The sequence below is a fragment of the Caballeronia sp. INML1 genome, assembly GCF_023631085.1.
Lineage (GTDB): Bacteria > Pseudomonadota > Gammaproteobacteria > Burkholderiales > Burkholderiaceae > Caballeronia > Caballeronia turbans.
On the sequence record NZ_JALQDT010000010.1, the window covers coordinates 1 to 56979 of the forward strand.

52 protein-coding genes and 2 pseudogenes (1 of these 54 only partly in view) are annotated in these 56979 nt (G+C 64.5%); 28 read left to right on the top strand and 26 right to left on the bottom strand.

Going from position 1 to position 56979, the window contains the following annotated elements:
* A pseudogene (locus NCR38_RS04055) lies at positions 1-581 on the top strand (hypothetical protein); the annotation flags it as partial.
* Complete coding sequence (locus NCR38_RS04060; protein ID WP_250476461.1) at positions 581-1318, top strand: bifunctional 2-polyprenyl-6-hydroxyphenol methylase/3-demethylubiquinol 3-O-methyltransferase UbiG; 738 nt, start codon at positions 581-583, stop codon at positions 1316-1318. The pseudogene NCR38_RS04055 and the gene NCR38_RS04060, both read left to right, overlap by 1 nt.
* A 41-nt stretch (positions 1319-1359) precedes the next feature.
* Here the strand turns inward: NCR38_RS04060 and NCR38_RS04065 are convergent, their stop codons facing one another.
* Positions 1360-1542 carry a rubredoxin gene (locus tag NCR38_RS04065; RefSeq protein ID WP_061120587.1) on the bottom strand — a complete coding sequence of 61 codons (183 nt, stop codon included), beginning with the start codon at positions 1540-1542 and terminating at the stop codon, positions 1360-1362.
* 249 nt (positions 1543-1791) lie between these two features.
* On the opposite strand from NCR38_RS04065, the gene NCR38_RS04070 reads away from it, so the two are divergent.
* The 5 genes from NCR38_RS04070 (at position 1792) to NCR38_RS04090 (ending at position 9813) form a co-directional block, all read left to right on the top strand.
* A complete protein-coding gene (locus tag NCR38_RS04070; protein ID WP_061120640.1) occupies positions 1792-2199 on the top strand; it encodes a DUF4399 domain-containing protein in 408 nt (135 codons plus the stop codon).
* Positions 2200-2400: 201 nt separating this feature from the next.
* Positions 2401-4335, top strand: coding sequence for an ATP-binding cassette domain-containing protein (locus NCR38_RS04075; protein ID WP_250476462.1), 1935 nt, complete (start codon positions 2401-2403; stop codon positions 4333-4335).
* Positions 4336-4615: 280 nt separating this feature from the next.
* Positions 4616-6595 carry a DNA topoisomerase IV subunit B gene (locus NCR38_RS04080; RefSeq protein WP_061120639.1) on the top strand — a complete coding sequence of 660 codons (1980 nt, stop codon included), beginning with the start codon at positions 4616-4618 and terminating at the stop codon, positions 6593-6595.
* Positions 6596-6633: 38 nt separating this feature from the next.
* Positions 6634-8952 carry a DNA topoisomerase IV subunit A gene (gene parC / locus NCR38_RS04085; protein WP_250476463.1) on the top strand — a complete coding sequence of 773 codons (2319 nt, stop codon included), beginning with the start codon at positions 6634-6636 and terminating at the stop codon, positions 8950-8952.
* A 402-nt stretch (positions 8953-9354) separates the two neighbouring features.
* Positions 9355-9813, top strand: a complete 459-nt coding sequence (locus NCR38_RS04090; RefSeq protein ID WP_061120584.1) for a CopD family protein — start codon at positions 9355-9357, stop codon at positions 9811-9813.
* Position 9814: 1 nt separating this feature from the next.
* On the opposite strand, the gene NCR38_RS04095 is transcribed toward NCR38_RS04090, so the two are convergent.
* From NCR38_RS04095 to NCR38_RS04120, 6 genes are all read right to left on the bottom strand, one after another.
* Positions 9815-12244 (bottom strand): bifunctional diguanylate cyclase/phosphodiesterase, encoded by a 2430-nt coding sequence (locus NCR38_RS04095; protein ID WP_250476464.1) that lies wholly within the window; start codon positions 12242-12244, stop codon positions 9815-9817.
* A gap of 455 nt (positions 12245-12699) precedes the next feature.
* Positions 12700-13590, bottom strand: a complete 891-nt coding sequence (locus NCR38_RS04100; protein ID WP_250476465.1) for a PhzF family phenazine biosynthesis protein — start codon at positions 13588-13590, stop codon at positions 12700-12702.
* A gap of 84 nt (positions 13591-13674) precedes the next feature.
* Entirely contained in the window at positions 13675-14136 is a 462-nt protein-coding gene (locus tag NCR38_RS04105) for a RidA family protein (protein WP_250476466.1), read from the bottom strand.
* A 56-nt stretch (positions 14137-14192) separates the two neighbouring features.
* On the bottom strand, positions 14193-15389 hold the full coding sequence (locus tag NCR38_RS04110) for a PLP-dependent aminotransferase family protein (RefSeq protein ID WP_250476467.1): 1197 nt from the start codon (positions 15387-15389) through the stop codon (positions 14193-14195).
* 103 nt (positions 15390-15492) lie between these two features.
* Positions 15493-16434 carry a DMT family transporter gene (locus NCR38_RS04115; RefSeq protein WP_250476468.1) on the bottom strand — a complete coding sequence of 314 codons (942 nt, stop codon included), beginning with the start codon at positions 16432-16434 and terminating at the stop codon, positions 15493-15495.
* A gap of 33 nt (positions 16435-16467) precedes the next feature.
* Positions 16468-17268: a VOC family protein gene (locus NCR38_RS04120; RefSeq protein ID WP_250476469.1), complete on the bottom strand. Its 801-nt coding sequence runs from the start codon at positions 17266-17268 to the stop codon at positions 16468-16470.
* 178 nt (positions 17269-17446) lie between these two features.
* On the opposite strand from NCR38_RS04120, the gene NCR38_RS04125 reads away from it, so the two are divergent.
* Positions 17447-18910, top strand: coding sequence for a PLP-dependent aminotransferase family protein (locus NCR38_RS04125; RefSeq protein ID WP_250476470.1), 1464 nt, complete (start codon positions 17447-17449; stop codon positions 18908-18910).
* Here the strand turns inward: NCR38_RS04125 and NCR38_RS04130 are convergent.
* Positions 18907-19401: a Rhs element Vgr protein gene (locus tag NCR38_RS04130; protein WP_250476471.1), complete on the bottom strand. Its 495-nt coding sequence runs from the start codon at positions 19399-19401 to the stop codon at positions 18907-18909. The two genes, NCR38_RS04125 and NCR38_RS04130, sit on opposite strands and share 4 nt — an antisense overlap.
* A gap of 220 nt (positions 19402-19621) precedes the next feature.
* Here NCR38_RS04130 and htpG point away from each other — a divergent pair, with 220 nt between their 5' ends.
* Positions 19622-21526, top strand: coding sequence for a molecular chaperone HtpG (htpG, locus tag NCR38_RS04135; protein WP_250476472.1), 1905 nt, complete (start codon positions 19622-19624; stop codon positions 21524-21526).
* A 54-nt stretch (positions 21527-21580) separates the two neighbouring features.
* On the opposite strand, the gene NCR38_RS04140 is transcribed toward htpG, so the two are convergent.
* Positions 21581-21994, bottom strand: a complete 414-nt coding sequence (locus NCR38_RS04140; RefSeq protein WP_250476473.1) for a hypothetical protein — start codon at positions 21992-21994, stop codon at positions 21581-21583.
* On the opposite strand from NCR38_RS04140, the gene NCR38_RS04145 reads away from it, so the two are divergent.
* The 6 genes from NCR38_RS04145 (at position 21987) to NCR38_RS04170 (ending at position 27281) form a co-directional block, all read left to right on the top strand.
* Positions 21987-22628, top strand: coding sequence for a chorismate lyase (locus NCR38_RS04145; RefSeq protein ID WP_061120573.1), 642 nt, complete (start codon positions 21987-21989; stop codon positions 22626-22628). The genes NCR38_RS04140 and NCR38_RS04145 overlap by 8 nt on opposite strands.
* A complete protein-coding gene (locus NCR38_RS04150; RefSeq protein WP_250476474.1) occupies positions 22625-23107 on the top strand; it encodes a DNA-deoxyinosine glycosylase in 483 nt (160 codons plus the stop codon). Before NCR38_RS04145 ends, NCR38_RS04150 begins: the two co-directional genes overlap by 4 nt.
* On the top strand, positions 23104-24006 hold the full coding sequence (locus tag NCR38_RS04155; protein ID WP_061120571.1) for a hypothetical protein: 903 nt from the start codon (positions 23104-23106) through the stop codon (positions 24004-24006). Before NCR38_RS04150 ends, NCR38_RS04155 begins: the two co-directional genes overlap by 4 nt.
* Positions 24007-24230: 224 nt before the next feature.
* Positions 24231-24479 (top strand): DUF3311 domain-containing protein, encoded by a 249-nt coding sequence (locus NCR38_RS04160; RefSeq protein ID WP_008350708.1) that lies wholly within the window; start codon positions 24231-24233, stop codon positions 24477-24479.
* Entirely contained in the window at positions 24479-26029 is a 1551-nt protein-coding gene (gene mctP / locus NCR38_RS04165) for a monocarboxylate uptake permease MctP (protein WP_061120638.1), read from the top strand. The genes NCR38_RS04160 and mctP overlap by 1 nt, the downstream gene beginning before the upstream one ends.
* A gap of 148 nt (positions 26030-26177) precedes the next feature.
* Complete coding sequence (locus tag NCR38_RS04170; protein WP_086961432.1) at positions 26178-27281, top strand: FUSC family protein; 1104 nt, start codon at positions 26178-26180, stop codon at positions 27279-27281.
* Between the two features lie 28 nt (positions 27282-27309).
* Here NCR38_RS04170 and NCR38_RS04175 read toward each other — a convergent pair whose 3' ends face one another.
* The 7 genes from NCR38_RS04175 to NCR38_RS04205 all read right to left on the bottom strand — a co-directional run bounded on the left by NCR38_RS04175 (position 27310) and on the right by NCR38_RS04205 (position 33239).
* Positions 27310-27738 carry a VOC family protein gene (locus NCR38_RS04175; protein WP_061120570.1) on the bottom strand — a complete coding sequence of 143 codons (429 nt, stop codon included), beginning with the start codon at positions 27736-27738 and terminating at the stop codon, positions 27310-27312.
* A 174-nt stretch (positions 27739-27912) separates the two neighbouring features.
* Positions 27913-28866 carry a transaldolase gene (gene tal, locus NCR38_RS04180; RefSeq protein ID WP_061120569.1) on the bottom strand — a complete coding sequence of 318 codons (954 nt, stop codon included), beginning with the start codon at positions 28864-28866 and terminating at the stop codon, positions 27913-27915.
* A 203-nt stretch (positions 28867-29069) separates the two neighbouring features.
* The gene (locus tag NCR38_RS04185) at positions 29070-29318 is read right to left on the bottom strand and encodes a hypothetical protein (protein ID WP_061120568.1); all 249 of its coding nucleotides are present in this window, start codon (positions 29316-29318) and stop codon (positions 29070-29072) included.
* A gap of 69 nt (positions 29319-29387) precedes the next feature.
* Positions 29388-30584 carry a benzoate/H(+) symporter BenE family transporter gene (locus tag NCR38_RS04190; RefSeq protein WP_061120567.1) on the bottom strand — a complete coding sequence of 399 codons (1197 nt, stop codon included), beginning with the start codon at positions 30582-30584 and terminating at the stop codon, positions 29388-29390.
* A gap of 16 nt (positions 30585-30600) precedes the next feature.
* The gene (locus NCR38_RS04195; protein WP_250476475.1) at positions 30601-31776 is read right to left on the bottom strand and encodes a VWA domain-containing protein; all 1176 of its coding nucleotides are present in this window, start codon (positions 31774-31776) and stop codon (positions 30601-30603) included.
* A 25-nt stretch (positions 31777-31801) separates the two neighbouring features.
* On the bottom strand, positions 31802-32392 hold the full coding sequence (locus tag NCR38_RS04200; protein ID WP_250476476.1) for a GNAT family N-acetyltransferase: 591 nt from the start codon (positions 32390-32392) through the stop codon (positions 31802-31804).
* A gap of 4 nt (positions 32393-32396) precedes the next feature.
* The gene (locus NCR38_RS04205) at positions 32397-33239 is read right to left on the bottom strand and encodes a MoxR family ATPase (RefSeq protein WP_061121775.1); all 843 of its coding nucleotides are present in this window, start codon (positions 33237-33239) and stop codon (positions 32397-32399) included.
* A gap of 396 nt (positions 33240-33635) precedes the next feature.
* Between NCR38_RS04205 and NCR38_RS04210 the strand changes: the two genes are divergently transcribed.
* Together NCR38_RS04210 and NCR38_RS04215 are read left to right on the top strand one after the other, a co-directional pair.
* Positions 33636-34001: a c-type cytochrome gene (locus NCR38_RS04210; RefSeq protein WP_061121774.1), complete on the top strand. Its 366-nt coding sequence runs from the start codon at positions 33636-33638 to the stop codon at positions 33999-34001.
* 42 nt (positions 34002-34043) lie between these two features.
* Complete coding sequence (locus tag NCR38_RS04215; RefSeq protein WP_061121773.1) at positions 34044-34421, top strand: c-type cytochrome; 378 nt, start codon at positions 34044-34046, stop codon at positions 34419-34421.
* A gap of 85 nt (positions 34422-34506) precedes the next feature.
* On the opposite strand, the gene NCR38_RS04220 is transcribed toward NCR38_RS04215, so the two are convergent.
* From NCR38_RS04220 to rsxB, 3 genes are all read right to left on the bottom strand, one after another.
* The gene (locus NCR38_RS04220) at positions 34507-34938 is read right to left on the bottom strand and encodes a DUF1841 family protein (RefSeq protein ID WP_250476477.1); all 432 of its coding nucleotides are present in this window, start codon (positions 34936-34938) and stop codon (positions 34507-34509) included.
* Between the two features lie 74 nt (positions 34939-35012).
* Entirely contained in the window at positions 35013-35657 is a 645-nt protein-coding gene (nth, locus tag NCR38_RS04225) for an endonuclease III (RefSeq protein ID WP_250476478.1), read from the bottom strand.
* Positions 35658-35673: 16 nt separating this feature from the next.
* On the bottom strand, positions 35674-36543 hold the full coding sequence (gene rsxB, locus NCR38_RS04230) for an electron transport complex subunit RsxB (RefSeq protein ID WP_250476479.1): 870 nt from the start codon (positions 36541-36543) through the stop codon (positions 35674-35676).
* A gap of 384 nt (positions 36544-36927) precedes the next feature.
* Between rsxB and NCR38_RS04235 the strand changes: the two genes are divergently transcribed.
* Positions 36928-37560, top strand: a complete 633-nt coding sequence (locus NCR38_RS04235; protein ID WP_061121769.1) for a TetR/AcrR family transcriptional regulator — start codon at positions 36928-36930, stop codon at positions 37558-37560.
* An 89-nt stretch (positions 37561-37649) separates the two neighbouring features.
* On the opposite strand, the gene NCR38_RS04240 is transcribed toward NCR38_RS04235, so the two are convergent.
* Positions 37650-38921, bottom strand: coding sequence for a polyhydroxyalkanoate depolymerase (locus NCR38_RS04240; RefSeq protein ID WP_061121768.1), 1272 nt, complete (start codon positions 38919-38921; stop codon positions 37650-37652).
* A gap of 369 nt (positions 38922-39290) precedes the next feature.
* Complete coding sequence (locus NCR38_RS04245) at positions 39291-41165, bottom strand: glycoside hydrolase family 15 protein (protein WP_250476480.1); 1875 nt, start codon at positions 41163-41165, stop codon at positions 39291-39293.
* Positions 41166-41643: 478 nt separating this feature from the next.
* On the opposite strand from NCR38_RS04245, the gene NCR38_RS04250 reads away from it, so the two are divergent.
* Positions 41644-41892: a hypothetical protein gene (locus NCR38_RS04250; protein WP_250476481.1), complete on the top strand. Its 249-nt coding sequence runs from the start codon at positions 41644-41646 to the stop codon at positions 41890-41892.
* Positions 41893-42033: 141 nt separating this feature from the next.
* Here NCR38_RS04250 and NCR38_RS04255 read toward each other — a convergent pair whose 3' ends face one another.
* Positions 42034-42186 (bottom strand): DUF3096 domain-containing protein, encoded by a 153-nt coding sequence (locus NCR38_RS04255; RefSeq protein WP_074168899.1) that lies wholly within the window; start codon positions 42184-42186, stop codon positions 42034-42036.
* Positions 42187-42453: 267 nt separating this feature from the next.
* Here NCR38_RS04255 and NCR38_RS04260 point away from each other — a divergent pair, with 267 nt between their 5' ends.
* From NCR38_RS04260 to NCR38_RS04275, 4 genes and pseudogenes are all read left to right on the top strand, one after another.
* A complete protein-coding gene (locus NCR38_RS04260; protein ID WP_250476482.1) occupies positions 42454-43707 on the top strand; it encodes a lactonase family protein in 1254 nt (417 codons plus the stop codon).
* A 253-nt stretch (positions 43708-43960) separates the two neighbouring features.
* Positions 43961-44116 (top strand): annotated as a pseudogene (locus NCR38_RS04265) (hypothetical protein); the annotation flags it as partial.
* A gap of 2 nt (positions 44117-44118) precedes the next feature.
* On the top strand, positions 44119-44340 hold the full coding sequence (locus tag NCR38_RS04270; RefSeq protein WP_250476483.1) for a hypothetical protein: 222 nt from the start codon (positions 44119-44121) through the stop codon (positions 44338-44340).
* Between the two features lie 92 nt (positions 44341-44432).
* Entirely contained in the window at positions 44433-45479 is a 1047-nt protein-coding gene (locus NCR38_RS04275; RefSeq protein ID WP_250476484.1) for a transporter, read from the top strand.
* A 3-nt stretch (positions 45480-45482) separates the two neighbouring features.
* Here NCR38_RS04275 and NCR38_RS04280 read toward each other — a convergent pair whose 3' ends face one another.
* A complete protein-coding gene (locus NCR38_RS04280; RefSeq protein ID WP_250476485.1) occupies positions 45483-49136 on the bottom strand; it encodes a DNA translocase FtsK in 3654 nt (1217 codons plus the stop codon).
* A 159-nt stretch (positions 49137-49295) separates the two neighbouring features.
* Positions 49296-49886, bottom strand: a complete 591-nt coding sequence (locus NCR38_RS04285) for an META domain-containing protein (RefSeq protein WP_061121763.1) — start codon at positions 49884-49886, stop codon at positions 49296-49298.
* Between the two features lie 283 nt (positions 49887-50169).
* Between NCR38_RS04285 and purT the strand changes: the two genes are divergently transcribed.
* The 4 genes from purT to NCR38_RS04305 all read left to right on the top strand — a co-directional run bounded on the left by purT (position 50170) and on the right by NCR38_RS04305 (position 53937).
* On the top strand, positions 50170-51402 hold the full coding sequence (gene purT / locus NCR38_RS04290; RefSeq protein WP_061121762.1) for a formate-dependent phosphoribosylglycinamide formyltransferase: 1233 nt from the start codon (positions 50170-50172) through the stop codon (positions 51400-51402).
* Between the two features lie 31 nt (positions 51403-51433).
* Complete coding sequence (locus NCR38_RS04295; RefSeq protein WP_250476486.1) at positions 51434-51604, top strand: DUF6726 family protein; 171 nt, start codon at positions 51434-51436, stop codon at positions 51602-51604.
* 40 nt (positions 51605-51644) lie between these two features.
* Positions 51645-52004: an MliC family protein gene (locus tag NCR38_RS04300; protein ID WP_250476487.1), complete on the top strand. Its 360-nt coding sequence runs from the start codon at positions 51645-51647 to the stop codon at positions 52002-52004.
* 448 nt (positions 52005-52452) lie between these two features.
* A complete protein-coding gene (locus tag NCR38_RS04305; protein ID WP_061121760.1) occupies positions 52453-53937 on the top strand; it encodes a DEAD/DEAH box helicase in 1485 nt (494 codons plus the stop codon).
* A gap of 64 nt (positions 53938-54001) precedes the next feature.
* Here the strand turns inward: NCR38_RS04305 and gluQRS are convergent, their stop codons facing one another.
* Together gluQRS and NCR38_RS04315 are read right to left on the bottom strand one after the other, a co-directional pair.
* Positions 54002-54871, bottom strand: coding sequence for a tRNA glutamyl-Q(34) synthetase GluQRS (gene gluQRS, locus NCR38_RS04310; protein ID WP_250476488.1), 870 nt, complete (start codon positions 54869-54871; stop codon positions 54002-54004).
* Between the two features lie 17 nt (positions 54872-54888).
* Positions 54889-55752, bottom strand: coding sequence for a sulfurtransferase (locus NCR38_RS04315; protein ID WP_250476489.1), 864 nt, complete (start codon positions 55750-55752; stop codon positions 54889-54891).
* Between the two features lie 211 nt (positions 55753-55963).
* Between NCR38_RS04315 and dnaE the strand changes: the two genes are divergently transcribed.
* A protein-coding gene (dnaE, locus tag NCR38_RS04320) for a DNA polymerase III subunit alpha (protein ID WP_061119951.1) crosses the window boundary here: on the top strand, positions 55964-56979 show its 5' end (the start). Its footprint extends 2518 nt past the window's final position; the window shows 1016 of its 3534 coding nt (coding positions 1-1016); it begins with the start codon at positions 55964-55966; its stop codon lies off the right edge, out of view.

Below are 56979 nucleotides of genomic sequence, written 5' to 3' on the forward strand. Positions count from 1 at the left end.
CCGCACAGACGCGCCGACCCGCCCCGCCCCCCCCCGCGGCGGGCGCGGGGGGGGGGGGGGGGGGGGGGGGGGGGGGGGGGGGCGCGCGCCCCCCCCCCCCCCCCCCCCCCCCCCGGGCCCCGCGCCCCCCCCCCCCCCCCCCCCCCGGCGATTATCCGAACGTCGAGCCGTCGACCAAGACCGACAGCCTCGCGAGCAAAACATTCGGCGCGATATTGGGGAATGCCCAGCGCGAGGTGCGCATGCTTCATCCGCACGATGAGTATCATCGCGAGCTTGCCGCCGAAGCCGCCGCGCGCTTCGAGCAACTCATCGCGCTGCGCTGGAAGCTGGTGGAGGAAGCGCAAGGATCGATTTCCTATCCGTTCGACCGGATACTCGTCGGCTGGCTGCTCATCATCTTCCTGTGCTTCGGGCTGATCGCGCCGCGCAACGCGCTCTCGCTCGTGACGATCATGCTCGGCGCGCTGTCGATCGCATCGGCGGTGCTCGTGATCCTCGATCTCGATACGCCATTCACCGGCCCGATCATGATCGGGAGCCAGCCGATGCGCGACGCGATCGGGTACCAGAGCCGCTGATGCGCTACGACGATCCGCGCTTCGTCGCGCTCTACGACGCCCTCAATCCATGCGCGCCCGACACGGCGTTCTATCTCGCGCTGGCGCAGCCGGCTGGACATATCGTCGATCTCGGCTGCGGCACGGGCTTGCTCGCCTGCGAACTGGCGAAGCGCGGGCATCGCGTGACGGGCATCGATCCGTCGGCGCACATGCTGCGTGTCGCGCGAGCGCGTCCGCAAGGCGACGAGGTGACGTGGATCGAAGGCGATGCGACGGCGCTGCCGTTCGTCGGCGCGGCGGATCTGCTCGTGATGACGGGCCACGTCGCACAAGTGTTTCTCGACGATGCCGCGTTCCTCGCCACGCTCAGGGCCGCGCGCCGCGCAATCCGGCCAGGCGGCGCGATCGCGTTCGAAAGCCGCAATCCGGCGGCGCGCGCGTGGGAAGACTGGACGCGCGAGCGCTCATCGCGGTGCGTCGAAGCGCCGGACGGAACGACCGTGGAAGTGTGGCAGGAGCGGCATGCGCAACCCGATCCGTCGACGACAGGCCGCGCCGCGTTCACGACGTACTGCCGCTACGCGTCGACGCCCGAAGACACGCTGAGCGCCGCGAGCGAACTGCGCTTTCGCACGCTCGACGAACTCGCGCGCCTTTTGCGCGATGCGGGTTTTGCGCGCATCGACTGGTATGGGGACTGGAATCGCGCGCCGGTGGACGAAACGAGCCGCGAATTGATTGCGGTGGCGCGGTGAAAAACGAAACGAAACTGCCGCCTGAAAAGCGGCAATCCGGATCAGAACTCGACGACGACGAAGTCGGCCTTGCCCACGTCGCACAACGGGCAGCGCCAGTCGGCGGGAATGTCGTCGAAACGGGTGCCGGCGGGAATGCCTTCGTCCGGCAAACCTTCTTCCTCGTTATAGATCCAGCCGCAAATCAGGCAGACCCAGCTCTTGAATTCGATGACTTCGCTCACGACAGACTCTTGATTCGAAAGAAATAAACGGACGCGTGCGCTCGAAGACGATGCGCGGCGCGGCGACCCGGCATCTTACAGGAATCGGCGCGATCGTCCCCGGCCCGGGCCGTGAAACCCGACGCCCCGCCGCATCGCACCGTCCACAGGATGGTCCCGATTACGGCGATCCGAAAGCCCGGTGTATGCTTTTTGAGTCTGCGGCGCCGCTTTCGCGCCAGCGACCGGTTCCACAACATGGAGAAAACGATGAACAAAAAGGTCTTGGGTGCGATGCTGACGGGCGCGATCGTGCTCGCGCAATACGCCGGCGCGGCGCATGCGCAGGCGCGCGTCTATTTCATCGAGCCGAAGGATGGCGCGACCGTCACGAGCCCCGTGCACGTGAGGTTTGGCGTCGATGGCATGTCGATCGCGCCGGCGGGCACGATGACCGACGGCACCGGCCATCACCATCTGCTGATCGATAGCAAGCCGCTGCCGAAGGGCACCGTGATTCCGGCGAACGATACGTCGCTGCATTTCGGCAAGGGCCAGACCGAAGCCGATGTGAAGCTGCCGCCCGGCGATCACACGCTGACGATGCAGTTCGGCGACGGCGCGCACCGTTCCTATGGGCCGGAAATGAGCCAGTCGATCAAGGTGCATGTGAAGTAACGCGTTTTTCGGCTCGAGACGAGGGAAGGCCGCCGCGGATCGGGAATCCGGGCGGCCTTCCTGTTTTTGGGCCGCGAACCCTCATCCGTTCGGCCTAAGCCGCGTGCGTCGCGCGTTGTCGGGCGCGGCGCCCGGTACAATGGCCGCTTCCATCGGTTGTCGGCTTCGTCACCGATTCTTCGCCATTCATCCGGTTTTCCCATGTCGCTTTATTCCATTTCGGACGCGCAGCTCGCGTTCGGCCACGTCGCATTGCTCGACCACGCCGACTTCTCGCTCGAAGCGGGCGAGCGTGTCGGGCTGATCGGCCGCAACGGCGCGGGCAAGTCGTCGCTCCTCAAGATCGTCGCGGGGCTCGCCGCGCCCGACGACGGCCTCGTCACGCGTCAGAGCGAGCTCACGACCGTCTACGTGCCGCAGGAGCCCGAGTTCGATCTCGACGCCTCCGTGTTCGATGTCGTCGCCTCCGGCCTGACCGATGCGCGCGCACTGCTCGACGAGTACGACGCCGTCGCGCACGCGCTCGCCGACACGCCCGAAGGCGCCGAGCACGACGCGTTGCTCGCGCGCATGAACGCGCTGCAATCGGCGCTCGATATGCGCGATGCGTGGAACTGGCGCACGCGTGTCGCAACCACGCTCGCGCAAATCGGCCTCGACGGCGACGCGCGCGCGGGCGACCTGTCCGGCGGCATGAAAAAGCGTGTGGCGCTGGCGCGTGCGCTCGTCGTGCAGCCTGACGTGCTGCTGCTCGACGAGCCGACCAACCATCTCGACTTCGACGGCATTCGCTGGCTGGAAGAGTTGCTCGTCACGTTGCGCACCGGGTTGCTTTTCATCACGCACGATCGCGCGTTTCTCGATCGCGTGGCGACGCGCATCGTCGAGCTGGATCGCGGGCGTCTGCTGTCTTATCCGGGCAATTTCAGCGCGTATCAGACGAGGAAGGCGCAGCAACTCGAGGTCGAAAAAGTCGAGCAGGAAAAATTCGACAAGTTGCTCGCGCAAGAAGAAGTGTGGATTCGCAAGGGCGTCGAGGCGCGGCGCACGCGCAGCGTCGGGCGCATCGCGCGGCTCGTGGAAATGCGCAATGAGCGCGCCGAGCGCCGCAATGTGCAGGGCAACGTGAAGCTCGATGTCGGCCAGGGCGAGAAGTCCGGCAAGATCGTCGCGGAACTGACTGACGTGACGAAACGCTACGGCGAGCGCACGATCGTCGACCGCTTCACGGCCACCGTGATGCGCGGCGACAAGATCGGTCTCGTCGGCCCGAACGGCGCCGGCAAGACGACACTGCTGAAGCTCATGCTCGGCGAGCTGCAGCCCGACGAAGGCCGCGTGCGCATCGGCACCAACATTCAGGTCGCGTACTTCGATCAGATGCGCGCGCAACTCGACCTCGACAAATCGCTCGCCGACACCATCAGCCCCGGCAGCGAATGGGTGGAAGTGAACGGCGTGAAGAAGCACGTGATGAGTTATCTCGGCGACTTCCTGTTCGCGCCGGAGCGCGCGCGTTCGCCGGTGCGCTCGCTTTCGGGCGGCGAGCGCAATCGCCTGTTGCTCGCGCGACTGTTCGCGCGGCCCGCGAACGTGCTCGTGCTCGACGAACCGACCAACGACCTCGACATTCCCACGCTCGAACTGCTCGAAGAACTGCTCGCGGATTACGACGGCACCGTGTTGCTCGTGAGCCACGACCGCGCGTTTCTCGACAACGTCGTGACCTCGGTGTTCGCCGCGGAGGGCGGCGGCCTGTGGCGCGAGTATGTCGGCGGCTTCTCCGACTGGCAGATTCAGCGCGAACGTTCGGCGCGTATCGCGGAAGAAGCGGCGCGTCAGACGGCCAAGGAAGCGCCGAAGGACGACACGCCGAAGGAAAGCGCGGCAGGCCGCAACGCGCAGCGCACGGTCAAGCTGTCGTTCAAGGAACAGCGCGAGCTCGAAGCACTGCCGGCGCGCGTCGCCGAGCTGGAGGAAGAGCAGAAGGCGATCGGTGCGCAGCTCGAAGACGGCTCGATCTTCGCCAGGGATGCGAAGGAAGGCGCGCGGCTGTCGGAGCGCCACGCGGCGATCGAAGAGGAATTGCTCGTCGCGCTCGAGCGCTGGGAAGAGCTGGAAGCAAAGCGCAAGTAGGCGCTTCGGCGGCCGCGCACGACACGCGTTTTATCGGTCCGAGGTGGGCGCGGCGGGCGAAAACCGCTATTCTCCTAGCGCGGCTCGGATCGGCGGGCGGTTTTCCGCCTCCCGCACCGGCATCCGGCCAGGCATTTTCATCTAGCATTCGCCGGCACATCGGGCGTCACGTTGTGGCATTTCCCGCGAGAACGCTCGAGAGCCGGATCAACGTTCAACTATGTCCACGAAAAAATCCAGCGCAATGGCGACAGGTACTGAACGCGGCAAGCGCCTCGTCATGAACGCCAAGGCAGCCGGCTACAGCGAAGCATCGATCAAGGTGCTCAAGGGGCTGGAGCCGGTCAAGCAGCGGCCCGGCATGTACACGCGCACCGAGAATCCGCTGCACATCATTCAGGAAGTGATCGACAACGCCTCCGACGAAGCGCTCGGCGGTTACGGCAAGCAGATCATCGTCACGCTGCACAACGATAATTCCGTCTCCGTCGAGGACGATGGCCGCGGCATTCCCTTCGGCCTGCATCCGGAAGAAGGCGTGCCGGTCGTCGAGATCGTGTTCACGCGGCTGCATGCGGGCGGCAAATTCGACAAGGCCGCGGGCGGCGCCTACACCTTCTCGGGCGGTCTGCACGGCGTCGGCGTTTCGGTGACGAACGCGCTCGCGACGCGCCTCGAAGTGACGGTCTGGCGCGACAACAAGGTCGCGCAACTCGCGTTTTCCAACGGCGACGTCATCGAAGAACTCACGACGCGCCCAGCGGAGCGCGGCGCCAAGAAAAGCGGCACACGCGTGCGTGCCTGGCCGAACCCGAAGTACTTCGATTCCGCCAATCTGCCGCTCGGCGAATTGCAGCGTCTCTTGCGCTCGAAGGCCGTGCTGCTGCCGGGCGTCGAAGTGGTGCTGGTCGTCGAGAAGACGGGCGAGCGTCAGACGTGGAAATATGAAGACGGTCTGCGCGGCTATCTGCTCGAAGGCATGGGCGGCAGCGAACTGCTGATTCCGTTGTTCGAAGGCGAGCGCTATGCGGAAAGCTCGCGCAACACCGAGGAAACCTTCGCGGAAGGCGAGGGCGCGTCGTGGGTCGTCGCGTGGAGCGAGGAAGGGCCGCTCTTGCGCGAATCGTATGTGAACCTGATTCCGACGCCGGCGGGCGGCACGCATGAATCCGGCCTGCGCGATGGCCTTTTTCAGGCGGTGAAGAATTTCGTCGAGATTCATAACCTGCAGCCCAAAGGCGTGAAGCTGCTCGCGGAAGACGTGTTCGCGCGCGTGTCGTTCGTGCTGTCGGCGAAGGTGCTCGATCCGCAATTCCAAGGGCAGATCAAGGAGCGTCTCAATAGCCGCGATGCGGTGAAGCTCGTGTCGTCGTTCTCGCGGCCTGCGCTCGAGCTATGGCTGAACCAGCACGTCGAGTACGGCAAGAAGCTGGCGGAGCTCGTGATCCGTCAGGCGCAGGCCCGCACGCGCGCCGGCCAGAAGATCGAGAAGAAGAAGAGCTCGGGCGTCGCCGTGTTGCCGGGCAAGCTCACGGATTGCGAATCGACGGATATCGCGCGCAACGAGCTTTTTCTCGTCGAGGGCGATTCGGCGGGCGGGTCCGCGAAAATGGGCCGCGACAAGGAGTTTCAGGCGATTCTCCCGCTGCGCGGCAAGGTGCTGAACACGTGGGAAACGGAACGCGACCGTCTTTTCGCGAACAACGAAGTGCATGACATCGCCGTCGCGATCGGTGTCGATCCGCATGGCCCCGACGACCAGATCGATCTGTCGAATCTGCGCTACGGCAAGATCTGCATCCTCTCGGACGCGGACGTCGACGGCGCGCACATTCAGGTGCTGCTGCTCACGCTCTTCTTCAAGCACTTCCCGCAACTCATCGAACGCGGCCATGTGTGTGTCGCGCGTCCGCCGCTCTTTCGCGTCGATGCGCCCGCGCGCGGCAAGAAGCCTGCGCAGAAACTCTATGCGCTCGACGAGGGCGAGCTCGAAGCCATCCTCGACAAACTGCGCAAGGACGGCGTGCGGGACACGGCGTGGACCATCAGCCGCTTCAAGGGCCTCGGCGAAATGAGCGCAGAGCAGCTCTGGGACACGACGATGAACCCGGACACGCGCCGCCTGCTGCCAGTCGGCCTCGGCGATCTCGGCTTCGACCTCACCGTCTCGCGCATGACGATGCTGATGGGCAAGGGCGAAGCGGCCTCGCGCCGAAGCTGGCTCGAAGAGAAGGGCAACGAAGTCGAAGCGGACATTTGAGCGCGACTTGAGCAACGCATAACGGATATCGATATTCGATGGGAATCACAGACGATCTCTTCGCCGAACAGACCGCACCGGACGGCGAACAACTGACGCTCGGCGATTACGCCGAGCGCGCCTATCTCGACTACGCGGTGAGCGTGGTGAAGGGCCGCGCGCTGCCCGATGTCTGCGACGGACAAAAGCCCGTGCAGCGCCGCATTCTTTACGCGATGAGCGAGATGGGCCTCGCGTCCAACGCGAAGCCGGTGAAGTCGGCGCGCGTGGTGGGCGACGTGCTGGGCAAGTATCACCCGCACGGCGACCAATCCGCGTACGACGCGCTCGTGCGCCTCGCGCAGGACTTCTCGATGCGCTATCCGCTCATCGACGGGCAGGGCAACTTCGGCTCGCGCGACGGCGACGGCGCGGCGGCCATGCGCTACACGGAAGCGCGCCTGACGCCGATCGCGCGCCTGCTCCTCGATGAAATCGATCAGGGCACGGTCGATTTCATGCCGAACTACGACGGCTCGTTCGAAGAGCCGAAGCTCTTGCCTGCGCGCTTGCCGTTCCTGTTGCTGAACGGCGCATCGGGCATCGCGGTGGGGCTCGCGACGGAAATCCCGTCGCACAATCTGCGCGAAGTGGCGCAGGCCGCCGTCGCGATGATCCGTGACCCGAAGATCGGCCACGCGGGTCTGATGGAGAAATTGCCCGGACCCGATTTCCCCGGCGGCGGGCAGATCATCTCGTCGCCCGCGGAAATCTCGACGGCGTACGAGACCGGTCGCGGCAGCCTGAAGGTGCGCGCGCGCTGGAAGATCGAAGACATGGCGCGCGGCCAGTGGCAGGTCGTCATCACGGAATTGCCGCCGGGCGTGTCGAGCCAGAAGGTGCTCGAGGAAATCGAGGAACTCACCAACCCGAAGATCAAGCTCGGCAAGAAGACGCTCACGCCCGAGCAGGTCCAGACCAAGCAGTCGATGCTAGCCCTGCTCGACGCCGTGCGCGACGAGTCCGGCAAGGACGCGCCGGTTCGTCTCGTGTTCGAGCCCAAGTCGAGCCGCATCGACCAGACGGAGTTCGTCAACTCGCTGCTCGCGCATACGAGCCTCGAATCGAACGCGACGATCAACCTCGTGATGATCGGCGCGGACGGCAGACCGCGGCAGAAGGGCATCGTCGAGATCCTGCACGAGTGGATCGGATTTCGCTTCGTGACGGTGACGCGGCGCACGCAGCATCGCCTCGGCAAGGTCAACGACCGCATCCATATTCTCGAAGGGCGGATGATCGTCTTCCTGAATATCGATGAAGTCATTCGCATCATCCGGGAATCGGAGGAGCCGAAGCAGGCGCTTATCGCGCGCTTCAATCTCTCGGACCGCCAGGCCGAAGACATCCTCGAGATTCGTCTGCGTCAGTTGGCGCGGCTGGAAGCGATCAAGATCGAACAGGAGCTGTCCGACTTGCGCGACGAAAAGACCAAGCTCGAAGAACTGCTCAACAGCGATGCCGCGATGAAGCGCGTGCTCATCAAGGAAATCGAAGCCGACGCGAAGCAATTCGGCGACGATCGCCGCACGCTCATCCAGCAGGAAAAGCGTGCGACGTTCGAGGCGCGCGTCGTCGACGAGCCGGTGACGGTCGTCGTCTCGCAGAAGGGCTGGGTGCGCGCGCTGAAGGGCCACGGACTCGATCCGGCGGGCTTCACGTTCAAGCAGGGCGACGGACTCTATGCGGCATTCCAGGCGCGCACGCCGGATTCGCTGGTCGCGTGGGGCAGCAAGGGGCGCGTGTATTCGGTGCCGGTCTCGGCGTTGCCGGGCGGGCGCGGTGACGGCGTGCCCGTGACGTCGCTGATCGAGCTCGAGTCGGGCACGCATCTGCTGCACTATTTCGCGGCGAATGCGGAGCAGCAGTTGTTGCTGGCGTCGAGCAATGGCTTCGGCTTCGTTGCAAAGCTCGGCGACATGGTGAGCCGTCAGAAAGCTGGCAAGGCGTTCATGACGATCGACGACGGTGCGGCTCCGCTCGCGCCGATGCCTGTCATCCCCGGGGCGACGCTTGTCGGGTGTCTGTCGAGTGCGGGCAAGCTGCTCGTCTTCGGCATGGACGAGATGAAGACGCTGTCGGGCGGCGGTCGCGGCGTCATCCTGATGGGCCTCGACGCGAAGGAAACGCTGCGCCAGGCGCTCGCGTTCGATGCGCGCGGCGTGATGATGATCGGCACCGGGCGCGGCGGCAAGCCGAAGGACGAGAAGCTCAGCGGGTCGCAATTGCAACTGCATCTCGGCAAGCGCGCGAGGAAGGGGCGCGCGCCGGATTCGTCGTTGAAGGTGACGGAGTTGAGGCCGGTGTTCGAGGGATAAAAGTCCCGGTCGGGCGTCCCTCCAGTTTGTTTGCTGCGTACCTTGAAAGCCCGCTTCGTGCGGGCTTTCTCGCATCCGCCGATCGGTCCGCCGCGGCGCTCGACGAACGCGGGACGAGTGGAGGTTGTTTTCGCCGCATGACCATCTTTGATTTCGCGAATTCAGGTTTGCAAACGTTCCGATGACGGTAGCAAGCATCATCGGAATGATCGCGCGTCGCATCATTAATATCCGAACGCGGGAACTCGCTGCGCGGCTCGCATTCTTAGTGTTCTGGGTTTGACCGGCCAGTCTCGCCATGTAGCAGCAATATTCAATCTTCAGCGAGAGTCGGCTGGTGTGCGCCTCAGCTTTTACACCGCAACCCGTCCATCACGTTTTGAACTGCATCCGGAATCCCCAATGAACAAAGCCATCGAAGCGGCGCTCTTTCTGCATTTACTCGGCGTAGCCGTTTGGATAGGCGGCATGGTCTTCGCCCACTTCTGCCTGCGCCCCGCGCTCGGTGATCTCACGCCGCAAATGCGTCTGCCGCTTTGGGAGTCGGTCTTCGCACGTTTTTTCAACTGGGTCGGCGCCTCGGTGCTCGTGATCCTGCTCACCGGCGGCTTCCTGCTCATGGAATTCGGCGGCGGTCACGCGGTGTGGCCATTGCATGCGATGGCCGGCCTCGGCATCGTGATGATGCTGATCTTCGGTCATATCCGCTTCGGGGTGTTCCCGCGCATCCGGCGGGCGGTGCAGGCGCAGAACTGGCCCGATGGCGCCCGCGCCGTCGCCACGGTGCGGCGGCTCGTCGTGATCAATCTGGTGCTGGGTGTGGTGACGATTGGAACGGCCGTTCTCTCGCGCGGGTTCTGAGTCAGCCGCCGCGCGCATCCGTCAGCGCGGTGCTCGACTCCTGGCCCGCATCCTTGCGCGAGCGCGGCGACTGACCACGCGGCCATCCGCACACGCCGAAGCGATCGAGCAGCGCCTGCACGCCATCCGCCGGCACCGGGCGTGAGAACAGGAAGCCTTGCGCTTCCACCGGCCCGAGCGCCGCAAGCCACGTGATCTGCTCTTCCCGTTCGGTTCCTTCGACGACCACCGTGAGCCCCAGCGAGCGCGCCAGGTTGATGATCGCCGACACCATGACGCACACGCTGCGGTCTTCGGGAATCGCCTGGACGAACGAGCGATCCACCTTGAGCGTATCGACCGAAAAGCGATTCAGATACGACAGCGACGAATAGCCGGTGCCGAAGTCATCGAGCGCGATGCGCACGCCCAGCCGCTTCAACGCGACAATCTTCTCCTGCACGAGCTCCGGGTACTCGACCATCACCGTTTCGGTGATTTCGAGTTCGAGCTTGTCGGGCGGAATACCGCTCGACTCGATCGCGCGCGCGACCGTCTCCAGCAAGTCGCCGCGCCAGAACTGCACGGCCGAGATGTTCACGGCGAGCGACAGTCCGTTATAACCATCGCGCTGCCACTGCGCGAGCTGCATGCACGCGGTGTAGATCACGAAATCGCCGACTGCGACGATCAGCCCGGTCGATTCAGCCACCGGAATGAACTCGTTCGCAGGAATGAGTCCGTGCTGCGGATGATTCCAGCGCACGAGCGCCTCGAAGCCGGTAATGCACCGGCGCGTGAGATCGATCTTCGGCTGATAGACGAGGAAGAGTTGCTGCTCGGTCAGGGCGACGCGCAGTTGCTGCTCCCACTTCATCAGATGATCCGCGCGATGCGACAGTTGCGGCGAATAGAATTGATAGCAGTTCCGGCCCGCGTCCTTCGCGCTGTACATCGCGAGATCCGCCTTCTTCAGCAGATCGATCTCGCTTTCGTTCGGCACCGAAAAGAGCGCAATGCCGATGCTCGCATGCAGCACGAACGCGCTGCCGCGCACGTCGAACGGCGTGGCGAACATCGTCGAGATATCGTTGGCGAGCGTGACGGCGCGCTGTTCGACGTCATCGCCCTTCACGACGACCACGAACTCGTCGCCGCCGATGCGCGAGAGCGCGCCGCTTTGGCCGACCGTCTCCGCAAGCCGCGACGCGGTCATCTGCAGAACGATATCGCCTGCATTGTGGCCGAGCGTGTCGTTGACAGTCTTGAAGTTGTCGAGGTCGATGAAGAGCAGCGCGAGCCGGCCGATGTTCTCCGGTTGCGCCACTTCCCGCCTGAGCGCGCGCAGCGTCGAGTAGCGGTTGCGCAGGCCCGTCAGCAGATCGAATTCGACGAGATGCGTCATCTCGCGCTCGCGTCCGAGCAGCTTGCCGATGAGGCCCGTCGCCACCGCGAAGAAGCCGAGCATCGCGAGCGAAATGAAGCTCGCCATCAGCAGATAGACATTGCGCGTGTGGTTGTAGTCGATCATCTCCTCGCGCTCGGAGAGACCGACGAGCACGCCGAGCGGATAGCCGTCGATATGCCGGTACGACACGATGCGCTTCACCTGATCGATCGGATCGACGTAGATGCCGGATGCGTGGTCCGTCGTCGGATAGACGCCGCTCGCGCTGAAGGCGGCGTGCGTGCGGTCGGCCGGGCCGTTGTGCGCGTTGCTTTTCGTGGCGGAGTTGGCCGCCGCGCTCTCGGCGAGACTGCCGCCCGTGCTGCGCGCGAGCACCGAGCCGTTATCCGATACGACGGCGATCACGCCTTCGCGACCGATCGACGCGACATTGTAGAAATCGCTCGTGAAATAGGCCGGATCCTCAGATACGACCACGACGCCCGCGAACGAGCCGTCCGGATGATTGAGCCGCCGCGTGATCTGCAACGTCCACAGGCCCGACACGCGGCCGCGCACCGGGCGGCTGATGTACAGCAGGTCGTCGTTCGAATGGGCGTGGACCTTGTAGTGCTCGCGATCGGACAGGTCGATCGGCTTCGGATGAGGATCGGACGTATTGGCGATGAGCGTGCCGTATTCGTCGATCAGCGAGACCTGCACGAGCGTGTCGCTCTGCACGACGCCTTTCTCGACCGTGGCGATCAGATCGAAGTTGTCGGGCGACTTCTCGTACTCGTATTTGACGAAGCGGGTGATCTGGTCGACCTGATGGATCGCCTTGATGGTGTGCTGCTCGAGCGCCGACGAGAGGATGGCGGCGGAGGCCATCGATTCGTGTGTCGTCGCTTCGCGCTCGACGGAGAGCCGGGCGAATATCACCGCCCACAGCAGCACCAGCACGAAGGTGCCGAGCACGGGAATCGCGAGGAGCGCGCGCCGACGCCGCGCCGATGGCGCGCCGAAGAGGGTGTCGGAAAAAGCGTGAGAGCGCGTGCGCTTCATGGGGCGTCCGTCGGCGCTTTATTTCGTAGCGCGTGGCGTGCTGCGAACTGCGCGAGATGGATGAAGCGATGCATGTTTTGAGGCGTTCGGCCGAAACGAGTGACTATACCGTGCGCGGCGCGCGGCGGATGATCGGCGGCTTGTTTCTCCGAGACCCGATCCACGTCCGTATCCACGCAAGGAGGTAGCGCAACGGCCGTTCGGCGAGCGGTTCTTCGCAGCGGCGCCCGAAGCCCGACATGAGCGAGACGGCGAGCCTTCGGTGTCGTCAAGAGCATACGTTTGCGCTGCGGCGCAAGCGGTTCACACTCGCGACGCCCGTCTTTCGCCGATGTGGAAACCGCGATTGCGTTCTGATCCCCGATTGTTCAGATATTAGCGAAGCCTCGAAGATTAAGAAAGGGGCGCCGCTTGGGGGTATACGCGCGCCTCCCGGCAGCGCGTAGGTCATTGTTTCAGATGCAGAATGTGCCGTCGATCACAGTTACCGAGCAGCCGCCGATCCAGATCGGCGCGCCGTCCTCCTGGTCGCTGTATGCGATGCTCACGCGGCCATCCCGCCCGAGCGCGGTGCCCTGTCGCACGCTGTATGACACGCCGGGCCGCTTTCCTTGTTGGGTCAGAAGCGTCGCGAGCGCCGCGTTCGCGCTGCCCGTCACCGGATCTTCGATGTTTTCCGCGCCCAGCAGAATCACGCGCAGTTCGAAGGTCGCGGGTCCATCGGCGTCGTGCGGCCCGTACACGGCGATGCCGTGCGTGCCCACTTCCGCGACGAGCGGCTGCAACGATTCACGCGCGCGGCCGTCCAGCGACAGCGCGAGACATTGCGCCGCGTCCTTCACGCGCACGACGAGCCACGGCGCGCCGTTGTCGACCGCGGCGGGTGGCGCGCTGAAATCGATTACCGCGGGCGAGAGCGCATCGGCGAGGCGCTCGTTCTGAGCGGCGCTGAGCGGCGCGATGGTCGCGGGGGGTGCAGCGAACGCCCACTCGCCGTTGTCGCGCTCGGCGAGCATGACGAGCCCGACGCCGCATTCCTGCACGAGCCTGCCGGGTGTCTTCGGCGTGTAGCCGCTGTCGATGAGCGCGTGCGCGCTGCCGAGCGTCGGATGCCCGGCGAAGGGCAGTTCGACCGCCGTCGTGAAAATGCGCACGCGATAGTCGGCGCGCGGATCGGTCGGCGGCATCAAAAACGCCGTCTCGGACAGATTGGTCCAGCGCGCGATTTCCTGCATGCGTTGCGCAGAAAGGCCTTCGGCGTCGAAGATCACGGCGAGCGGATTGCCCTTGAAGGGAACCGGCGAGAATACGTCGACCTGCTTGAACTGGACGGTGCGTGAGGACATGAATGTTGTCGGTTCGGTCGGTTCATAAAAAAACCCGACGGCCTGAGCGCGTCGGGTTTCGCTAACGGGCGACGGGAGACGCCTTCATGCGACTTCCGCGATCAACTCGATCTCGACGCACGCGCCGAGCGGAATCTGCGCCACGCCGAACGCCGAGCGCGCATGCTTGCCCGCATCGCCGAAGACTTCTGCAATGAGTTCCGACGCGCCGTTCGTGACGATGTGCTGCTCGGTGAAGTCGAACGTCGAATTCACGAGGCTCATCACCTTGACGATGCGCTTCACCTTGTTCAGATCGCCGACGTGCGCGTGCAGGGTCGCGATCAGGTCGATGGCGACGCTGCGCGCCGCGGCCTTGCCTTCTTCTGTCGTGATGTTGTCGCCGAGCTTGCCGGCATGCACCTTGCCGTCCTTCTTCGCGATGTGCCCGGAGAGATACACGGTGTTGCCGCTCTGCGCGCTCATCACATAGGCGGCGGCGGGTGCGCCCGCCGCGGGCAGTTCGATGCCGAGTTCCTTCAGCTTGTCGTACACGTTGGATGCCATCGGTTGCTCCTTGTAACTGGAAACTGGATGAAAAGGGCGCGGTCGCGCCCGGAGAGTCAGACGCTCGCGCGAATCAGCGCGCCGAGCCTTGCCACGCCTTCGTCGATCGTCGCGGGGGGAACCGTCACGAACGAGAGACGCAGCGTATTGTGCTGGGCCTCGTTCGCGAAGAACGGGCCGCCCGGCACGAAGGCCACATTCTGCGCGATCGCCTGCTCGAGCAGCTTCATCGAGTCGATATGCTGCGGCAGCTTCACCCACACGAACATGCCGCCTTCCGGCCGGTTCCATTCGACGCCGGCGGGCATGTGGCGTTCCAGCGCGCGGAGCATCGCCTCGCACTGGTCGCGATAGAGCGCGCGGATGGTCGGCACGTGCTGATCGAGGAAGCCGTCCTTGACCACTTCGTAGACGATGCGCTGCGTGAGGCTCGGCGTGTGCAGATCGGTCGCCTGCTTCGCCTGCACCAGTTTGAAGTGCAATTCCTCGGGCGCGATGATGTAGCCCACGCGCAGGCCCGGCGCCAGCACTTTCGAGAACGAGCCGAGATGCACGACATGCTCGGGCGCCATCGAGAGGAGCGTCGGCAGCGGGGCGCCGGCGTAGTCGAGCGCGCCGTAGGGATCATCCTCGATCACCGGGAACGACGCACGCTGCGCGAACGCGGCGAGCGCGCGGCGGCGCTCGAGCGGCAGGCGGCGGCCCGTCGGGTTCTGGAAGTTCGGCTGCGCGTAGAGCAGGCGCGCGTTGGCGGTGAGCGCGGCGTCGAGCGTTTCGGGGATCAGGCCGGATTCGTCGGTCGGCACCTGCACGTAATGCGGCTCGAAGAGCGAAAACGACTGCAGCGCGCCGAGATACGTCGGCGTTTCGACGAGCACGCGGCTGCCCGGATCGACGAGCGTCTTGCCGAGCAGATCGAGCGCTTGCTGCGAGCCGGTCGTGATGAGCACCTGCGTCGGGCGGACATGCGCGCCGTTCACCGAATAGCGCGCCGCGACCCATTCGCGCAACGGCATGTAGCCTTCGGTCGCGCTGTACTGGAGCGCGGCGGCGGGCTGATCGCGCAGGATGCGTTCCGAGGCGTGGCGCATTTCCTCGACGGGAAACGTCGCGGGCGAGGGCAGGCCGCCCGCGAATGAAATGACTTCCGGCCGCTCCGTGACCTTCAGGATTTCGCGAATCGCCGAACTGGTGAGCTTGCGTGCGCGTTCGGAGAGTTGCCACGGCGTGGCGCGGAGATCGGCTTGGTTCATGAAGGGCCTCGACTGTCTCGGGAATAATGTCTCTCGCGGCGTGGGCCGCGAATCGTTGAATCTGGGCTTAAGAACGGCAATCCGCAATTATCGCGCGAGTGCGTCATCTTGCGTGCGTCGTGCCCGCCGCGACGACCGCCGCTTGCGGCGCGGGACGCACGGCTGTCCTGCGGCCGAGCACGACGGTCACGATGACGGCGGCCGCATACAGCCAGGTCGACGTGCTCACGTGCTCGCCGAAGAAGAGCGCGGAAAACGCCATCGTGAAGAAGATCTGCAGCAGTTGCACTTGCCCGACGCGCGCGATGCCGCCCATCGCGAGTCCTGCGTACCACGCGAAGAAGCCGATGAATTGCGAGAACAGCGTGACATAGCCGAACGCGAGCCACGTCTTGAGCGCGAGCGGTTCGGGATGCGCCGCATGGCTTCCGAACAACTGCGCCCACGCGAGCCAGCCGACCGGCAGCAACAGGAACGGTGCGCAGAGCACGAGCGCCCAGCAGATCACCTGCCAGCCGCCCATCTGACGCGCGAGCCGCGCGCCTTCCGCGTAACCGAGCGCGCCGATGCCGACCGCGACGAGCATCAGCAGATCGCCGACCTGCAGGCCGCCCCCGCCCGCCTGCAACGCGAACGCGACGACGATCGCGCTGCCCGCCACCGCGCTCGCCCAGAACGCCTTCGACGGCCGCTCGTGCGAGAGCCAAGCGGCATAGATGGCGACGCACAGCGGTTGCAGGCCGTTCACGACCGCGCCGTGCGAGGCGGGCACGGTCTTCATGGCCCATGCCGAAAAAACCGGAAACGCGATGATCACGCCGAGCGCGACCACGGCGAGGCTCTTGACCTGCGGCCAGGACGGCAGCTTTTCCCGCCGCCACACGAGCAGCGCGGCGGCCGGAATCGCCGCGACGAGCGCGCGCCCAAGCCCGTTCAGCAGCGGATGCACCTCCGCGACGACGATGCGTGTCATCGGCAGCGTCAGGCTGAAAATGACGACGCCGATCAGGCCGAGCAGCATGCCTTCGGTTTCGCGGGTTTTCATCGTGCGGTGTCTCCTCGTTTGTCGGATGCGCGTTCAGTCGAGTTGCGGTGGTGCTTCCGGTTCGTCCGGCGTATCTGTCTTCCTTGCGCGCCGGCGCTTCGACGCCTGCCGCGCGGCTTCCTCGCGGGCCTGCGCCTGTTCCGCCGATTCACCCAGCGTGAGCGTCGATCCGTCCGGCAGATCGAACTGCGCAACGAGCGCCGGCGCGCCCGTCGTCGGCTCGACGTACATCAAATGCGCCGCGCCGAGCCACGCAAGCTGCTCCGACACCGCTTGCGCCTGTGGATGGAAGCCCGTCAGCGTTCGCAGCGCGATGCCCGTTTCAGCAAGTGCGTCGCTCGGATGGCGCGGCGTGTCCCACTGGATCAGCGACGGCAGCACGCCGTCCCCCGCGCCGTGCCACGCCGGAAACGCGCCGTCGTCGGGCACCGTCAGGCCCCACGTATTGCCGGCGCGCGACATGGCCGCGACGGGCGGGATGCGCCCGGGATACTGCTCACGCCAGCGCACCAGCGACTTCGGACGATCGACGCGCGCGACCCAGTGCACGAGTTGCGGGCCGTGGTCCGCGAGACGACGCTGCATCGCGGGGTCGTCAAGCGCGAAAAGGCGTGGCCTTGGCGATTCGACGCTCGCCGCCGATGGATCGATCGCGATCACTTCCAGATACGCGCCGCCCCACAGATTCAGCAGCCGGTTGTGCGTGCGCATCAGCGGGTGCGCGCCGCCGGCCGCCGTCTCGACGCCGAATGTGGCGGTGACGAACTGCGCGCCTTCTTCCAGCGTGCGTGCGGCGATCACCAGGTGATCGAGTTTGAGTCGATGATCGGTCATGACGGGCAGTGCGATGAACAGGGGCCGACAGCATAACGCTTTACTTCTCGCGCGCCGGACCGCCGAAAGCAAAATGTAGCCGCTATCACCGTAACAGTAACGGTACAATCGGCCCAAGACTATTCGGTACAGTTCTTTCCCGGCTCACAGCCGCGCTTGCCGTTCAACGGAGGCTCGCATGTCCGTTCCGCTCGACCAGATTCCCGCCCCGCACGACGCCGCGCAACTCACGCTCGTCGACCAGCTGGTGCAATGGGGCCGCCGCCGCATTGACGAGCGCGTGTTCCGGCCCGGCATGCGCATGCCGTCGATCCGCAAGCTCGCGCTCGACAAGGGCGTGTCGCGTTTCACGGTCGTCGAGGCCTACGAGCGGCTCGTCGCCCACGGCTATCTCGACTCGCGGCGGGGGTCGGGCTTCTACGTGCGAGAGCGCGTCGCGCCCACGCTCGTCGCGAAAGGCGAGGCGCCGGCCGCCGCGGCGGAGCGCGAGCCGGTGCAAAACACCATCGACGTGGTCTGGCTGCTGCGCAACATGCTGCACACGTCGAGCCCGGAGAAAGGGCCGGGCCTCGGCTATTTGCCGGGACGCTGGCTCGATGGCGAACTGATCACCAACGCGCTTCGCTCGCTCTCGCGCCAGAGCGGCGCGCAGATGCTCGGCTTCGGCACGCCGCAAGGTTTTCTGCCGCTGCGCCAGCAGTTGCAGACGCGGCTCGAAGAGCTGGAGATCGGCGCATCGGCGGCGCGGCAGATCGTGCTCGTGTCGGGGATCACGCAGGCGATCGACCTCATCTCGCGTCTGTATGTGAAGCCCGGCGATGCGGTGATCGTCGGCGATCCGGCGTGGTTCCAGATGTTCGGGCGCTTCGCGTCGCAGGGCGCGCGGCTCGTCGGCATGCCGTACACGCCCGAGGGCCCCGATCTCGACGCGCTGGAAACGCTCGTCGCGACCTGGCGGCCGAAGATGCTGATCATCAATTCCGTTTTGCAGAATCCGACCGGCACGTCGCTCACGGCGGCGCAGGCGTTCCGGATTCTTCAGCTCGCGCAGGAATACGATTTCATCGTCGTCGAGGACGATGTGTACGGCGATCTGTGCCCGGCGGGCTTTCCCGCGACGCGCCTCGCATCCCTCGATCAGCTGAAACGCGTGATCTTCCTCGGCAGTTTCTCGAAGACGCTCGCGGCCAATCTGCGCGTCGGCTATATCGCGGCGGCGCCGGAGGTGGCGAAGGCGCTCGCCGATCAGAAGATGCTCGTCGGCATGACGAGCCCGGAAATCAACGAACGCGTGGTCTACAAGGTGCTGACCGAAGGGCACTACCGGCGCCACGTCGAACGGCTGCGCGCGCGGCTCGACGGCGTGCGCGACACGACCGCGCACATGCTGGAAAAGACCGGTTTGAAGCTCTTCGCGACGCCCGCGGCGGGCATGTTCCTGTGGGCGGACGCGGGTGTCGATTCCGATGGCCTGGCGGCGGCGGGTCACGAAGCGGGCTTTCTGCTGACGCCCGGCAGCCTGTTCTCGCCCCACCAGTCGCCGACGACGTGGATGCGCTTCAACATCGCCAATTGCGGCGACCCGGCGCTGCCCGGTCTCTTGTCGAGCTGTCTGGAGAAGGCCGCGCGACGCAGCGCCTAGCGGCCGCGTCCGGGCAGATTGCGGCGCTCTGCGGGCGCGCGGATGAAGTCCGCGAGCACGGTTTCATAGAGCGCGAGCGCGCCGGGTATATGCCGGTAGCGATGCTCGTATAACCGGTTTTGCCCGTCGCAGAACTTCAGCGCGAAATAATCCGCGAGCAGGTTGCCTTGCGCTTCCATGTTGTAATCGCAGAGTCGCTTGCCGTCGGCGAGCGTGTACGCATACGTCAAGCCGATGCGGATCGCGCCGCGCAGCCGCACCGGATAACCGAGCTGAAACTGCCAGACGTGCGTCATCTCGTGAATGAACCACATGCGATCCGCGAGGTCGCAGGCGGAGAAGTCGTCCTGAAAACAGCCGCGCGGGAAATAGAGGTTGCCGTTGGGCGCCATGGCCGTGCGGTGCGGTTGCAGGCCGAACGGAAGATAGCCGCATGCGTAGACCTTGACCGTCGCGTAGTCGATCGCATCGCCGAACACCACCCGCGCCATCTGCGCCTCGTGGCGTGAAAGAGGCCGGGCGTGGCGGTCGTGACGGCGCAGGAAGGACATCGCGGTGACGGAGTGATCGGTCGTTCGGGAAACGCATCTTATCCGGACTCGCCGCTCTTGAAAAATGCCGGGCCGCCCTTATATCCGGCGAATTGACCGCGCGGCGAGTGCGCGCGGCCGACTTCATCGCACTAACGAAATCAACACAGAGGACCCGACCATGGCGCAAGAAACCATGAGCTTTCAGGCAGAAGTAAAGCAGCTTCTGCACCTGATGATCCATTCGCTCTACAGCAACAAGGAAATTTTCCTGCGCGAGCTGATTTCCAACGCATCCGATGCTGCCGACAAGCTGCGCTTCGAAGCCATCGAGAACAGCGCGCTCTACGAAAACGATCCGGACCTGCGCATCCGCGTGTCGTTCGACAAGGCCGCGCGCACCATCACCATCGATGACAACGGCATCGGCATGAGCCGCGAGGAAGCGATTTCCCATCTCGGCACGATCGCGCGCTCGGGCACCAAGGAGTTCTTTTCGAAGCTCTCCGGCGACCAGCAGAAGGACGCGGCGCTCATCGGCCAGTTCGGCGTCGGCTTCTATTCGGGCTTCATCGTCGCGGACAATATCACCGTCGAGACGCGCCGCGCCGGCTTGCCGGCGAACGAGGGCGTGCGCTGGACGAGCGCGGGCGAAGGCGATTTCGAAGTCGAGGACATCGAGCGCGCGCAACGCGGCACGACCATCACGCTGCATCTGCGCGCCGACGAGGACGAGTTGCTGTCGTCGCACCGGCTCAAGTCGATCATCCAGAGGTACTCGGATCACGTCGCGCTGCCCATTCTGATGAAGAAGGAAGAGTGGGATGCCGAGAAAGGCGAGATGGTCACGAAGGACGAGGACGAGACGGTCAACCAGGCGAGCGCGCTCTGGACGCGTCCGAAGAACGACATCAGCGACGATCAGTACAAACAGTTCTATCAGCACATCTCGCACGATCACGACGATCCGCTCGCGTGGACGCACAACCGCGTCGAAGGCCGCAGCGAGTACACGCAACTGCTGTACGTGCCCAAGCACGCGCCGTTCGATCTGTGGAACCGCGAGCATCGCGGCGGGCTGAAGCTCTACGTGAAGCGCGTGTTCATCATGGACGATGCCGAGCAACTGCTGCCCGCGTATCTGCGCTTTGTGAAGGGTGTGGTCGATTCGGCCGATCTGCCGCTCAACGTGTCGCGCGAAATCCTGCAGGAAAGCCGGGACGTGAAGGCGATTCGCGAAGGCGTGACCAAGCGCGTGCTGTCGATGCTCGAGGAGATCGCGTCGTCCTCCGCCGAAGCGACCGAAGAAGCGGACAAGCAGAAGTACGCGACCTTCTGGAACGAGTTCGGGCAGGTGCTGAAGGAAGGCATCGGCGAGGATTTCAGCAATCGCGAGCGCATCGCGAAGCTGGTGCGATTCGCATCGACGCATAACGATAGCGACGCGCAGAACGTGTCGCTCGCCGATTACGTCGCGCGCATGAAGCCCGAGCAGACGAAGATCTACTACGTCACCGCCGATAGCTGGCAAGCCGCGAAGAACAGCCCGCATCTCGAAGTGTTCCGCAAGAAGGGCGTCGAGGTCCTGCTGCTGACGGATCGCGTCGACGAGTGGATGCTGTCGTTCCTCAATGAGTTCGATGGCAAGCCGCTCGCGAGCGTGGCGCGCGGCGACCTCGATCTCGGCGCGCTCGACGACGAGGAAAAGCAGCAGCAGGAGAAGGTCGGCGAGGAAATGAAGCCGCTCGTCGAGAAGATGAAGGAAGCGCTCGAAGGCAAGGCGAAGGACGTGCGTCTCACGTTCCGCCTCACCGATTCGCCGAGTTGTCTCGTCGCCGATGAAGGCGACATGAGCGGCTATCTGCAGCGCATGCTCAAGGCAGCGGGGCAGAAAGCGCCGCAAGCGGAGCCCATTCTCGAAGTGAATCCCGAGCATCCGCTGGTGAAGGCGTTGAATGCGGACAGCGCCAATTTCGTCGACTGGTGCCATCTGCTCTTCGATCAGGCGTTGCTTGCAGAAGGCGGCGCGCTCGAGGATCCGGCGAGCTTCGTCAAGCGCACGAATGCGCTGCTGCTCGCGCGATAAGTTTGCTCGAACGCTGTCGATGACCGCGCCGCCGGGAAACCGGCGGCGCGTTTCTTATTTGGGCTTGCGTTCCTTGCCGGATTGCGCAAGAACTGAGGCCGCCAGCGTCTTGGTTTCTACCGAGTACTTGTTGCTGTGAAGCACTTCGCTCGCCTTGTGTTCCATCGCGGCGCCCGTTTGCCTTTTGGTGTGTGACTGCGACAAGGCTGACGCGGCGAGGCTTTTCTTGACGGTCGATGCCTTCGGGTCATGCAGCGTCTCCGCCGCGAGATGCGCAACTTTCTTCGATGTCTGTTTCTTGTTTTCCGACATTCGCTGTCCTCTCAATGATTTGTCAATGTTCGCTCGGGGCGCGCGGCCGGCCGTCACGCGCGCATGAGCGGACACTGAGTTTCGTTCTGTCGGCACGTCGGCTCCATACGAATCGTCCGAAGCGGTGGACGATCCTATAATTGCCGGCATGCTCACGCCCAACGATCCCATCGATGCGCACTGGCGCATCATCCCGCTTTCATCGCTTACCGACGCACAAAAGGACTGGCTCACACGCGGCGGTTCGCTCACCGCGCATCTGCGCACGCTTGGCGCGGTGACGGTCGAAGTCACGCGCGAAGCCGTCGACATGCCCTGGCAGGATGAAGTGCGCGCGCTCGGGCTAACGCCGCGCACGCCGGTGTGGGTGCGCGAAGTCGCGCTGAAAGTCGATGGCGCGCCGTTCGTCGTCGCGCACAGCGTGGTGCCTCTATCGCACAGCACGGGCGTATGGCAATCGATGCGCCGCCTGCGCACGCGGCCACTCGCCGAACTGCTGTATAGCGATAGCAGCGTGTCGCGTTCGGCGCTGGCGAGCCGAAGAATCACCGCGCGGCATCCGCTTCATCGACTCGCATCGGCGCAATCGAATGAACGGGCGCATTCGCTCGTCGCGCGCCGTTCGGTGTTCAAACGTCACGACGCGCCGCTGATGGTCACCGAATGCATGCTCGATGCGCTCTGGAGCAAGCTCGCCACCATGCACGGCCCGCATAGGCGCGAACATGCCCGCTCTTATGATCACCTGAGCTCGCATGCGAAGCGCGTCGCGCACGGCGAGGCAAAATGAAGCTTGCAGGCTTTGCGCCCATCGGCGATGAAGGCACGCACACGCTCATACTCGGCAGTTTTCCGGGCGTCGCATCGCTCGCGGCGACGCAGTACTACGCGCATCCGCGCAATCAATTCTGGCGGCTGGTCGGCGCAGCGATCGGCGAGGACTTGCACGCACTCGCCTATGACGATCGTCTCGCGCGTCTCGTCGCGCAGGGCATCGGTTTATGGGACGTGCTCGCCGCATGCGAGCGCGAAGGCAGCCTAGACGCGGCGATCCGCAACGCATCGCCCAATGATTTCGCGGTGTTTCACACGCGTTTTCCGGCGTTGCGCAAGGTGTGCTTCAACGGCAAGACCTCGGGCAAATTCGCGCCCGTGCTGAGCGCCGCCGGCTACGCGACGCTCGTGCTGCCGTCGTCGAGCGCGGCCAATGCTATCCTCTCGTTCGATCAAAAATTGCGCATCTGGCGCGACATTCTCTCCACACAATGACGAATCTCATCAAACGTGCGTCGGCAGAAGCGCGCGCGTTCGGCCGTAAAAAAGACGACAACAAATCGAAGCGCAGGCGCGCCGACGACGATCGCGACGATCTCGCGAACGCGCCGCGCATCGAGGCGCCCCGCAAGCCGCGCTTCGCCCCCGTGACCTTCTCGGAAGAGGGCGGCGTGCGCTACCTGCACTTCGGCACCGAATGGGTGCAAGGCGCGATGCGCCTGAAGAAGCCGGATCACATCGAACTCGAATACGCGCAGCAGATGATGGCGTGGCTGCTCTTCGTCGGGACGCCCGAGCGCATCGTGCAACTCGGGCTCGGCGCCGCGGCGCTCACGAAGTTCTGCTATCGCTTTCTGAAGCCGGCGAACGTGGAAGCCGTCGAACTGAATCCCGCGGTCGTCATCGCCGCGCGCGCGATGTTCGAGCTGCCCTACGACGACGCGCGCCTCACCGTCACCGAACGCGACGCCTGGGAGTTCGTCAACGATCGCGGGAATCACGGCACGATCGGCGCGTTGCAGATCGATCTGTACGACGCCACCGCGCGCGGCCCCGTGCTCGACAGCGTCTCGTTCTATCGCGCTTGCCGCGCGTGTCTCACGCCGGAAGCGGGCGTCGTCACGATCAATCTGTTCGGCGATCATCCGAGCTTCGTGCGCAACATGCGTCATCTGAACGAGGCGTTCGATCATCGCGTGATCGCGCTGCCCGAAGTGCATGACGGCAATCGCGTCGCGATCGCGTTCGCCGGTCCCGCACTCGACGTTTCGTTCGACGCGCTCGACGCGCGCGCGAAGCTCATCGAGGCGCAGCTCGGCTTGCCTGCGCGCAAGTGGGTGAAGGGTCTCGCGCAAAGCGCAGGCGTCGCCACGAGCGGCTCATTCTCGATCTGATTGACGCAGCGCAAGCAGCGGGGGCCGGAACGAGGGTTTCGGCCTATTTACAAAAAGCTTTCGAATCAGCGGAATAGTCGGGAATCCCCCTGCTTGACCGTGTTTTAAGGGTCCATATACTCCCTCTGTTATTTCGGGGCGCTTTCAGCGGCGTGTCTACCCGACAACCGGCATCCCGCCGGGCTCGCAATAACGACGCGAAACAAAACAAGAGGAGACCGTTCATGGCTCACGAAGCTACGACCGGCACTGGACAACCGCGCAACAAGCATTGGCTTTGGCTTCTGATCCTTCCGTGGATCGGTGTGGTATGGGTGCCGTTTTACAACAAGATCGAGCCCGTTCTTTGGGGCTTTCCGTACTTCTACTGGTATCAGCTCTTGTGGGTGCTGATCAGCGCGGTCATCACCGCCGTCGTCTATAAGAAGACGAAGGCGCTGCCCTCGGGACGAAAGAACGGAGGTGCGCGATGATGAACGCCACCGCAACCTTCGTCTTCGTTCTCTTCTTCGTCGGCGTCACGATTCTCGGCTTCATCGCCGCGCACTGGCGTAAGGGCGATCTCGCCCAGCTCGACGAATGGGGCCTCGGCGGGCGCCGTTTCGGCACCATCGTCACGTGGTTCCTGCTCGGCGGCGATCTGTACACCGCCTATACGTTCGTCGCGGTGCCGGCGCTCGTGTTCGGCGCGGGCGCGACGGGCTTCTTCGCGTTGCCGTACACCATCCTCATCTATCCGTTCGCGTTCGTCGTGTTTCCGAAGCTCTGGAGCATCGCGAAGCGTCACGGCTATGTGACCGCCGCCGACTTCGTGCACGCGCGCTACAACAGCCGCATGCTCGCGCTCGCCGTCGCGGTGACGGGCATCGTCGCGACGATGCCGTACATCGCGCTGCAGCTCGTCGGCATCGAAGTGGTGATCGGCGCGCTCGGGTTCTCGACGCAAGGCTTCGTCGGCGATCTGCCGCTCATCATCGCGTTCGCCATTCTCGCTGCGTACACGTACACGTCGGGCCTGCGCGCGCCCGCGATGATCGCGGTGGTGAAGGACGTGCTGATCTACATCACGATCATCGCCGCGATGATCGTGATTCCGGCGCAGCTCGGCGGCTTCGGCCATATATTCAGCGTCGTGCCGCCCGAGAAGCTGCTCCTGAAAGCGCCCGATGCCGCGAGCCTGAACGGCTACAGCGCGTACGCGACGCTCGCGGTCGGCTCCGCGCTCGCGCTCTTCCTGTACCCGCACTCGGTGACGGCGATTCTCTCGTCGAACTCCGGCAACACGATCCGCCGCAACATGTCGCTGCTGCCGGCATACTCGCTCGTGCTCGGCCTGCTCGCGCTGCTCGGCTACATGGCGCTGGCATCGGGCGTGAAGGACATGCCCGAGTACGCGTCGTACTTCAAGGCATATGGCGCGAACTTCGCGGTGCCGGCGCTTTTCCTGCACTACTTCCCGTCGTGGTTCGTGGGCGTTGCGTTCGCGGCGATCGGCATTGGCGCGCTGGTTCCGGCGGCGATCATGTCGATCGCGGCGGCGAACCTCTACACGCGCAATGTGCATCGCGAGTTCGTCAATACGTCGATGACGCCGGAGCAGGAAACGAACGTCGCGAAGCTCGTGTCGCTGATCGTGAAGATCGGCGCGGTGGTCTTCATTCTCGCGCTGCCGCTGACCTACGCGATCCAGTTGCAACTGCTCGGCGGCATCTGGATCATCCAGACGCTGCCCGCGCTCGTGCTCGGCCTCTATACGCGGGTGCTCGATCATCGCGGCTTGCTGCTCGGCTGGGCGGTGGGCATCGGCGTCGGCACGTGGATGGCCGTGTCGCTGCAACTGAAGGGCTCGATCTACCCGCTGCATCTGTTCGGCTATGTCGTGCCGGGCTACGCGGCGGTGTGGGCGCTGATCGCGAATCTGATCGTCTCGATCGTCGTGAGCCTGCTCGTGCGCGTGCTGGGCCTCAAGCGCTCGGACGACCGCACGCGTCCGGAAGACTATCTGGATATCGTGGAAGGCTGATTCCGACCGATCGCGCACGCGCACGTGCCCGGCGCGGCGCGCGAAAAGCTGGTAAAACGCCCGTAACAGCCATCCGGCCGTTACGGGCGTTTCGTTTTCCGGCAGCCTTTGTTCGACGGGCGTGCGTGTTCATCGAGGTGAGCGAACCATGCTTTCTCCGACATCGACGTCACTCAGGCGCAGCCGTCTCGCGCGCCTGCTTCATTCGATTACGTCGCCGTACTTCCGCTACCGGCACGCGAACGTGATTCATGCGGTACGCGTCGCGCTCGCGATGGCGGTGTCGATCGCGGTCACGACGGGTATCGACATGCCGCACGGCGTATGGGCGTCGGTATCGGTGCTCGTCGTGATCGGCGGGTTGCAGCACTACGGCAACATCCGCAAGAAGGCGGGCGAGCGCGCAATGGGCACGGCGCTCGGCGCGTTCTTCGGACTCGTGCTCATCCTCGCGCAGATGCTCACCGGCTCCGTGATGGTGTTCTTCGTGCTGATGTGCGTGATCGCGGGCGGCTGCGCCTACTATGCGATCGGCAAGGCGGGCTACGTCGCGCTGCTCACGGCAATCACCATGGTCATCGTGTCCGGCCACGGCGACCTGCCGCTTTCCACCGGATTGTGGCGCACGGCCAACGTGATGATCGGCGTCGTCATCGCGCTCGGCTTTTCCTTCGTCCTGCCGCAATACGCGACATATTCCTGGCGATACCGGCTCGCGGACAATCTGCGCGAGTGCGCAAGGCTCTACGGCGCCTTGCTCGACGGTACGCCGCTTCTCGCGGAGGAAACCGCGCGGCGCTTCTACGCGATGAGCCAGCGGCTTGTGCAATCGCGCGGGCTGATGGAGTCGGTCGCGAAGGAAACCGATGTGCCGATGACCCGGCTCGAAGAGATCCAGCGGCTGCACCGCTCGATTCTCGCGGCGCTGGAAATGCTGGTCATGTCGATGCCCGAAGTCGCGAGCGCCACGCCTAGCCGCTTCGCGATCGCGTGCTCGCCGGGCGAGTACGCGGTGCGCCAGCAGCTTCTGCAGATGGCTCGCGCGTTGCGCTTCGGGCGCGTGGGATTGTTGTACCGCGCAGTGGATGCGCCGGGCGTGCCGCCATGCCCGGACGACGACGGAAACGCGACGACGCAGGGCATGCACTGGCTCGCGATGCGTTTCGTGGAGCAGGTGGATCGCCTGCGGCTGCGTCTGTCGGAAATCGAGCGGCAGTGGAATATCGAAGGCGCGCGAGCGCTCAATCCATGAATTGATGACGCGATGAAGCGATGACCACTCAGGCCGTCCGTGCTTCGCCTTCGTGCACCACATTGATGAGCCACGGCACGCCGAAACGATCCGTGAGCATGCCGAAGCCTTGCGTCCAGAACGTGGATTGCCACGGCGTCAGGATGTTGCCGCCCTCGGCGAGCATGTTGAAAATGCGCTCGCCGGATTGCGCGTCCTCCGCGGCGATCGACAGCGTGAAGCCCGAGTAGTCCTTGCGCGGCTGACCGTAGCGGCCGTCCGAGACCATGATCGCGTTCGGGCCCACGCAAAACACCGCGTGCATGATCTTGTCCTGCCAGTCGGGCGGTGCGTTGCCGCCGTCCGGTGCGTCACGGAAGCGGACCAGCGTGGCGATCTGCGCGCCGAATGCTGCCTGATAGAGTTCGAGCGCCGCAGCGCAATCGCCGTTATAGAAGAGATAGGTGTCCAGTTGCATGACCGGTGACTCCGTGCATATGAAGCGGACATGCCGCCAAAGCTCGAAAGTCTATTGCAACGGGGTCCCACGTTGACTCGGAAACCGTCAAATTACGTCAATAGGCAGCGAAATAGAAAAAACCGCACGTCGCACCAATCTTCCGGCGCGACGTGCGGTTACTTCATGCATGCGTCATTGAAGCGCGGTGATCAGCTTCTCGAGCTTGATCGCATCGGCGGCGAATGCGCGGATGCCTTCCGCGAGCTTTTCGGTTGCCATTGCGTCGTCGTTGACGAGGAAGCGGAAGGTCGGCTCGTCGACGGCAATCTTCTCCACGTTCTCGTTCCTGACCGCTTCCGGCGAGAGCTTGCGCTCGACGCGGTCGTTGCTGTCGGCGAGTTTCTTCAGGAGGTCCGGGCTGATCGTCAGCAGGTCGCAGCCGGCGAGCTCGGTGATCTGGTTCACCGTGCGGAAGCTCGCGCCCATGACCTCGGTCTTGTAGCCGAACTTCTTGTAGTACGAGTAGATGCGCCGCACCGACTGCACGCCCGGATCGTTCGCGCCGCCGTTCTTCACTTCGTCCCATTCCGCGCCGGCGGACTTCTTGTACCAGTCGTAGATACGGCCGACGAACGGCGAAATCAGTTGCGCGCCCGCTTCGGCGCACGCGACCGCCTGCGCGAGCGAAAAGAGCAGCGTCATGTTGCAGTGGATGCCTTCCTTCTGCAGCACCTCGGCCGCACGGATGCCTTCCCACGTCGACGCGAGCTTGATGAGCACGCGATCGCGGCCGATGCCCGCGTTCTCGTACAGCTTGATGATGTCGTGCGCCTTGTCGATCGACGCTTTCGTATCGAACGAGAGGCGTGCGTCGACTTCGGTGGACACGCGGCCCGGAATGATCTTGAGAATCTCGGTGCCGAACGCCACGAGCAGATTGTCGATGATCTGCGGCATCGGCTTCTTCGCGTGCTCCTTGACGGTCTTTTCGAGCAGCGGCTTGTAATCGTCCTTCTGGACGGCCTTCAGGATCAGCGACGGATTCGTGGTCGCGTCCTGCGGCTTGAACTGAATGAATTGCTGAAAGTCGCCCGTGTCGGCGACGACGGTCGTGTACTGCTTGAGCTGGTCGAGAGCGGATGTCATGTGGAGTCTCAGACGCGTTGCGCCTTGTCAAATTGCGGTAACCAACCCGCGGATTGCCCATGATTGCGACGCCGTGCGGCGACTTCTTCGCGCGGCGCGCCCCTGAATGTCATTCTCCCATTCTAGTCCCGAGCGTGGCGAGCGCGCTGATACCGTGTGCGCCGGTTTTCGACCGGGCGCGAGACTGCGCGTTCAAACGCCTTTCAGTCGGCCGCGTAGGCGAGCTCGTGCCACCGCCGCACCGTGCCCGAGCCGAGCTGACCCCGTGCGAAGCGCATCTTGCGGACTTCGTCGAGCGCGTGGGCGTCCTTCGCCGGATCGCCGCAACTCAGTTTTAGGACGACGTCCTGGACGTGCCCGGCGTCGTCGAGCAGCACGCGCACGATTGTCTTGCGTTTCTGGGTGGCGCCGGGCGGCGTGGAGCGCGCCAGCAGTTTGTCGATCAAGGCCATGACGGAAATACGAATGTATTGCGGAGAACCGGCCGGAAATCGGGGCCGATTCCGTCATTGTAGGCCGCGTCAGGATCGTCTGGCATTGAGCACGAAATGTGTCAAAACGCCCGCGATCAATCCCCAGAATGCGGAGCCGATCGACAATAGCGAGAGGCCCGATGCCGTCACCATGAACGTGACGAGCGCGGGCTCGCGCTGACGCGCGTCCTGCATCGCGTTGGTGAGACCGCTCATGATCGAGCCGAAGAGCGCGAGCGCGGCCACGGACACGACCAGTTCCTTCGGAAATGCCGCGAACAGGGCGGCGATCGTCGCGCCGAACGTGCCCGCGATCAGATAGAAGATGCCGCACCAGACCGCCGCCGTGTAGCGTTTGTCGCGCTCCTCGTGCGCCTCGCGGCCGGTGCAGATCGCGGCGGTGATGGCCGCGAGATTGACGCCGTGCGAGCCGAACGGCGCGAGAACGAGCGACGCGATGCCGGTCGTCGAGATGAGCGGGGCGGAGGGCGTCGTGTAGCCGTCGGCGCGCAGGACGGCGATGCCCGGCACGTTCTGCGACGCCATTGCGACGACGAAAAGCGGAATGCCGATGCTGATCGCCGCGGCGAGCGAGAACGCGGGCATCGTGAAAACCGGATGCGCGAGCGCGACGTGAAAGTGCGTGAAGTCGAGCAGCCCGAGCCCGCCTGCGATCGCGATGCCTGCGATGAGCGTGGCGGGAATCGCGTAACGCGGCACGAAGCGCTTGGCCGTGAGATACGTGAAGAACATCGCGATGACGAGCGCGGTCCGGTGCCCGGCGGCGCGAAAGATCTCGATGCCGATCTCGAAGAGAATGCCCGCGAGCAAGGCGGCGGCAATGCCCGACGGAATGCGCTTCATCAGCGTGTCGAACCAGCCGGTGAGACCGACCGCGCTCATAAGCACCGCGCAGACGATGAACGCGCCGATCGCATCGGCATACGCGACGTTCGGCAGCGACGACACGAGGAGCGCCGCGCCCGGTGTGGACCACGCGACGACGATCGGCGCGCGATAGCGCAGCGACAGCCCGATGGTGCAGACCGCCATGCCCATCGAGAGCGCCCAGATCCACGACGAAATCTGCGCGTTGCTGAGATGCGCGGCCTGGCCCGCCTGGAACATCAGCACGAGCGAACTGGTGTAGCCGGTCATCATTGCGACGAAGCCGGCGACGATGGTCGAGAGGGACGAGTCAAAGAAGGGACGCAGCGCGACGGGCGCCGTGGGAGAGGCTTTCATGCTGGTTCTATCGGTTTTATTTCGACAACGCGCGCATGGCGGTTTCGAGGCCCGCCATGGTGAGCGGGTACATGCGATTGCCGAGGACATTGCGGATCGCCGAAATCGACTGGCGGTATTCCCATAGCCGCTCGGGCTCGGGATTGAGCCACGCGTGATGCGGAAACTGATCGGCGAGCCGGCGCAACCACACCGCGCCCGCTTCGGCATTGTTGTATTCGACGGAGCCGCCAGGCTGCAGCACTTCGTAGGGACTCATGGTCGCGTCGCCGACGAAGATCAGCTTGTAGTCGGGCGTGAACTTGTGCAGCACGTCGAAGGTCGGCGTGCGTTCGGTGTGACGTCGCCGATTGTGCTTCCACAGATAGTCGTACACGCAGTTGTGGAAGTAGTAGAACTCGAGATGCTTGAACTCCGCCTTCGCCGCCGAAAAGAGTTCTTCGACGCGCTTGATGTGATCGTCCATCGAGCCGCCGACATCGAGCAGCATCAGCACTTTCACGTTGTTGTGACGCTCTGGAACCATCTTGAGGTCGAGCCAGCCCGCGTTGGCGGCGGTGCTGCGGATGGTGTCGGGCAGATCGAGCTCTTCGGCCGCGCCTTCGCGTGCGAAGCGCCGCAAGCGACGCAGCGCGACCTTGATATTGCGCGTGCCGATTTCGACCTGATCGTCGTAGTCCTTGTACGCGCGCTCGTCCCACACCTTCACGGCGGTTCGATTCCCCGACGATTCCCCGCCGATACGAATGCCTTCCGGGTTATAGCCGCCGTGCCCGAAGGGCGACGTGCCGCCCGTGCCGATCCACTTGTTGCCGCCTTCGTGGCGCTCCTTCTGCTCGTCCATCAGCTCTTTCAGACGCTCCATGAGCTTGTCGAGGCCGCCGAGCGCCTCGATGCGCTTCTTTTCCTCCGCGGTGAATTCGCGGTCGAGGCGCTTCTTGAGCCAGTCGAGCGGAATGTCGAAGGCTTCGTCGGGAAGCTGCGTCACGCCGTGGAAGTACGTGCCGAACGCGCGATCGAACTTGTCGAAGTACTTCTCGTCCTTCACGAGCGTCATGCGTGAGAGGAAGTAGAACTCGTCGAGCGACGGCGAAATCACCTGCGCCTTCAGCGCTTCGAGCAAAGTCAGATATTCCTTCACCGAGACGGGCAGCTTCGCGTCGCGCAGCGAGTAGAAAAAGTCGATCAGCATGGCGCGCTCTCCATCGTGACGGGTTTCAGCGGTCGAGGCGGTAGGTCAGATTGGCGCGCACCGCCGGCCACTCCGACTGGATGATCGAGAACACGACGGTATCGCGCAGCACGCCATCGCGGCCGATCTGATGATTGCGCAGGATGCCGTCCTGCTTTGCGCCGAGCCGCGCGATCGCGGCGCGCGACGCGTGGTTCATGAAATGCGTGCGGAACTCCACCGCGATGGCATCGAGCTTCTCGAACGCGTGCGTCAGCAGCAGCAACTTGGCTTCGGTGTTGAGCGCCGTCTTCTGCACGCGTCGTGCGTACCACGTATGGCCGATCTCCAGCCGCCGATTCGCTTCGTCGACATTGAAGTACCGCGTCGAACCGACGACATCGCCCGTCTTCGCATCGATCACCGCAAACGCAAGCGCGCCGAGGCGCTCGCGCATGTCGAGCGCGGTGTCGATGTAAACGCGCGTCTTGTCGGGAGAGGGCACGAACGTGTACCAGAGCTTCCACAATTCGCCGTCGCTCGCGGCGGCCGTGAGCGCCTGTTCATGACCGGCCGTGAGCGGCACGAGCCTGACATGCTCGCCTTCCAGTGTGACGGGTTCGATCCAGCGGCTCATTTCTTTAGCGATGGTTGCGGTTCATGAAGAGCAGACGCTCGAACAGCGCGACGTCCTGTTCGTTCTTCAGAAGCGCGCCGTGCAGCGGCGGGACGATCTGCTTCTGATCGGACGAGCGCAGGGCTTCGGGCGGAATGTCTTCGGCGAGAAGCAGCTTGAGCCAGTCGAGCAGTTCGGATGTCGACGGCTTTTTCTTGAGTCCCGACACGCCGCGCAGCTCGAAAAAGCTCTGCATCGCGGCGGCGAGCAGATCCTGCTTGATGTTCGGGAAGTGCACCTCGACGATCGCCTTCATCGTCTCGGCATCCGGGAACCGGATGTAATGGAAGAAGCAGCGGCGCAGGAACGCGTCCGGCAGTTCCTTCTCGTTGTTCGACGTGATGATGACGAGCGGCCGGTGCTTCGCTTTCACGAGCTCGCGGGTCTCGTACACGTAGAACTCCATGCGGTCGAGCTCGCGCAACAAATCGTTCGGAAATTCGATGTCCGCCTTGTCGATTTCGTCGATGAGCAGCACGCTCTGCTGGTCCGAGTCGAACGCCTGCCACAGCACGCCCTTGACGATGTAGTTGCGGATGTCCTTCACGCGCTCGTCGCCGAGTTGCGAATCGCGCAGGCGCGAGACCGCGTCGTATTCGTAGAGGCCTTGCTGCGCCTTGGTCGTCGACTTGATGTGCCATTGCAGGAGCGGCATGCCGAGCGCGCCCGCGACTTCTTCCGCGAGCATGGTTTTGCCGGTGCCGGGTTCGCCCTTGATGAGCAGCGGCCGTTGCAACGTCATCGCGGCGTTCACCGCGAGCTTGAGATCGTCGGTTGCGACGTATTGCGATGAGCCTTCGAAACGCATGACGAAGATCCGGTCAGGAAAAAAATCCCAGTATAAGTCAGAAGACCTTTCGGCATTGAGGGGCGCCGGGTATCGTTTGAGCCGCTCCATCGGCGGGTTGCCGCAGCGTGCCAAACGCGTGTGCAGCGTGCGCGCAAGCGGGTTCATCGCGTGTACAGGGACGAATTGTCGCAGGCCACGTGACTGCTTTTCAGCCGATTCCCCTTGCCAGCAGGGCTTCGGCGCGGTTCGCGTGTGGACGGGGGGTAGGTCGCGCGGTACAATTAGCGCGATTTTTTTGGCCTGCGTGGCGACAGACCCTGTAGCAGCAAACAGTCCCGAGAAGGTTGTAAGCGCTCGGCGCGGGCCGCGGCCTTTGGAGCGCCGGATTTCCCCTCAAGCCAGGTTAGAAGAGCTATGAACAATTTCGTCGGCAAATGTGCCGTGATTGCAGCGCTGTCCGGTCTCGCCGGCTTCGCGACCCAGGCGTCGGCCGACGTCGTCGGCAACGCGAAGGCCGCAGAGGGCAAGGTCGCGATGTGCATCGGCTGCCACGGCATCCCCGGCTATCGCACCGCGTACCCCGAAGTCTACGAAGTGCCGATGCTGGGCGGCCAGAACGCGCAGTACATCGCCAATGCACTGCACGCCTACAAGAAGGGCGACCGTCATTTCGACACGATGCGCGCCATCGCGACGACGCTGTCGGATCAGGACATCGCCGATATCGCCGCGTACTATGCCGCGCAGACTCCCCAATCGAAGAACAATCCCGACAAGTGATCCGCGCGTGACACGGCAAAGCGATAACGGGAAGGAGAATCCATGAAGCCCTCCAAGGCACTTCACACCAGCTTCAAGGCAGCATGCGCGGCAGCGGCGCTCATCGGCATGACGGTCGGCGCGGCGCACGCGGCCGATGTGAGCAACGGCAAGGCGCTGTCCGACAGCCACAACTGCGCGGCCTGCCACGGCCCCGGTCTCAACAAGCCGGTGAGCGGCGAGTATCCGCGGCTCGCAGGCCAGCATGCGAGCTATATCTACTGGGCGCTGCGCCAGTATCAGATCGGCGGCAACAACCCGAACTTCGGCCGCAACAACGCCATCATGGCGGCGCAGGTGCAGAGCCTGTCGCAGAGCGATCTGAAGGATCTCGCGGCGTATATCGAATCGCTCGACGGCAGTCTCGTGCTGAAGAAGTAAGCGCGCGGCTTCGAGGTCTCGTCAGCAGACAGCACCCCGCTTTGCAAGCGGGGTGTTTTCATTTGGCGGCGGTGTTTTCGCGTGCTCAGTCGCGCGAAGCACGACGCTCGATCAGCGCCAGGTAGGCGTCCGTATCCGGCGGCGTGCCCGAGCGCTGCGCTTCCCAGATCACCTGTCCGAGGCAATCCATGATCGCGTGCTGCGCGTCATGCGGCGAGCCCAGGCGCGCGACCAGCTTGTCGTGCGCGCGGCGGATGCCCGGCGGCTGATCGATCGACAATTGCTCGCTGATCGCAAGATGCATCGACAGATGCAGAAACGGATTGGTCTGGCCGCGATCGGGCGAGTAATCGGCCTCGCGAGAATCGGGATTCACGAGCGCGTCGTGATATTCGGGATGCTCGCCGATCCAGTCGGCGGCCATGCTTTCGAGCGGCGTCAAAATCTCGCCGGCGCGTTCCTTGCGCCAGGTTTCGGTGAAGAACTGGCGAACTTCGTCGCGGCTGGGGTTGAACATAACGTATTGATTCGATTGCGGGTTTCCGAACTCGCTATTGTAGACCGCGGCGCACCCGGTCCGCCAAAACCGGCTCATTCGACCGGCGCAGGCGTCTTCGGCCGATATTCGCAGAGCGGCTCGATCGCGCAATGCCAGCACTCGGGAACGCGCGCCTTGCACACGTAACGGCCGTGCAGGATCAGCCAGTGATGCGCGTCGTGCAGAAACTCTTTCGGCGTGAACTTCTCGAGCGCGGTCTCGACCGCGCGCACGTCCTTGCCCGGCGCGAGCCCCGTGCGATTCGCGACGCGGAAGATGTGCGTATCGACGGCGATCGTCGGCTGCCCGAACGCCGTGTTCAGGATGACGTTCGCCGTCTTGCGTCCGACGCCCGGCAGCGCTTCGAGCGCCTCGCGATTGTCGGGCACCTCACCACCGTATTGATCGATGAGAATGCGGCACGTCGCGATCACGTTCTTCGCCTTCGTGCGGTAAAGCCCGATCGTGCGAATGTATTCCGATACGCCTTCTTCGCCGAGCGCGAGCGCCGCCGCCGGCGTATTGGCCACAGGAAACATCTTGCGCATCGCCTTGTTGACGGAGACGTCGGTCGCTTGCGCGGACAGCATCACGGCGATCAGCAGTTCGAACGGCGTCGTGTATTCGAGCTCCGTCGTCGGATGCGGATTCAGGCTTTGCAGCGTCTCGTAGATGGCGCGGCGCTTCGTGGCGTTCATGATTCGATGTCCGTTCTCACGCGGGTTTGTCGCTGTGATCGTGCTCGCCGGGATGGGACGCGTTTTCGTCGTCCGTCAGACCGAGACGGCGTCGGCGTTGCTCGGCGGCGTCGATCTGCGCCTGCACCGCGGCGCTGACGTGGTCCGTGTTTTTGGGACCCGCGCCGAGCTTCGCCATCTCTCCTTTCTTTTTACGCGCGCGCTCCAGCGCGGCCTGGATGATCGCGCGTTTCTTCGCTTCCGGATCGTCGCTCGCGGCTGGCGCGGCAGCGGGCGCGGCCGCTTGCGCTGGCGGCGCTTCGGGCGCTGGCTGGTCCGCTTGTGCGGCGCGCGCTGCCTGACGCGCGCTTGCCCGCGCTTCCGCAGCCGCGCGCTCGCGTTCGAGACGCGCGACGCGGCGGTCGTGCCGTGCGCGCGCCGCATCGGCTTCGTCCTGGCTCCAGGCATCCCAGCCGGTGCGCTCGCCGGTGACGGGCACCATCGCGATGCAATCGACCGGGCAGGGCGGCACGCACAGATCGCAGCCCGTGCACAGCTGCGCGATGACCGTGTGCATCTGCTTCGCCGCGCCGACGATCGCATCGACCGGACACGCCTGCATGCACAGCGTGCAGCCGATGCACGCGTTCTCGTCGATCACGGCGACGGGCCGCGCGCGTTCGAGGCCGTGCGTCGTGTCGAGCGGAATATTGGGCTTGCCGAGCAAGGCGGCCAGTCGCGCGACGCCTTCGGCGCCGCCCGGCGGGCACTGGTTGTAGTTCGCCTCGCCCGCGGCGATGGCGTCGGCATACGGTCGGCAGGCCGGATAGCCGCACTTGGTGCATTGCGTCTGCGGCAGCAGATCTTCGATGCGCTCGGCGAGCGTCTTGGGAACGGTTGCGGTCACGAGGAATTGCGATGATGCCTTGGGGACTGGCGCAGCATGTGCGCGACGCGGGCGAAGGGCGTCGCTGTGATCACGCCGCGCTTCGATGCGAGAAAACGCTTCGGCGTACACGACGACGGCACGCTGCCTGTTCGGCGCGTGTCCCGCTTTCCGGCACGCGCTCGGCTTTGACCGACATTATCGCCGAAGTCGTCAACCGTCGTGGCGAATGGCTTTCAATCCTAATTGCCAATGTCCTTCGATGTGCGCATAATCGAAGCGCTTTTCCGTTTGACCGCAGGACGGTGTTTCCCAATAACCATGGGCAGCGCCCGTTCACGTCATGTACCCCAATGCGGGCCGCGTGACGCTAATCCGGCAACGCGGCTCCCGAGTCATGCCACCATGAATCAGCCGAAAATCAAAAGAGATCCTGAAGGCACCCGGCGCCGTATTTTACTTGCCGCCGCAGAAGAGTTCGCTGCCGGAGGTCTGTTCGGCGCCCGCGTCGATCAGATCGCACGCCGGGCGGAGACCAATGAACGCATGCTCTATTACTACTTCGGTAGCAAGGAGCAGTTATTCACCGCCGTGCTCGAACATGCCCTTGCCGCGCTCGTCGATGCCGAGCGTACGCTCGAACTCGACGGCGTCGCGCCCATCGAAGCAATGACGCGTCTTGCGCATTTCGTCTGGGATTACTATCGGGATCACCCGGAATTGCTGCGCCTCATCAATAACGAAAATTTGCATGAGGCGAGATATATCAAAGGTTCGAATCGAATCCGCGAACTCATTTCGCCGATGGTCACGACGCTCACGGCCATTCTCGATCGTGGCCAAAAGGCAGGATTGTTTCGCACCGACGTCGATCCGCTCAAGCTCTACATCGTACTGTCGGGACTCGGCTATTACATTGTCTCGAACCGATTCACGCTCGAAGCGAGTTTCGGGCTCGATTTCAACGAGCCGGGCCAGCGCGAGCAGATCGTCCGCATGAACACCGAATTGCTGCTGGCTTATCTGACACGCCGCTGATCGGACGCTGTCAAAGAAAAAACGTCGCGCCTTCTGCAAGGCGCGACGTCTTTATTCGAGCGATGGAATCGGTCCCGCCGCGCGCGTACTTACGCGGGCACCGCTTCCGTTTTCGGCGTCTTGTCGTGCTCGAGAATGAACTCGCGCAGCTGCGGATACACCATCGTGCGCCAGCGACGGCCCGAGAAGATGCCGTAGTGGCCGGCCTTCTCCGCCGTGAAATGCCGCCTGTGCTTCGCCGGAATGCCGGTGCACAGATCGTGCGCGGCGCGCGTCTGGCCGCTGCCGGAGATGTCGTCGAGTTCGCCTTCGATCGTGAAGAGTGCAGTGTGCTTGATGTCCTGGGGACGCACGAGTTCGTCGTTGACTTCCCAGGTGCCTTCTGCGAGCCGGAACTCCTGGAACACGATGCGGATCGTCTCGAGGTAATACTCGGCGGCCATGTCGAGCACGGCGTTGTATTCGTCGTAGAAACGGCGATGTTGCTCGGCGTCGTCATCGTCGCCGCGCAGCAGGTTTTGATAGAAGTCCCAATGGGCCGTGAGGTGGCGTTCCGGATTCATCGCGACGAAGCCCGCATGCTGCAGGAAGCCCGGATAAACCTTGCGTCCGACGCCCGGATAATTCGCCGGCACCGTGTAAATGACGTTGTTCTCGAACCATCCGTAAGAGTGCTCGTTCGCGAGCGAGTTGACGGACGTCGGGCTGCGGCGGGCGTCGATCGGGCCGCCCATCATCGTCATCGTGCGCGGCGTGTCTTCGCCACGGCTCGCCATCAGCGAAATGGCGGCGAGCACCGGCACGGTCGGCTGACACACGGAGATCACGTGCAGATCCTTCGCGCCGATGTGGCGGATGAACTCCTGAATGTACTCGACGTAATCGTCCAGATGGAACGGGCCGTTCTCGATCGGCACCATGCGCGCGTCGATCCAGTCGGTGATATAGACCTTGTGGTCTTGCAGCAGCGTTTTCACCGTGTCGCGCAGCAGTGTCGAGTGGTGACCCGAGAGCGGCGCGCACACGAGCACGATCGGCTCGTTCTTCAGCTTGGTGACGGTGGCGCTGTCGTCGGCGAAGCGCTTGAAGCGCAAGAGACGGCAGAACGGCTTCTCGATCACGGTCTGCTCGACGATCGGGATGTTATGCCCGTCCTTGACGATCTGATGAATGCTGAACTCGGGCTTCTCGTAGTCCTTGCCGAGCCGGTAGAGCAACTCGTAACCCGCGGCCAGACGACTCGAGCCGGGAATATAGGCGAGCGGACTGGCCGGATTGACGAAAGATTTCGATGCGGCCTCTGCCCATGCTGTGAGGGGAGACAGCATTGCTCGCTGGAATTCGTGAATTTGATAGAGCATGGTTGCCCCAGTAACTCCGGTGGAACCGGTACGCCCGTTGATCCCGGCAATACATCCGGCGATGAACATCAACGGCATTCGATGACCCCCCGCAGCGTGGCGAGTTGTTGCCATGCTGCCGGGGCACTGTCTTTACTGCGATGCTTCCTGCCTGCGTTTCCCGCTGCGTTTCCCGCACTACCAACCGCGCAATACCGACGCTCGGACAACCTTGACTCGGCGCGGGCAAGATTTTCCGCGCATTAAGCATTGATTTCAACCGATCGGTCGAATTTGCCGGCCTGGAAACAACAGATCTCCGTAACTTATTATTTGTGCATTGCAACAATATAACCGGCAAACACCAATTTCACCAAACAAAACAGTTATTTAAGACTTTCCTGTCGCAGCATCGATCTCGGCTTGCTCTTCCGGCTCGTCATGATTGCCTGAGCCGGATGGCTGGCCCGTGGCCTTTGCCATCTCCTGCTCGTGACGCATCAGGTTCATCCCGGTGTGCACCAGCGCCACGTGGGTGAAGGCCTGCGGAAAATTCCCGACCATGCGCTTCGCCACCGTGTCGTACTCCTCGGCCAGCAGCCCGACGTCGTTCGCGAGACCGACGAGGCGCTCGAACATGGCGTGCGCTTCATCGATCCGGCCCTGCAGCGCCAGATTGTCGACCAGCCAGAAGCTACAAGCCAGAAACGTGCCTTCTCCGGGCGGCAACCCGTCCGCGACTTCGGCGGTGTGATAACGCTTGACGAGGCCATCGTGCGTCAGATTGGTCTCGATCGCATGTACGGTTCCGGTCACTCGCGGATCGTTTGGCGGCAAAAAGCCGAGCAACGGGATGAGCAGCAGGCTCGCATCGAGCGCATCGCTGCCGTAGGCCTGCGTGAACGAGTTCAGCGCCGGATTCCAGCTCTTTTTCAGCACCTCGGCGCGGACGCGCGCGCGCATCGCGCGCCAGTGGTCGATCGGGCCAGGCAGCTCGAACTTTTCCGCCGACTTGATCGCGCGGTCGTAGGCGACCCAGGCCATGACCTTCGAAAACGTGAAGTGCTGGCGGCCGCCGCGCACTTCCCAGATGCCTTCGTCGGGCTCCTCCCAGATGGTGTCGAGGTGCTGCAGCATCGCGCACTGGATCGACCAGGCGGTTTCGTCGCTTTGAAGGCCGCCGACGCGCGCAAGGTGCAGCGCGTTCATCACTTCGCCGTAGACGTCGAGTTGCAACTGATCGACCGCACCATTGCCGATGCGCACCGGCGACGCGCCCTCGTAGCCGGGAAGCCACGCGATCTCCCACTCGGGCAGGCGCCGCTCGCCCGCGATGCCGTACATGATCTGGATCTGCGACGGCGAACCCGCCATCACGCGCCCCAGCCACGCCCGCCACGCGCGGGCTTCGTCGTAGTAGCCGCCGCGCATCATCGCGAGCAGGGTAATGGTCGCATCGCGCAGCCAGCAGTAGCGATAGTCCCAGTTGCGCGTGCCGCCGAGCTGCTCCGGCAGCGAAGTCGTGGGCGCAGCGACGATACCGCCGGTCGGCTCGTAGGCGAGCGCCTTGAGCGTGATGAGCGAGCGGCGGATCGCGCTCGCCCAGCGGCCCTCGAGCTCGCTTTGCCCCGACCATTCGCGCCAGTGATTCTCGGTGCGCGCGAGTTGGGTATGCGGATCGGACGCGTGCGGCAGGCGCAGATGCGACTGCGAATAGCACAACGAGAAGGGCACGCGCTCGCCGGCGGTCACGTCGAAAGAGGCGGTAGTGCGCATGTTTTCGCCCACGAGATCGACCGGCGTGCGCAGCAGCGCGAGATCCGGCCCGGCGATCGCGCGAATGCCGCTGTCGTCGGGCAGGCGGCAGACCCAAGGCACCACCGAGCCGTAATCGAAGCGCAACACGAGCTCCATTTTCATGCGCACCGTGCCGCGTCGGCCGATCACGATGCGCACCAGCTCCGAATGCCCGTTGCGCAAGGGCATGAAGTCGACGATCGTCACCCCGCCTTGCGGTGTTTCGAAATCCGTTTCGAGGATCAGCGTGTCGTCGCGATAGCGGCGCCTGGTGACGGGCATTTCGCCGTCGGGCATCTCGGGCGCGAGGAGCCATCGGCCATGCTCGGGCGTGCCGAGCAGCGCCGCGAAGCACGCGCCGGAGTCGAACCGTGGCCAACAGAGCCAATCAACGGAGCCGTCGCGGGATATGAGGGCGGCGGTATGGCCGTCGCCGACCATCGCATAGTCTTCGATCAGTGCTGGCATAAGCGAAACATCTTCCTGCTGGCGGCGCATGTCGAATCGAAACGCGCCGCGGGTTGAGCAAAATGTTCGGGACGCGCGTGCCCCGAGCAAAGCGCGGCGTCGTGGACGAATGACGCGACGCACGCCACGCAGCTTTCTGGCCGCATTCTGCCCCAATCGTTCGCGGCAAGCAGAAAACCGGGCCGCGCGTGACGACCTCGCGCAACGGCCTGCGCGACAGTAACGAGCGCAGCGTTGGCGGAAAAGCACTAGCGAACCGTCCAGCGCGCCGTTGAAAAAGCATTCGCCTGATGTTTAGAATGAAGTTTCGTGAAAGGTCACGGTGCCGTTTCCTTTGTTACTTCCAGACACTGAAACGCTTGCGCCTTTCGCGCGTCTTTCACGCATGATCCGGGCGCGATGCGCACGCGGGCCATGCAAGCTGCTCTGCGCACTGTCCGGCCGCTCCCTAACGTAGCGTTTTCGAGGAACAGAACCCATGCTCTATCCGTCGAAAGCCGACTGCATCGCCATTCTTTCCGCCGCAAGCCACGTCTCGGATGCGGAGGCACTTCTCGCGCTCGATCACAAGCATCTCGGTCTGTCACGCAACGCGATGGAAACCGCCGCCGCATTCCTCACGGAACGCGGCTGTTTCAACCGATACAGCTTCGGCGTCGGCGGCGTTTCGGTCGGGGCGTTGTCGCTGCAAGGACGCCTGCGTCTCGATCAACTTGCTAACGGCTGACGAAGCTACGTTCGTTACGCCTGTCCTTCTTTCGTGACACTGTGCGCACGCGCGTGTCGGGCCGTGTGCGCGCGTGCGCGTTTAGGGCCGCACGCGGAACCGCCGACGTGAATCGGCGTCACAACGACAGTCGCGCGCCCGTCAGAAATGGGCCGATCCCATGCCGAACAGGCCGATCAGCCCGATCACGATCAGATAGATCGCGACGATGAAGTTCAGCAATCGCGGCATGATGAGAATCAGGATCCCGGCGATCAGCGAGACGAGCGGGCCAAGGCTTAGGTGGATAGTCATCGCGGCAACTCCTGCTGTTGGTTCGAATCGTGTCGGCTGGCCTGTCGTGCGTGGCGTACTTCGGCGGCGAACTCCATCGCTCGCCATGGCGATGCACGCCGTTTGGAGCGGAATTTGCTCTCGCACGTCCTTGGGCCTTGCGATGCCGGCGAACTCGCGCGTCGCCCCGTATAACACGCAGCAAAGAGACGATGAGGAGGTTTCATGCACCCGAGCCATCCCAGCGGCGCGAATTCGCCCAGGTCCGTATTGCAAGACGCGCGCCCGATGCGCGGAAGGCCCATCGCGTGGGCGAAAGGCGTCGCGCTGATGCTCTCGCTGGCGGCCGCGCAAGTCTTCGCGCAAACGGCTGCGACGCCCCCCGCACCTGGTGCGGCGAGCGGCACGGCCACGATGAACGGGTCGCCGGGCGAAGTCTACGATCTGCTCATTGGCACCTATACGGGCGGCGGCAAGAGCGAAGGCATCTATGTGTATCGTTTCGACACGAGCAGCGGTGAGCTGTCCCGCATCGCGTCGGCGCAGACGGTCAATCCGTCGTATCTCGTCGTGAGCCGCGACCGGAATTACGTGTATGCAGTGAACGAATTGCCCGGCGACAACGGACCGGCGACGCAGCGCGGCGGCGTGAGCGCCTTTCGCTTCGATCGTGCGACAGGGCAGTTGAGCTTTCTCAACCGCGTTTCGTCGGACGGCAATGATCCCTGCTACCTCGCGCTTTCGCCCGACGGCAAATATCTGCTGACCGCCAACTACTCCGTAGCTTCGAATCCGGGCGGCAGCTTTGCGGTCTTTCCGCTTGGCTCGGACGGCCACGTGGGCAGCTCGGTGCTGACCGTGCATCACGAAGGCCGCGGACCGGTGAAGGGACGGCAGGACAATTCGCACGTCCACTCGACCGTGTTCTCGCCCGACGGCAAATATCTCTTTGCGCAGGATCTCGGCGTCGACAAGGTGTTTGCCTACCGTTACACGGCCGATCCGTCCGCATCGAGCCGCGGCCTCTTCGGTCCGACCGAAGCGCGCTACACGCCGATCAAGGCGGGCTCGGGGCCCCGCCATCTGATCTTCGACGCGAGCGGCAAGCACGCCTATCTGACGACCGAGCTGAACGCGTCGGTGCTCGTGTTCGATTACCGCGACGGCAATCTCACGCAGGCCCAGATCGCGTCGATGATCGCGCCCGGCTTCAGAGGGAAGATCGGCGGCGGGGCGATTCATCTGTCGCCGGACGGGCGCTTCCTCTACGCGACCAATCGCGGCGACGCCAACGAGCTCGTCCAGTTCTCGGTCGACCCGAAGAACGGCCGTCTGAAGTTCGTCAAACGCTATCCGACGCTCGGCAAGACGCCGCGCGAATTCGCGATCGATCCGACCGGGCGCTGGCTCGTCGTCGGCAATCAGGAAACCGACAGCGCGTACTTCTTCCGCCGCGATCCGCAGACGGGTGAGCTCGCGTCGGACCCGAAGCAACTGTCGATTGGCTCGCCGGTCGATTTCAAGTTCGTATCGCCGTCGTGACGATGTCGGAGCGACGAGAGCGGCCGACGAGCCGCGACCCACACCGCGGCATGCTGTCCGACGACGATGAAAAAGAAACTGCTCAAGGCGGTCATGGTTTCGATGTTGTGCGCGCCGCTCGCGGTGCGGGCGGACGACAACAAGGAGTGCGATTTCAAGCGGGACTGGATGTAGTCGGCGTGTCAGCGCGTGATGCGCGTCGCGCACGACGGCACATGGTATCTCTACATAGCCGGTTACGTCTGGCATATCGATGGCTTCGACAATCGCAGCGAACTCAACCCGTGGTCATACGGCGGCGGGCGCGGGCAAGCACTGGACCGATGCGAACGGCAACGAGGACATCCTCTTCGCGTTCGCTTTTTCGGATTCGCATCACAACTTCGGACCGATCGGCGGCTACGCACGACAGTGGTACACGAAACCGGTGCTCGGCGGATTGCAGGCGGGCGGCGGGTTCTTCGTCGGCGCACGGCGCGCAGCGACATCGCTCATTACCTGCCGCTGCCGCTCGCGCTGCCGATCGGCTCGATACGCTACCGGCGCGCGTCCGTCATGGCGACGATCATCCCGCACATCCCCGGCCTGAACGATGGCGACGTCGCTTTCTTCTGGGGGCGCTACGAGTTCTAGTACGATGCGGTTCCGAAGCGCTTTTCGCGCCCATTTGACTGAAGATGTCCTGAGGAAACCGAAAGGCAATAGCAGGAAATGCAAGATTGAACATGACTCAACCATTCGACGCGCGCGAGCGCCCGCTCAAGCGCAACGAGCCGGCGCCGCCGGGATTCATCAGCGCGTTCAGCTTTGCCGGCGGCGAGGCGCTGCGGCTGACGTGGGACGAAGCGCGCGATTCCGTCGCGGGCAATGGCCCGACGTGGCTGCATCTGTCGGCGAACGACGACACCGTCGAGGGCTGGCTCGAAGGCGTCACGTCGATGCCGGATGTCGCGCGCGAATTCCTGAACGGCGAGGACAAGCGTCCGCGCGTGCATATCGGTTCGAACTTCATGTACGGCGTCGTCGCGGACCTCGAACTCGTCGCGAAGACGCCGGATGCCGCCGCGCCCGGCGCGCGCGAAGCGAACCGTGCGACCGGCGCGCTGCGCTTTTACGTCGACAAACATCGCATGATCACCGTGCGCGCACGGCCGCTGCAATCGACTGACCGGTTGCGCCACGCGGTCCTCGAAGGCGCGATATTCCGCGATACCGTCGACCTCTTCGCGGGACTCATTCGCGCGCTGAACGATACCTTCGCGGACCGCATCGACGAAATCGGCGATTGTCTCGACGATGTCGAGGAAAGCGTGCTCGAAGGAAGCCATTCCAGATGCCGCGCGGTGCTGGGCGACGTGCGGCGGCGCATCGTCGAAGTGAAGCGGTTCATCGATCCCGAGCGCAACGCGCTGACGCAGCTCGTATTGCGCCGCCTCGAATGGGCCGAGCCGCGCTCGATGGAAGCGCTCGTGCAGGCGATTCAGGTGTTGAACGGCCTCGGCGGCGGTCTCGAAGGTCTCTACGAACGCGCGAAGCTGTTGCAGGATGAAATCGCCACGGCGCTGTCGGAGGACATCAACCGCAAGCTGCTCTGGCTCGCGATCATGTCCGCGTTGCTGCTGCCCGCCACGCTCGTGACGGGCATCTTCGGCATGAACGTGGCGGGCTTGCCGGGGACCAAGGATCCGGCGTCGTTCTGGATCGTGGTCGGCGTGATGACGGGCTGTGCCGCCATCACCATCTTTCTGCTGCGCCGCCTGCGGCTCTGGTAACGCTCAGTCCGCCGGGCCGGGCGGCGCGAGCACTTCGCGGTTGCCGTTGTTGCTCATCGACGAGACGAGGCCGGCCGCTTCCATCTGTTCGACGAGGCGAGCCGCGCGGTTATAGCCGATGCGCAACTGCCGCTGCACCGACGAAATCGACGCGCGGCGCGTGCGCACGACAAAGGCGACGGCTTCGTCGTAGAGCGGATCGGCTTCGGCGTCGGGTGTTTCACCGAAGAGATCCTGGGCGCCGCCACCTTCGGAGGTCGGGCCGGACAGAATGCCTTCCTCATACTCCGGCTCGCCGAACTGCTTCAGATGCTCGACCACGCGATGCACTTCGTCGTCCGCGACGAACGCGCCGTGAACGCGCTGCGGATAGCCCGTTCCGGGCGGAAGGAACAGCATGTCGCCCGCGCCGAGCAGCGATTCCGCGCCCATCTGGTCGAGGATCGTGCGCGAATCGATCTTCGACGAGACCTGGAACGCCACGCGCGTCGGAATGTTCGCCTTGATGAGGCCGGTGATCACGTCGACGGACGGCCGCTGCGTCGCGAGAATCAGGTGGATGCCGGCCGCGCGCGCCTTCTGCGCGAGACGCGCGATCAACTGCTCGATCTGCTTGCCCGCGACCATCATCAGATCCGCGAGCTCGTCGATGACCACGACGATGAGCGGCAGCGTGGACAGCGGCTCGGGCGCGTCGGGCGTGAGCGAGAACGGGTTCGTGAGCTTCTTGCCTGCGGCCTCGGTATTGCGGATCTTCTGGTTGAAGCCTTGCAGGTTGCGCACGCCGACCGCCGACATCAGCCGGTAACGCTTCTCCATTTCGCCGACGCACCAGTTGAGCGCGTTCGACGCGAGTTTCATGTCGGTGACGACCGGCGCGAGCAGATGCGGAATGCCTTCATAGACCGACAGCTCCAGCATCTTCGGATCGATCATGATGAGGCGCACGTCCTCGGGCTTCGCCTTGTAGAGCAGCGAGAGGATCATCGCGTTGATCGCGACCGACTTGCCCGAGCCCGTCGTGCCCGCGACCAGCATGTGCGGCGCGCGCGCGAGGTCCGTTACGACCGGATTGCCGACGATGTCCTTGCCCATCGCGATCGTCAGATTCGACTTCGACGTTCGATAGACGTCGTCCTCGAGAATCTCCGAGAGGCGGATCATCTGGCGCTTCGCGTTCGGCAGTTCGAGGCCCATGCAGGTCTTGCCGGGAATCGTTTCGACGACGCGGATCGACGTGAGGCCGAGGCCGCGCGACAGATCCTTCATCAGCCCGACGATCTGGCTGCCGCGCACGCCGAGCGCCGGCTCGACCTCGAAGCGCGTGATGACCGGACCGGCGGACGCGCCGACCACCGTCACCGGCACCTTGAATTCTTGTAAACGCTGCTCGATCAACTGGCCGGTTTCGTTCAGATGCTCCTCGGAGACGGGCTCGATTTCGCCGGACGCGGGTTCGAGCAGATCGAGCGTCGGCAATTCCACCGCCGACGCGTGCGGCGCATGGAACTCGAACTCGGTCGGCGCGGAGCCGCGCACCGGCGGGCGCGGTTCGGGCGGGGAGGGCGGCGTCGCGGCCTGCTGACTCGTGACGGGAGGCGCGACGACCGGAAAGCGCACGATGTTCGACGGCGATGCGAATTCGTCGCCGGCGACCTGGCGCTCGGCGACGGGTTGCGGCTCCTCCTCCGGCATGTCGAGCACATCGTCCGGCTCGTCGGCGACGCGCAAGAGCGGCGGGGCAGGGGGCTCGCTGTGGGCTGCGCGGGACTCCGGCATGTCGAGCCACGGCGGCGTCGGCGCGAGATCGCGCGAGTCCTGTGCTTGTTCCGGCTGTCGCGCGACGGGCGGAAGCGCCGCCGTCTCGGCCGGGCGAGGCAGTGCCGGTTCGGACGGCAAGTGAATGCGCGTGGGCGCTTGCGTTGCGTTTGCCTCGGCCGCGTTCGGCTCGGCGGGGGCCGGCGGTTCCGGCAGACGCAAGTCGAAGAGCGGCGGCGGCTCGACAAGCGCGGGGGCGATCACGTGCGCGTCGATCAATGGCGGCTCGATGCGCGCTTCGGTTTCCTGGACCTTTTCGGGCGCGGGTGCCATCGGCTCGATGTGCGGATGGACTTCCCGGACCCGTTCGGGCTGCGGCGTCACAGCCTCGATGGCCGCGTCGAATTGCTGGATCGGTGCGGGCACGGGCGCCGCCGGCTCGATGCGCGCTTCGATTTCCCGGGCCTTTTCAGGCGGCGGCACCTGCGGCTGCGGCTCGATGCGCGGTTCGGGCACCGTTCCGACGATGCCTTCGTCGGCTGTCGTCGACGCTTTCACCTCCTCGGCGTTCGGCTGAACGTCGGACTGGCCGGCCCGCGCCATCGCCACATGTCCGCGAGCGAGACTCGCGCCCGCGAGCGACGTCCACAGCGCGGTTTTTTCCTCGATGGATCGCAACGTCGCCTGAATCGCTTCGGGCGCGGGCGGCGGCGTGGGCGGCCCGAGCGGTGTGGCCGGCCGCGAGAACGCCGGTGCGGCGAGCGGTGTCGGCGCGAATTCACGCGTCGCACCGACCGCGGAGGGATGCACGGATGGCGCACGTCGGAAGCCCTGTGGCGCCCGAGGCAGAGGCGTTCTACGCGCGGCGCTCACGCCCGTCGCGACGGACGTGGATATGCTCGCCGCGCCTGACGGCCGTTGCGCGGGCATCGACGTCACCGGACTGCGCGGGCGATCCATGCGAGGCGCGGGCGTCGGCGGCGCGGACATGCGCGGCTTGTCGACGGCGACAGACGCGCGCAAGCCCGAGCCCGAAGGTTCGAACGCGGACGCCCGACGCGCCCCGAACGGCGCGCTGGCCTCGCGATTCGCCGATGACGCCGACGGATTCAGCCAGTCCGAAGGCGCGACCGGCTCGATCTGCGTCACCGGACGCGGGACACCGGCCGCCTCGAACGCGGGGCGCTTCGCGTAAGCCTCGGCGGTGGCGATGGCGCTCGCGGTGGCCATCGACGTGCGTTTGGCACTCTTGCCGTTCGAAGGCGGGCGCCACACGGTCGGCCGCTGATAACGGCTGCTCCGGGGGGCGGTCGGAAGACCGAGCGTCGGCTCGTCGTGCGACGTGCGCGGCGGCGGCGCATCGAAACGCTCCGCGCGATGAGCGCGTTCCTGCGTATCGCGCGCGGCTCTTGCGTGCGCGCGCCGTTCGAACCAGTTGCCCGCCTTGTTGCGAGTCTTGTCGCGGCTGGGCGAACTTTGTCGCGACTCGCTTTCGCGCTCGCGCGGCGTGAGCCAGCTTTGCGGCAGGCCGAAGCCGAACGCTTCGTCCGCCCATGCCAGCACCGAACGCCAGCTGAATTCGATCAGCCACGGCAGGCATATCGCGAGCACGATTGCCGCGAGCGCGGCTGCGCCGCCCAAATGCGCGGGTCCGCTCAACGCTGTGGCGAGCGCGCGCCCGCAGCGGTTGATGTTCAACTGCGTTTCGAGTGAGTTTGCGAGCGCGCCTTCCAGCGTGCTGCTCGCGAGCAGTACTCCGATAAAGCCGAGCCAGAGGCGGATCGTGCCGGGGCCGCGCACGCCTGCGCTGCCCGGCAGCGCGAGCTTGACAATGCGCCAGAAGAGCGGAAGAAACCAGACGACCGATGCACCGAACCAGCCGAGAACTACCATGTGCATGCTTGAGATTGAATCAATGTTGGGTGAAACGAATCAGGTTGTGACCCGGAGACTGCCACTCGGCCGCGCCTGCCGGCCGGACTGTTCGATCGAGCAGTTTAACGGCAACCGCGCGGGCGCCGCGCAGGCACGACACGCGTGCCGCATGTACGCAACACATCACTTCGCGCGAGCCGAGAAGATGAGCACCTGACCGTCGTCGAGCGTCAGTTGCAGCGTTTGCGGCGGGTTCATCTGCACGCCGCTTTTCGCGATATGCGCAAGCGCCTCGAGATAGGGCCGCTCCAGCGCGGCACCCGCACCCTGCACGCACGCCATGCGCGTGCCGGCGAGCGGGCCGAACGTGAGCTTGCCGTCCTTCAGTGCGTATGCGCCCGCGAAACGGTTGCAGCCCGAAAAACCGCTCGCCTGGCGATGACCATTCGCGGTCGAGAAATCGAGCGTGATCGGCCGCGCGTCGCTCTCGCCCGCGTGCGGCACCGCGCGCGGCTGGCCGCTCGCGTCGGTCCAGCTCGTGAGCTCCCATTGCGTGTCGTCGAGTAATTGCGTGGCGGCAGGATTATAAGGATCGGTGGGCGGCGCGCTCGCATCGGGGTGCTTCGGCATCGCGCAGCCGGAGACGACCGTCGCCGCGACGACGAATGCGCACGCGCGGGACGCCAGCGAAAGCGCCGCTTTGCGGCGCGACAGGAAACCTGACGATGAGCGCGCCGAACGAAGAGCGTATGCGCGAAGGAAATGCATGGGCATCGATGATCCTGAAGCAGGCGAAACCGTAAGGGTATCGCACGCGTCCTACTATTTGTCTAGCGCCCACGAGCAACAAAATGTTCGACTTGACCGTCCGCGGCTGTCATCGATCGGCAATGCGCGGGAATTCCCGTCGACATTTTCGTGTCAACACGGTTTGCGAGGACGCTGTCAATAGACCGGACGGCAGAGTGTTACGGTCGGCGCTGCGTGTTAACATCGCGCCCAATTCCGCCGCTTTCGGCTTTATTGGCCTCGTCACCGATCGATCCCTGGAGCACTCATGCAGACCGATTCAATCCGTCCTGATGCGTGGCGCATCGGCACGCCGCTTTCCGCCAACGCGACCCGCGTCATGCTGCTCGGCGCGGGCGAACTCGGCAAGGAAGTGATCATCGCGTTGCAGCGCCTGGGCGTGGAAGTGATCGCGGTCGACCGCTATGCGAACGCGCCGGGGCATCAGGTTGCGCATCGTGCGCACGTGATCGACATGACCGACGCCGCGGCGCTGCGCGCGCTCGTCGAGAAGGAGCAGCCGCATCTGATCGTGCCGGAGATCGAGGCGATCGCGACAGACGCGCTCGCCGAAATAGAAGCGGCGAAACTCGCGACCGTCATCCCGACGGCGCGCGCCACGCAGCTCACGATGAACCGCGAAGGCATCCGGCGCCTCGCCGCCGAGGAGCTCGGCCTGCCGACATCGCCCTATGCGTTCGCGCAATCGCTCGACGAGATGAAGGCGGCAATCGCGAAGATCGGCTTTCCGTGCGTCGTGAAGCCGGTGATGTCCTCGTCGGGCAAGGGGCAGTCCGTGCTGCGCAGCGATGCCGACGTCGAACCGGCATGGAATTACGCGATGGCAGGCGGGCGCGTGAATTACGGACGCGTGATTGTCGAGGGCTTCATCGACTTCGAATACGAAATCACGCAGCTCACCGTGCGGGCGGCGGACCCCGCGAGCGGCGAAACGCAAACTTACTTCTGCGATCCGATCGGGCACGTGCAGGTCGCGGGCGATTACGTCGAATCGTGGCAGCCGCAGGCGATGAGCCCCGCCGCGCTCGAGAAAGCGCGCGATGTCGCCGCGAAGGTGACGACCGCGCTCGGCGGGCGCGGGCTCTTCGGCGTCGAGCTCTTCGTGCGCGGCGACGACGTCTGGTTCTCCGAAGTGAGCCCGCGTCCGCACGACACCGGCCTCGTCACGCTCGCGACGCAGCGCTTCTCCGAGTTCGAATTGCATGCACGCGCGATTCTCGGCTTGCCGGTCGATACCGCCCTGCGCGAGCCGGGCGCGTCCGCGGTGATCTACGGCGGTCTGGATGAAGCGGGCATCGCGTTCGAGGGCGTGGCGCAAGCGCTCGCCGTGCCGGGCGCGGATGTGCGGCTGTTCGGTAAGCCGGAGAGCTTCGTGAAGCGCCGCATGGGCGTCGCGCTGGCGACGGGGGCCGACACCGACGAGGCGCGCGAGCGCGCGAAACTCGCGGCGTCCAAGGTGCGGCCGGTTTCGGCCAGATGACCGGCCCACGGGCGCCGGCGGGAGCGAGAACGTGATATGGAAAGCACTGGCCGCGCTCGTCGCGGTTTCGCTGGGACTTTCAGGCTGCGGGCTTGCCGCGGCGCCGTGCCGTATCGCCTCGGCGGGACTGAAGATCGTGCCGGTCGTCGGGCATGTCGCGGCGGCGCCGACCGACGCATGCGCGGACGTGATCGATCCGTGATCGCTGCGCTCGCATCGACTTCGAAACCATCGCAAATCGGATGATGAAGAAACCCATCGCACTCACGTTCGCATTGCTCGTCACGCAATCGGCCGTTGCAATGCCGCTCACCGTGCCGCAGATCCAGACCGCGTCGACGCAGACGACCCGCTACGACTGCAAGGACGGCAAAAGCGTGTCAGTGCAGTACACGAACACGCGCAATCGACAGAGTTTCGCGGCGCTGACCGTCGACGGGCGCAAGCTGCTGTTCGTCAACGTGGTTGCGGGATCCGGCGCGAGATACGTCGCCGATCAGTACACGTGGTGGACCAAGGGCTCGCAGGCGAACCTGTACGACGAAATGGCCGCGAAGGACTCGCCGCCCCTGCTCGCGGATTGCGAGGCGCGCAAGAAGTAGGCGCGCAGCATGCTGGAAGAAGGTCGGACCGCGCTGTCGCGCCGCGCGAGCGTACTCGCGTGCGGTGCTACAATGTGCGGCTTTCCGGCTGTGAAATCGTTGCCGGACCGGATTCCGGATTTTCCGGCATCGCCGTTCGATGCCGGCTTGAGCGGTACACGGGCCTCGAGCGAACCGCCGCTCCAGAAAATCGGTGATGCCGCGTGCCTTGAAGGCGTCATCGAAGCCGTGTCCTATCGGAGCGCGGGCTCGCGTACCGGAACGGGCGAGTCAGGCTCGAAACAGGCCGCCCCGTCTAGCGCGCACTTCGTGCCTGATTGATGCGCCGCGTGCGCCAACGAAACCCATCCGCGTAAGCAACCGGTCGCGACGATCGACCGAACGATTCGACCGATTTTTTACGCGCGCCGCATCGAGCGGCACTTTAGCGAAAGCCAATATAGTCACCATGTCCGATTCCGCCGCCACGAACACGTCCACCGCAGGGGCCGACGCGCCGACGTTCGACCAGTTCGGATTGTCCGCCGACATCCTGAAAGCGGTGAGCGAGTCCGGCTACACCACGCCCACGCCGATCCAGGCGCAGGCGATTCCGGTCGTCCTCGCGGGCCGCGATGTCATGGGCGCCGCGCAGACCGGCACCGGCAAGACCGCGAGCTTCTCGCTGCCGATCATTCAGCGCCTGCTGCCCTCGGCGAACACGAGCGCCTCGCCCGCGCGCCATCCGGTGCGCGCGCTGATGCTCACGCCGACGCGCGAGCTCGCCGACCAGGTCGCCGCCAACGTGCAGACTTACTCGAAGCACACACCGCTGCGCAGCACGGTGGTGTTCGGCGGCGTCGATATGAACCCGCAGTCCGATGCGTTGCGCCGCGGCGTCGAGATCCTGATCGCGACGCCCGGGCGTCTGCTGGATCACGTGCAGCAGAAGACGGTCAATCTCGGCCAGGTGCAGATGCTCGTTCTCGACGAAGCCGACCGCATGCTGGACATGGGCTTCCTGCCCGACCTGCAGCGCATCCTGAATCTGTTGCCGAAGGAGCGTCAGACGCTGCTCTTCTCGGCGACGTTCTCGCCGGAAATCAAGAAGCTCGCGTCCACGTACTTGCGCAATCCGCAGACGATCGAAGTCGCGCGCAGCAATTCGACCGCCACCAACGTGCGCCAGATCGTCTTCGAGGTGCATGAAAGCGACAAGTCCGGCGCGGTCTCGCAACTCATTCGCGAGCGCGAGTTGAAGCAGGTCATCGTGTTCTGCAACAGCAAGATCGGCGCGAGCCGGCTCGCGCGCGTGCTGGAGCGCGACGGCATCGTTGCGACGGCGATTCACGGCGACCGCACGCAAGGCGAGCGCATGCAGGCGCTCGACGCGTTCAAGCGGGGCGAGATCGAGGCGCTCGTCGCCACCGACGTCGCGGCGCGCGGTCTCGATATCGCCGAGTTGCCGGCCGTCATCAATTTCGATTTGCCGTTCAACGCGGAAGATTACGTGCACCGTATCGGCAGAACCGGGCGTGCGGGTGCGTCGGGCGATGCGCTGTCGCTGTGTAGCGCGAACGAGCGTAAGCAGCTCGCGGACATCGAGAAACTGATCAAGCGTCCGCTCGAAGTCGAAACTCTCGAAGTGACGCAGCGTGCGCGCCGCGACGGATCGGCGCCGCGTCGCGATGAGCGCTTGGGCCGCCCGGAGCGGACCGAGCATCGTCATGCCTCGCGCGACGAATCTGGTTCGCGGCGCCGTCCGGCGGGCGCGCACGATCGCCCGCGTGGCCGTCAGCAGCCCGTCGACGAATTTTTCCTGAAGCCGTACGAGCCGTCGCCTTCGGCGATGAAGCGTCACGAGGAAACGGTCGAACCCGAGCGCAAGAGCGCGCCGAAACAGCCGCTCGCGGCGTTGCTCGGTGGGCTTGGGATGCCGCGCAAGTCGTCGTGAGTTCCTGACGCCGAACGAAAAAGGCAGCCCGCGCGGCTGCCTTTTTTGCTTTCGGGCGACGAATCTAGCGCGCGAAGCGCTTCGCCCATTCGGCCGTCGCGGCGCTGTAGAACGTGTCGAGGGAATCGGTCGACACATCGATGCCCAGATGCCGCGCCGCTGCGACGAGCGCCTGGAGAGGCGCGTGCCGATCGAGCGGCGCCGCGCCCGTCTGCTTGCTCAGTTTCTCGCCGACGTCGTTGTTGACGACGGCCACATGCAGATAAGCCGGCGTCGGCACACCGAGGCAGCGCTGGAGATAGATCTGCCGCGCGGTCGAATCGAGCAAATCCGCGCCGCGCACGATGTGCGTTATTCCGGCGTCGGCGTCATCGACGACGACCGCCAGTTGATACGCCCACAGCCCGTCCGCGCGCTTTAGCGCGAAATCGCCGACCTCGGTTGCGAGATTCTGCGTTTGCGGTCCTTGCCAGCGATCGACGAACGTAACGACCGCCGCATCGCCATCCGGCACGCGCAGCCGCCATGCGCGCGCGGGCTTGCCATGCAGGCCGCCGCGGCATGTTCCTGGATAGGCGAGCGTCGCATGGCGCGCGTGCGCGTGCACCAGCGAATCCGCGATTTCGCGTCGCGTGCAGCCGCAGGGATAGATGAAGCCTGCCGCCTGAAGACGTTCGAACGCGGCCTGATATGCATCGCCGCGCTCGCTTTGCCAGACCGGCGGTTCGTCCGAATGCATACCGAAATGCGCGAGCGTCGCGAGGATTTCATCGGCGGCCCCGGGCACGGTGCGCGGCGCATCGACATCCTCGATGCGCACGATCCAGCTCCCGCCGTGCGCGCGGGCATCGAGAAAACTCGCGAGCGCGCTGACGAGAGAACCCGCGTGCAGCGGTCCAGTAGGCGAGGGCGCGAAGCGGCCGCGATAGGTCATCGGGCTCTTGTCGATCTCTAGGCCGCGCGGCTGACCTTTGCGTCGGGATGGCAAGCCGGGCACGTTTCGCCTGGCTTGTAGAACGGCGACATCTGATCTTCGACCGACACCACCGCGCGACAGCCGAAGCACTGCGCGGTCGCGGTGGGCTGCAGGTTCGGATCGAGCGCCGTACGGTAATCGAACACGAAGCATTCGCCGGTGTAATGCGCGCCGCCCACTTCCTCGAAGTACTTCAAAATGCCGCCTTCGAGCTGATAAACGTGCTCGATGCCGACTTCCTTCATGTGAATCGCGGCCTTTTCGCAGCGGATTCCGCCGGTGCAGAACGACACGACGGTCTTGTCCTGCAGATCCGCACGATTTTGCTCGATCACCTCGGGAAACTCGCTGAATTTCGTGATGCGGTAATCGAGCGCGTTGTCGAACGTGCCGACGTCCACTTCGAACGCGTTGCGCGTGTCGAGCATCACGACCGGACGACCTTCGTCGTCATGGCCGCGGTCGAGCCAAGCTTTCAGCGTGGGCGCGTCGACGGAAGGCGCGCGGCCGAGTTCCGGCTTGATCGCGGGCTTTTTCATCGTGATGATTTCGCGCTTGAGCTTCACGAGCATGCGGCGAAACGGCTGCTTCGCGGAGAGGCTTTCCTTGAACTGCAGATCGGCGAAACGGCCGCCGAAGAGGGCATCCGTGCGAATGTAGTCGATGAATTCGCGGACTTCGGCAATCGGACCGGCAATGAAAAGATTGATGCCCTCCGGCGCCAGCAGAATCGTGCCTTTCAGGCCGAGCGCGTTGCAGCGTTCGGTGACGAGCGGCCGCCACGCGGGGCCGTCCTCGATGGTGACGAATTTGTAGGCGGAGAGATTCAGAATGCTCATGATCGGATGACGCGCAAACGGCTGTAACGGGTAAAAAGTGCGCGGATGAAACGCGCGCAAAACACGTATTATCCCGCAAACGGCACGTGGCTCTCCGGGATTCGATCTGCCGTGTCGCCGGGTCTTGCGCGTGCGCAATGTCGGGCGTGCGCGCAGGCCTTATCCGTTCGGCCAACGCGCTTCGCCGCGCCCGTTTTCGCGTGTATCCCGCATGTACAATACCGCCATGTCAGATCCCCGCTTCGTTCATCTCCGCGTCCACTCCGAATTCTCGATCGCCGACGGCATCGTGCGGCTGGACGACGTCGTCAAGGCTGCCGCCAAAGACGGGCAAGGCGCGCTTGCGCTGACCGATCTCGGCAACGCGTTCGGCCTCGTGCGCTTCTACAAGGAAGCGCGCGGTAATGGCGTCAAGCCCATCGCGGGCTGCGATGTCTGGATCACGAATCCCGCCGATCGCGACAAGCCCTCGCGTCTGCTGCTCCTCGTGCGCGACAAGCAGGGCTATCTCAATCTGTGCGAGCTGTTGAGCCGCGCATGGCTGACGAACCAGTATCGCGGCCGCGCCGAGGTGATGGTCGAATGGCTCGAAGAAGGCCTGGCCCAAGGACTGCTCGCGCTCTCGGGCGCGCAGACGGGCGACATCGGCATGGCACTCGCGGCAGGCAATGCAGCCGGCGCGCAACGCAACGCCGAGCGCTGGACGGCGCTTTTTCCGAACGCGTTCTACATCGAGTTGCAACGCGCGGGTCTGCCGGGTGAGCAGGCCTACGTTCAGGAAGCGGTCAAGCTCGCCGCGAAGCTGAAGCTGCCCGTGGTCGCGACGCATCCGCTGCAGTTCATGACGCCCGACGACTACACCGCGCACGAAGCGCGCGTGTGCATTTCCGAAGGCGACATTCTCGCCAATCCGCGTCGTCAGAAGCGCTTCACGAACGATCAGTATTTCCGCACGCAGGACGAGATGTGCGCGCTCTTCGCCGACATTCCGTCGGCGCTCGCGAACACGGTCGAGATCGCGAAGCGCTGCAATCTGACGCTCGAACTCGGCAAGCCGAAGCTGCCGCTTTTCCCGACACCCGATGGCATGTCGCTCGACGACTACCTCGTGCAGTTGTCGAAGGAAGGTCTCGAAGTCCGTCTGCAACAGCTTTATCCGGATGAAGCCGAACGTGAAGCGCAGCGCGAAACGTACTACGCGCGCCTCGACTTCGAGTGCGGCACGAT

Bases quoted from the DNA above. Each gene is read 5' to 3' on its own strand.
- NCR38_RS04060 (WP_250476461.1), top strand. From the start codon at position 581: ATGCGCTACGACGATCCGCGCTTCGTCGCGCTCTACGACGCCCTCAAT.
- NCR38_RS04070 (WP_061120640.1), top strand. From the start codon at position 1,792: ATGAACAAAAAGGTCTTGGGTGCGATGCTGACGGGCGCGATCGTGCTC.
- NCR38_RS04075 (WP_250476462.1), top strand. From the start codon at position 2,401: ATGTCGCTTTATTCCATTTCGGACGCGCAGCTCGCGTTCGGCCACGTC.
- NCR38_RS04080 (WP_061120639.1), top strand. From the start codon at position 4,616: ATGAACGCCAAGGCAGCCGGCTACAGCGAAGCATCGATCAAGGTGCTC.
- parC (WP_250476463.1), top strand. From the start codon at position 6,634: ATGGGAATCACAGACGATCTCTTCGCCGAACAGACCGCACCGGACGGC.
- NCR38_RS04090 (WP_061120584.1), top strand. From the start codon at position 9,355: ATGAACAAAGCCATCGAAGCGGCGCTCTTTCTGCATTTACTCGGCGTA.
- NCR38_RS04095 (WP_250476464.1), bottom strand. From the start codon at position 12,244: ATGAAGCGCACGCGCTCTCACGCTTTTTCCGACACCCTCTTCGGCGCG.
- NCR38_RS04100 (WP_250476465.1), bottom strand. From the start codon at position 13,590: ATGTCCTCACGCACCGTCCAGTTCAAGCAGGTCGACGTATTCTCGCCG.
- NCR38_RS04105 (WP_250476466.1), bottom strand. From the start codon at position 14,136: ATGGCATCCAACGTGTACGACAAGCTGAAGGAACTCGGCATCGAACTG.
- NCR38_RS04110 (WP_250476467.1), bottom strand. From the start codon at position 15,389: ATGAACCAAGCCGATCTCCGCGCCACGCCGTGGCAACTCTCCGAACGC.
- NCR38_RS04115 (WP_250476468.1), bottom strand. From the start codon at position 16,434: ATGAAAACCCGCGAAACCGAAGGCATGCTGCTCGGCCTGATCGGCGTC.
- NCR38_RS04120 (WP_250476469.1), bottom strand. From the start codon at position 17,268: ATGACCGATCATCGACTCAAACTCGATCACCTGGTGATCGCCGCACGC.
- NCR38_RS04125 (WP_250476470.1), top strand. From the start codon at position 17,447: ATGTCCGTTCCGCTCGACCAGATTCCCGCCCCGCACGACGCCGCGCAA.
- NCR38_RS04130 (WP_250476471.1), bottom strand. From the start codon at position 19,401: ATGGCGCGGGTGGTGTTCGGCGATGCGATCGACTACGCGACGGTCAAG.
- htpG (WP_250476472.1), top strand. From the start codon at position 19,622: ATGGCGCAAGAAACCATGAGCTTTCAGGCAGAAGTAAAGCAGCTTCTG.
- NCR38_RS04145 (WP_061120573.1), top strand. From the start codon at position 21,987: ATGCTCACGCCCAACGATCCCATCGATGCGCACTGGCGCATCATCCCG.
- NCR38_RS04150 (WP_250476474.1), top strand. From the start codon at position 22,625: ATGAAGCTTGCAGGCTTTGCGCCCATCGGCGATGAAGGCACGCACACG.
- NCR38_RS04155 (WP_061120571.1), top strand. From the start codon at position 23,104: ATGACGAATCTCATCAAACGTGCGTCGGCAGAAGCGCGCGCGTTCGGC.
- NCR38_RS04160 (WP_008350708.1), top strand. From the start codon at position 24,231: ATGGCTCACGAAGCTACGACCGGCACTGGACAACCGCGCAACAAGCAT.
- mctP (WP_061120638.1), top strand. From the start codon at position 24,479: ATGAACGCCACCGCAACCTTCGTCTTCGTTCTCTTCTTCGTCGGCGTC.
- NCR38_RS04170 (WP_086961432.1), top strand. From the start codon at position 26,178: ATGCTTTCTCCGACATCGACGTCACTCAGGCGCAGCCGTCTCGCGCGC.
- NCR38_RS04175 (WP_061120570.1), bottom strand. From the start codon at position 27,738: ATGCAACTGGACACCTATCTCTTCTATAACGGCGATTGCGCTGCGGCG.
- tal (WP_061120569.1), bottom strand. From the start codon at position 28,866: ATGACATCCGCTCTCGACCAGCTCAAGCAGTACACGACCGTCGTCGCC.
- NCR38_RS04185 (WP_061120568.1), bottom strand. From the start codon at position 29,318: ATGGCCTTGATCGACAAACTGCTGGCGCGCTCCACGCCGCCCGGCGCC.
- NCR38_RS04190 (WP_061120567.1), bottom strand. From the start codon at position 30,584: ATGAAAGCCTCTCCCACGGCGCCCGTCGCGCTGCGTCCCTTCTTTGAC.
- NCR38_RS04195 (WP_250476475.1), bottom strand. From the start codon at position 31,776: ATGCTGATCGACTTTTTCTACTCGCTGCGCGACGCGAAGCTGCCCGTC.
- NCR38_RS04200 (WP_250476476.1), bottom strand. From the start codon at position 32,392: ATGAGCCGCTGGATCGAACCCGTCACACTGGAAGGCGAGCATGTCAGG.
- NCR38_RS04205 (WP_061121775.1), bottom strand. From the start codon at position 33,239: ATGCGTTTCGAAGGCTCATCGCAATACGTCGCAACCGACGATCTCAAG.
- NCR38_RS04210 (WP_061121774.1), top strand. From the start codon at position 33,636: ATGAACAATTTCGTCGGCAAATGTGCCGTGATTGCAGCGCTGTCCGGT.
- NCR38_RS04215 (WP_061121773.1), top strand. From the start codon at position 34,044: ATGAAGCCCTCCAAGGCACTTCACACCAGCTTCAAGGCAGCATGCGCG.
- NCR38_RS04220 (WP_250476477.1), bottom strand. From the start codon at position 34,938: ATGTTCAACCCCAGCCGCGACGAAGTTCGCCAGTTCTTCACCGAAACC.
- nth (WP_250476478.1), bottom strand. From the start codon at position 35,657: ATGAACGCCACGAAGCGCCGCGCCATCTACGAGACGCTGCAAAGCCTG.
- NCR38_RS04235 (WP_061121769.1), top strand. From the start codon at position 36,928: ATGAATCAGCCGAAAATCAAAAGAGATCCTGAAGGCACCCGGCGCCGT.
- NCR38_RS04240 (WP_061121768.1), bottom strand. From the start codon at position 38,921: ATGCTCTATCAAATTCACGAATTCCAGCGAGCAATGCTGTCTCCCCTC.
- NCR38_RS04245 (WP_250476480.1), bottom strand. From the start codon at position 41,165: ATGCCAGCACTGATCGAAGACTATGCGATGGTCGGCGACGGCCATACC.
- NCR38_RS04250 (WP_250476481.1), top strand. From the start codon at position 41,644: ATGCTCTATCCGTCGAAAGCCGACTGCATCGCCATTCTTTCCGCCGCA.
- NCR38_RS04255 (WP_074168899.1), bottom strand. From the start codon at position 42,186: ATGACTATCCACCTAAGCCTTGGCCCGCTCGTCTCGCTGATCGCCGGG.
- NCR38_RS04260 (WP_250476482.1), top strand. From the start codon at position 42,454: ATGCGCGGAAGGCCCATCGCGTGGGCGAAAGGCGTCGCGCTGATGCTC.
- NCR38_RS04275 (WP_250476484.1), top strand. From the start codon at position 44,433: ATGACTCAACCATTCGACGCGCGCGAGCGCCCGCTCAAGCGCAACGAG.
- NCR38_RS04280 (WP_250476485.1), bottom strand. From the start codon at position 49,136: ATGCACATGGTAGTTCTCGGCTGGTTCGGTGCATCGGTCGTCTGGTTT.
- NCR38_RS04285 (WP_061121763.1), bottom strand. From the start codon at position 49,886: ATGCCCATGCATTTCCTTCGCGCATACGCTCTTCGTTCGGCGCGCTCA.
- purT (WP_061121762.1), top strand. From the start codon at position 50,170: ATGCAGACCGATTCAATCCGTCCTGATGCGTGGCGCATCGGCACGCCG.
- NCR38_RS04300 (WP_250476487.1), top strand. From the start codon at position 51,645: ATGATGAAGAAACCCATCGCACTCACGTTCGCATTGCTCGTCACGCAA.
- NCR38_RS04305 (WP_061121760.1), top strand. From the start codon at position 52,453: ATGTCCGATTCCGCCGCCACGAACACGTCCACCGCAGGGGCCGACGCG.
- gluQRS (WP_250476488.1), bottom strand. From the start codon at position 54,871: ATGACCTATCGCGGCCGCTTCGCGCCCTCGCCTACTGGACCGCTGCAC.
- NCR38_RS04315 (WP_250476489.1), bottom strand. From the start codon at position 55,752: ATGAGCATTCTGAATCTCTCCGCCTACAAATTCGTCACCATCGAGGAC.